This window comes from Chroogloeocystis siderophila 5.2 s.c.1 (assembly GCF_001904655.1).
Lineage (GTDB): Bacteria > Cyanobacteriota > Cyanobacteriia > Cyanobacteriales > Chroococcidiopsidaceae > Chroogloeocystis > Chroogloeocystis siderophila.
The window spans coordinates 57,672-115,342 of record NZ_MRCC01000003.1; the positions used below are offsets into that span (position 1 = coordinate 57,672).

Annotated in this window: 45 protein-coding genes and 2 pseudogenes (1 of these 47 only partly in view); 30 read left to right on the top strand and 17 right to left on the bottom strand. The window is 43.2% G+C overall.

All coding sequences use genetic code 11. The features are described from left to right. The 3 genes from NIES1031_RS03685 to NIES1031_RS03695 form a co-directional block, all read right to left on the bottom strand. Positions 1 to 260: the start of a universal stress protein gene (locus NIES1031_RS03685; RefSeq protein WP_073548161.1), read on the bottom strand. It extends 268 nt beyond the left edge of the window; only the first 260 of its 528 coding nucleotides appear in the window; its start codon is at positions 258 to 260; the stop codon falls past the left edge of the window. 65 nt (positions 261 to 325) lie between these two features. Further along, positions 326 to 2,761, bottom strand: a complete 2,436-nt coding sequence (gene ppsA, locus NIES1031_RS03690; protein WP_073548162.1) for a phosphoenolpyruvate synthase — start codon at positions 2,759 to 2,761, stop codon at positions 326 to 328. Between the two features lie 133 nt (positions 2,762 to 2,894). After that, a complete protein-coding gene (locus tag NIES1031_RS03695) occupies positions 2,895 to 3,548 on the bottom strand; it encodes a Uma2 family endonuclease (protein ID WP_073548163.1) in 654 nt (217 codons plus the stop codon). A gap of 141 nt (positions 3,549 to 3,689) precedes the next feature. Here NIES1031_RS03695 and NIES1031_RS03700 point away from each other — a divergent pair, with 141 nt between their 5' ends. Continuing rightward, a complete protein-coding gene (locus NIES1031_RS03700) occupies positions 3,690 to 4,379 on the top strand; it encodes an ATP-dependent Zn protease (RefSeq protein WP_073548164.1) in 690 nt (229 codons plus the stop codon). Between the two features lie 18 nt (positions 4,380 to 4,397). Here the strand turns inward: NIES1031_RS03700 and NIES1031_RS03705 are convergent, their stop codons facing one another. Then, complete coding sequence (locus tag NIES1031_RS03705) at positions 4,398 to 5,444, bottom strand: GGDEF domain-containing protein (RefSeq protein WP_218596655.1); 1,047 nt, start codon at positions 5,442 to 5,444, stop codon at positions 4,398 to 4,400. Between the two features lie 469 nt (positions 5,445 to 5,913). Here NIES1031_RS03705 and leuS point away from each other — a divergent pair, with 469 nt between their 5' ends. From leuS to NIES1031_RS03720, 3 genes are all read left to right on the top strand, one after another. Then, entirely contained in the window at positions 5,914 to 8,499 is a 2,586-nt protein-coding gene (leuS, locus tag NIES1031_RS03710; RefSeq protein ID WP_073548165.1) for a leucine--tRNA ligase, read from the top strand. A 64-nt stretch (positions 8,500 to 8,563) separates the two neighbouring features. Continuing rightward, entirely contained in the window at positions 8,564 to 9,448 is an 885-nt protein-coding gene (locus tag NIES1031_RS03715; RefSeq protein WP_073548166.1) for a UTP--glucose-1-phosphate uridylyltransferase, read from the top strand. Between the two features lie 38 nt (positions 9,449 to 9,486). Then, on the top strand, positions 9,487 to 10,134 hold the full coding sequence (locus NIES1031_RS03720; RefSeq protein ID WP_073548167.1) for a Uma2 family endonuclease: 648 nt from the start codon (positions 9,487 to 9,489) through the stop codon (positions 10,132 to 10,134). A 13-nt stretch (positions 10,135 to 10,147) separates the two neighbouring features. Here NIES1031_RS03720 and NIES1031_RS03725 read toward each other — a convergent pair whose 3' ends face one another. Continuing rightward, positions 10,148 to 11,035: a GNAT family N-acetyltransferase gene (locus NIES1031_RS03725; protein ID WP_084544245.1), complete on the bottom strand. Its 888-nt coding sequence runs from the start codon at positions 11,033 to 11,035 to the stop codon at positions 10,148 to 10,150. Positions 11,036 to 11,116: 81 nt separating this feature from the next. Beyond that, positions 11,117 to 12,667 carry a bifunctional phosphoribosylaminoimidazolecarboxamide formyltransferase/IMP cyclohydrolase gene (purH, locus tag NIES1031_RS03730; RefSeq protein WP_073548168.1) on the bottom strand — a complete coding sequence of 517 codons (1,551 nt, stop codon included), beginning with the start codon at positions 12,665 to 12,667 and terminating at the stop codon, positions 11,117 to 11,119. Between the two features lie 359 nt (positions 12,668 to 13,026). Here purH and cysE point away from each other — a divergent pair, with 359 nt between their 5' ends. Further along, positions 13,027 to 13,812 carry a serine O-acetyltransferase gene (gene cysE / locus NIES1031_RS03735; protein ID WP_073548169.1) on the top strand — a complete coding sequence of 262 codons (786 nt, stop codon included), beginning with the start codon at positions 13,027 to 13,029 and terminating at the stop codon, positions 13,810 to 13,812. A 3-nt stretch (positions 13,813 to 13,815) separates the two neighbouring features. Here cysE and NIES1031_RS03740 read toward each other — a convergent pair whose 3' ends face one another. After that, positions 13,816 to 14,382, bottom strand: a complete 567-nt coding sequence (locus NIES1031_RS03740; RefSeq protein ID WP_073548388.1) for an Npun_F5749 family FMN-dependent PPOX-type flavoprotein — start codon at positions 14,380 to 14,382, stop codon at positions 13,816 to 13,818. 334 nt (positions 14,383 to 14,716) lie between these two features. Here NIES1031_RS03740 and NIES1031_RS03745 point away from each other — a divergent pair, with 334 nt between their 5' ends. From NIES1031_RS03745 to NIES1031_RS03765, 5 genes are all read left to right on the top strand, one after another. Beyond that, positions 14,717 to 16,411, top strand: coding sequence for a hypothetical protein (locus NIES1031_RS03745; RefSeq protein ID WP_073548170.1), 1,695 nt, complete (start codon positions 14,717 to 14,719; stop codon positions 16,409 to 16,411). Between the two features lie 81 nt (positions 16,412 to 16,492). Continuing rightward, on the top strand, positions 16,493 to 17,047 hold the full coding sequence (locus NIES1031_RS03750) for a DUF11 domain-containing protein (RefSeq protein WP_073548171.1): 555 nt from the start codon (positions 16,493 to 16,495) through the stop codon (positions 17,045 to 17,047). Between the two features lie 100 nt (positions 17,048 to 17,147). Continuing rightward, positions 17,148 to 18,632: a DUF11 domain-containing protein gene (locus NIES1031_RS03755; RefSeq protein WP_084544246.1), complete on the top strand. Its 1,485-nt coding sequence runs from the start codon at positions 17,148 to 17,150 to the stop codon at positions 18,630 to 18,632. A gap of 32 nt (positions 18,633 to 18,664) precedes the next feature. Beyond that, the gene (locus tag NIES1031_RS03760) at positions 18,665 to 22,036 is read left to right on the top strand and encodes an Ig-like domain-containing protein (protein WP_073548172.1); all 3,372 of its coding nucleotides are present in this window, start codon (positions 18,665 to 18,667) and stop codon (positions 22,034 to 22,036) included. A 46-nt stretch (positions 22,037 to 22,082) separates the two neighbouring features. Further along, entirely contained in the window at positions 22,083 to 24,815 is a 2,733-nt protein-coding gene (locus NIES1031_RS03765) for an isopeptide-forming domain-containing fimbrial protein (protein ID WP_073548390.1), read from the top strand. On the opposite strand, the gene NIES1031_RS03770 is transcribed toward NIES1031_RS03765, so the two are convergent. After that, complete coding sequence (locus NIES1031_RS03770) at positions 24,812 to 25,519, bottom strand: Uma2 family endonuclease (RefSeq protein WP_073548173.1); 708 nt, start codon at positions 25,517 to 25,519, stop codon at positions 24,812 to 24,814. The genes NIES1031_RS03765 and NIES1031_RS03770 overlap by 4 nt on opposite strands. A 212-nt stretch (positions 25,520 to 25,731) precedes the next feature. Here NIES1031_RS03770 and nrdJ point away from each other — a divergent pair, with 212 nt between their 5' ends. The 5 genes from nrdJ (at position 25,732) to ctpC (ending at position 33,105) form a co-directional block, all read left to right on the top strand. Beyond that, positions 25,732 to 29,004, top strand: a complete 3,273-nt coding sequence (gene nrdJ / locus NIES1031_RS03775) for a ribonucleoside-triphosphate reductase, adenosylcobalamin-dependent (protein ID WP_073548174.1) — start codon at positions 25,732 to 25,734, stop codon at positions 29,002 to 29,004. A 118-nt stretch (positions 29,005 to 29,122) separates the two neighbouring features. After that, on the top strand, positions 29,123 to 29,341 hold the full coding sequence (locus NIES1031_RS03780) for a ssl0294 family protein (protein WP_073548175.1): 219 nt from the start codon (positions 29,123 to 29,125) through the stop codon (positions 29,339 to 29,341). A gap of 398 nt (positions 29,342 to 29,739) precedes the next feature. After that, a complete protein-coding gene (locus NIES1031_RS03785; RefSeq protein ID WP_015190968.1) occupies positions 29,740 to 30,030 on the top strand; it encodes an RNA recognition motif domain-containing protein in 291 nt (96 codons plus the stop codon). 365 nt (positions 30,031 to 30,395) lie between these two features. Next, complete coding sequence (gene ispG / locus NIES1031_RS03790) at positions 30,396 to 31,622, top strand: (E)-4-hydroxy-3-methylbut-2-enyl-diphosphate synthase (protein ID WP_073548176.1); 1,227 nt, start codon at positions 30,396 to 30,398, stop codon at positions 31,620 to 31,622. 193 nt (positions 31,623 to 31,815) lie between these two features. Further along, positions 31,816 to 33,105, top strand: a complete 1,290-nt coding sequence (ctpC, locus tag NIES1031_RS03795) for a carboxyl-terminal processing protease CtpC (protein ID WP_073548177.1) — start codon at positions 31,816 to 31,818, stop codon at positions 33,103 to 33,105. A gap of 21 nt (positions 33,106 to 33,126) precedes the next feature. Here ctpC and NIES1031_RS03800 read toward each other — a convergent pair whose 3' ends face one another. Next, positions 33,127 to 33,318, bottom strand: coding sequence for a hypothetical protein (locus NIES1031_RS03800; protein WP_015190965.1), 192 nt, complete (start codon positions 33,316 to 33,318; stop codon positions 33,127 to 33,129). Between the two features lie 196 nt (positions 33,319 to 33,514). Then, positions 33,515 to 35,599, bottom strand: a complete 2,085-nt coding sequence (locus tag NIES1031_RS03805; protein ID WP_073548178.1) for an elongation factor G — start codon at positions 35,597 to 35,599, stop codon at positions 33,515 to 33,517. 273 nt (positions 35,600 to 35,872) lie between these two features. On the opposite strand from NIES1031_RS03805, the gene NIES1031_RS03810 reads away from it, so the two are divergent. The 6 genes from NIES1031_RS03810 to NIES1031_RS03835 all read left to right on the top strand — a co-directional run bounded on the left by NIES1031_RS03810 (position 35,873) and on the right by NIES1031_RS03835 (position 41,726). Continuing rightward, entirely contained in the window at positions 35,873 to 36,724 is an 852-nt protein-coding gene (locus NIES1031_RS03810; protein ID WP_143167693.1) for a tetratricopeptide repeat protein, read from the top strand. Between the two features lie 144 nt (positions 36,725 to 36,868). Further along, entirely contained in the window at positions 36,869 to 37,315 is a 447-nt protein-coding gene (locus tag NIES1031_RS03815; protein WP_073548180.1) for a MarR family winged helix-turn-helix transcriptional regulator, read from the top strand. A gap of 80 nt (positions 37,316 to 37,395) precedes the next feature. Continuing rightward, a complete protein-coding gene (locus NIES1031_RS03820) occupies positions 37,396 to 37,590 on the top strand; it encodes a pirin family protein (protein WP_178378047.1) in 195 nt (64 codons plus the stop codon). Positions 37,591 to 37,722: 132 nt separating this feature from the next. Further along, positions 37,723 to 38,337, top strand: a complete 615-nt coding sequence (wrbA, locus tag NIES1031_RS03825) for an NAD(P)H:quinone oxidoreductase (RefSeq protein ID WP_073548181.1) — start codon at positions 37,723 to 37,725, stop codon at positions 38,335 to 38,337. 339 nt (positions 38,338 to 38,676) lie between these two features. After that, complete coding sequence (locus NIES1031_RS03830) at positions 38,677 to 41,244, top strand: AAA-type ATPase lid domain-containing protein (RefSeq protein ID WP_073548182.1); 2,568 nt, start codon at positions 38,677 to 38,679, stop codon at positions 41,242 to 41,244. Between the two features lie 245 nt (positions 41,245 to 41,489). After that, positions 41,490 to 41,726, top strand: a complete 237-nt coding sequence (locus tag NIES1031_RS03835; protein ID WP_218596656.1) for a hypothetical protein — start codon at positions 41,490 to 41,492, stop codon at positions 41,724 to 41,726. A gap of 123 nt (positions 41,727 to 41,849) precedes the next feature. Here NIES1031_RS03835 and NIES1031_RS03840 read toward each other — a convergent pair whose 3' ends face one another. Next, positions 41,850 to 42,476, bottom strand: a complete 627-nt coding sequence (locus NIES1031_RS03840; protein WP_073548183.1) for a (2Fe-2S) ferredoxin domain-containing protein — start codon at positions 42,474 to 42,476, stop codon at positions 41,850 to 41,852. A gap of 27 nt (positions 42,477 to 42,503) precedes the next feature. Continuing rightward, positions 42,504 to 42,764, bottom strand: a complete 261-nt coding sequence (locus NIES1031_RS03845; RefSeq protein ID WP_073548184.1) for an Asr1405/Asl0597 family protein — start codon at positions 42,762 to 42,764, stop codon at positions 42,504 to 42,506. A gap of 275 nt (positions 42,765 to 43,039) precedes the next feature. Between NIES1031_RS03845 and dpsA the strand changes: the two genes are divergently transcribed. The 5 genes from dpsA (at position 43,040) to mutT (ending at position 50,079) form a co-directional block, all read left to right on the top strand. Continuing rightward, positions 43,040 to 43,597, top strand: a complete 558-nt coding sequence (gene dpsA / locus NIES1031_RS03850) for a DNA starvation/stress protection protein DpsA (protein WP_015190955.1) — start codon at positions 43,040 to 43,042, stop codon at positions 43,595 to 43,597. A gap of 252 nt (positions 43,598 to 43,849) precedes the next feature. Then, positions 43,850 to 47,146, top strand: coding sequence for a carbamoyl-phosphate synthase large subunit (gene carB / locus NIES1031_RS03855; protein WP_073548185.1), 3,297 nt, complete (start codon positions 43,850 to 43,852; stop codon positions 47,144 to 47,146). 775 nt (positions 47,147 to 47,921) lie between these two features. Then, complete coding sequence (locus tag NIES1031_RS03860; protein WP_073548186.1) at positions 47,922 to 48,878, top strand: RNA polymerase sigma factor, RpoD/SigA family; 957 nt, start codon at positions 47,922 to 47,924, stop codon at positions 48,876 to 48,878. A gap of 256 nt (positions 48,879 to 49,134) precedes the next feature. Next, a complete protein-coding gene (locus tag NIES1031_RS03865) occupies positions 49,135 to 49,479 on the top strand; it encodes a DUF760 domain-containing protein (RefSeq protein ID WP_073548187.1) in 345 nt (114 codons plus the stop codon). 189 nt (positions 49,480 to 49,668) lie between these two features. Beyond that, positions 49,669 to 50,079: an 8-oxo-dGTP diphosphatase MutT gene (gene mutT / locus NIES1031_RS03870; RefSeq protein WP_073548188.1), complete on the top strand. Its 411-nt coding sequence runs from the start codon at positions 49,669 to 49,671 to the stop codon at positions 50,077 to 50,079. Between the two features lie 187 nt (positions 50,080 to 50,266). Here mutT and NIES1031_RS03875 read toward each other — a convergent pair whose 3' ends face one another. Further along, positions 50,267 to 51,430 (bottom strand): histidine kinase, encoded by a 1,164-nt coding sequence (locus tag NIES1031_RS03875; RefSeq protein ID WP_073548189.1) that lies wholly within the window; start codon positions 51,428 to 51,430, stop codon positions 50,267 to 50,269. Between the two features lie 365 nt (positions 51,431 to 51,795). Here NIES1031_RS03875 and NIES1031_RS03880 point away from each other — a divergent pair, with 365 nt between their 5' ends. The 4 genes from NIES1031_RS03880 (at position 51,796) to NIES1031_RS03895 (ending at position 56,499) form a co-directional block, all read left to right on the top strand. Next, positions 51,796 to 53,067 (top strand): S-layer homology domain-containing protein, encoded by a 1,272-nt coding sequence (locus NIES1031_RS03880; RefSeq protein WP_407919480.1) that lies wholly within the window; start codon positions 51,796 to 51,798, stop codon positions 53,065 to 53,067. A 105-nt stretch (positions 53,068 to 53,172) separates the two neighbouring features. Further along, positions 53,173 to 53,829, top strand: coding sequence for a DUF3386 domain-containing protein (locus tag NIES1031_RS03885; protein ID WP_073548191.1), 657 nt, complete (start codon positions 53,173 to 53,175; stop codon positions 53,827 to 53,829). An 83-nt stretch (positions 53,830 to 53,912) separates the two neighbouring features. Then, positions 53,913 to 54,143, top strand: a complete 231-nt coding sequence (locus tag NIES1031_RS03890) for a NifU family protein (protein ID WP_073548192.1) — start codon at positions 53,913 to 53,915, stop codon at positions 54,141 to 54,143. A 121-nt stretch (positions 54,144 to 54,264) separates the two neighbouring features. Beyond that, the gene (locus tag NIES1031_RS03895) at positions 54,265 to 56,499 is read left to right on the top strand and encodes a glycoside hydrolase family 57 protein (protein ID WP_073548193.1); all 2,235 of its coding nucleotides are present in this window, start codon (positions 54,265 to 54,267) and stop codon (positions 56,497 to 56,499) included. A gap of 92 nt (positions 56,500 to 56,591) precedes the next feature. Here NIES1031_RS03895 and NIES1031_RS03900 read toward each other — a convergent pair whose 3' ends face one another. From NIES1031_RS03900 to NIES1031_RS26300, 4 genes and pseudogenes are all read right to left on the bottom strand, one after another. Beyond that, entirely contained in the window at positions 56,592 to 56,828 is a 237-nt protein-coding gene (locus tag NIES1031_RS03900; protein WP_073548194.1) for a hypothetical protein, read from the bottom strand. Positions 56,829 to 56,855: 27 nt separating this feature from the next. After that, on the bottom strand, positions 56,856 to 57,104 hold the full coding sequence (locus NIES1031_RS03905; RefSeq protein ID WP_073548195.1) for a hypothetical protein: 249 nt from the start codon (positions 57,102 to 57,104) through the stop codon (positions 56,856 to 56,858). A gap of 191 nt (positions 57,105 to 57,295) precedes the next feature. Further along, positions 57,296 to 57,421, bottom strand: a pseudogene (locus NIES1031_RS23605) (IS1 family transposase); the annotation flags it as partial. A gap of 47 nt (positions 57,422 to 57,468) precedes the next feature. After that, a pseudogene (locus NIES1031_RS26300) lies at positions 57,469 to 57,528 on the bottom strand (hypothetical protein); the annotation flags it as partial. Between the last annotated feature and the right edge of the window lie 143 nt (positions 57,529 to 57,671).

The following is a 57,671-nucleotide window of genomic DNA, read 5'->3' on the forward strand; positions in this document are numbered from 1 at the left end:
CTGCGATCGCGTAACATTTCAATTCCTTGCGCTTCAAACTCGCGCCATTGCTGACGATGCAACTCAGCAATTTCACTGCTTAAGCCAGGATAGTATTCTTCTCGCATCAACGAAATATCAGGGCTTCCCTCTTCGTCGGGAGAAAGAACGTGCAATAACATCATGTTTGCATTCGTTGCTTTAGCAATATCGACTGCGTGTTGAAAAACTTGTTCGCCTATAGGAGAACGATCAAGTGCAACGAGAATTCTGGTATACATAGGAACGTTCCTTAAGGAAATATATAGTAGGGGTCAGAGGTCAGGGTTAATCAATTTTGGCAACTTTAGGATTTGATCTCTAATCCTTCCACCTCAGCGACTTGTAGGAGTGTTTTCAGTACCGAATCAGGGTTAAGGCTAATTGAATCAATTCCTTGTTCGACTAAGAAGCGAGCAAATTCAGGGTAGTCGCTGGGGGCTTGACCGCAGATACCAATTTTACGATTGAATTTTTTAGCAGATGCGATCGCCATTTGTACTAATTTTTTTACCGCATCGTTGCGTTCGTCAAATAAATCTGCAACCATTGCTGAATCGCGGTCTAAGCCTAACGCAAGTTGCGTTAGATCGTTAGAACCAATCGAAAAACCATCAAAAACTTGGCTGAATTCCTCGGCTAACAGCACATTGCTAGGTAACTCACACATCACATAGACTTGTAAATCATTTTCACCGCGTACCAAGCCGTGTTTTGCCATCTCAGCTAAGACTTTGCGTCCTTCATCGGGTGTCCGACAAAATGGAACCATTAAGATGACATTTGTCAAGCCCATTTCCTCCCGCACTTTTTTGATCGCTTGACATTCCAAAGCAAAACCTTCGCGGTAGCGATCGCTATAATATCGAGATGCTCCCCGCCAACCTAGCATCGGGTTTTCTTCTTGCGGTTCAAAATCACCTCCCCCCAAGAGATTAGCGTATTCGTTGCTCTTAAAGTCTGATAGCCTAACAACTACAGGTTTTGGATAAAAAGCTGCTGCAATAGTTGCTACACCTTGCGCTAACTTATCAACAAAGTATTGTGGCTTGTGTTCATATTGGCAAGTTAACGTGGCAATTTCATCTTTAATCGCATTTTCTGGAAGTTCGTCAAAGTGAACCAACGCCAACGGATGCACCTTAATATGGTTAGCGATAATAAACTCCAAGCGTGCTAACCCGACACCATCGTTAGGAATCGCCGCCACACCAAACGCTTCGGCAGGATTACCCAAGTTGATCGTAATTTGCGTGCGGGTACGCGGTAAATTTTCTAGCCTTACCTCCTGAACTTCATAAGGTAATATGCCTTGATAAACTTTACCTTCTTCACCTTCGGCACACGAAACGGTGACTTCTTGACCAGATTTGAGTACGCTGATTGCATTCCCTGTACCGACAATCGCTGGAATTCCTAACTCGCGTGCAATAATGGCTGCATGACACGTACGCCCACCTTGATTTGTGACGATCGCACTTGCTTTTTTCATAATTGGTTCCCAATCAGGATCGGTTTTATACGTCACCAAAACCTCTCCAGCTTTGAATTGATCGAGTTTGTGGACATCCAGAATCACGCGGACTTTTCCTTGACCGATCGCTTCGCCAATACTCCGTCCTTTTACCAGAACTGGGCTGTGTTCTTGTAGCGAGTAACTTTTTAATAAATTCTGATGTTTTTGCGACTGCACCGTTTCAGGACGTGCTTGGACAATAAACATTTCTCCTGTAATTCCGTCTTTTGCCCATTCGATATCCATCGGTGTGAAAGTTCCCCGCACTTGGGAATAATGATCTTCTATCAAACAAGCCCAACGCGCGAGTTGCAGAACTTCTTCATCGTTAAGTGTAAACTGCATCCGGTCATCGAGAGGTACAGGAACGTTTTTTGTTTGCTTAGAACCGCCAACATCGTAGATAAGTTTGAGTTCTTTTGTTCCTAGACGCTTTTCTAAAATCGGGCGAAAACCTGCTTGTAAGGTGGGTTTAAACACCAAGTATTCATCAGGGTTCACCATTCCTTGCACAACGTTTTCCCCTAAACCATACGCGGCGGTGATTAGCACTGCATCTTTGAAGCCAGATTCGGTATCAATTGAGAACATGACTCCTGAAGATGCTAGGTCTGATCGCACCATTTTTTGCACGCCGACAGAAAGCGCAACATCTAAGTGGTTAAATCCTTTGATTTGCCGATAGGAGATCGCGCGATCGGTAAAGAGTGAAGCGAAGCATCGATGACAAGCATCGAGAACTGCGGCTAAGCCGTGGACGTTGAGATAAGTTTCTTGTTGTCCGGCGAAACTTGCATCGGGTAAATCTTCCGCAGTAGCACTCGAACGTACCGCAACATCTGTATCAAAACCGTAACGCTGACACAGCTTATCATACGCAGCAGCGATCGCGTCTTCAAGTTCTGCGGGAAATGGCGTTTGCAAAATCAATGAACGCGCTTGTCTACCTTTTTGTCGTAGTTGGTTGACATCTTCAATATCTAAATCTGCAAACAATTTACCTAATTCTGCTTCCAATCCAGCCGACTGCATAAAGTAGCGATAAGCCTTTGCGGTGGTAGCAAAACCACTGGGAACGTTAACTCCTTGGTTGGACAGTTGCTGGATCATTTCTCCTAAAGAAGCATTTTTACCACCCACCAAGGCAAGATCAGCTAGGCTAACTGTATCTAATTCCAATACAAAATCTTGCTTACCAGCAGTTTGAGCAACCGTAGTTTGCAACATCAATCAACTTCCTCTTCTCAAGCTTAGTTAGTTTTTGTGAGAAGCTTTTGTGGAGAACTCGTGATTTACTTCTCATTCCTACATCTTTAGTTATAGGAAAACAACTTGAGGAAATTGTGAGGTTGTGTTGACGTTACTGCTGATTTAGTGTAGCAATCAACCACCGACTAATTGCCCCATCGTCTTCAGTTTGAGAACGCTTCAGGGCTTCTTCTACTAAATTAATATCTAGTCCTTGTAATACTTGCGATTCTCGAATGAAATGACTTTGTGTTGGTGTTAAACAACTTGCAATCACTTTACCTGCATTGACATCAACAACCCAGTATTCCTGCACACCCATGCGTTGATAAAGCTTTTGTTTGCGATTAGTATCGTCTTCTAAGGAGGAAACTGCGACTTCGACTACGAGTGTTGGTGGATCGAGTTCATTTAAGTTTACAGGTGCGTTGTTACGCGGCGGAAATCTCAAGTTTTTGCCGAGATAGTATGCGATATCTGGCTGGGCTTCTTGCAATCCAGCTTTTCTCAGACTAGGATTTGTCAGTTCTTTAATTGCAATGTTCTTAATTGCTGCATACAAAACAATAACTGTAGAAACAATCGAATTATCTTGACTATGTGCAGAACCTATAGGGGACATCTCAATTCTCATGCAGCCTTCATCGTAGTAAAATCTCCCACTTACCAAAGTTGGATCGTCTGCAAACGTCAGAAAATCTTCCCAAGCTGCTGCTACCCAGGTGTCAGTAGGAACGGTACTTAAGGCTGGAGGTGGATTAACCATCGCCGTAAAATTCCAGTATTGCCGAATATTAAATATTTTACTTCAATCGAGCCTTGCTCTATAGCTGTGTTCTTGAACACCCAGCCTCTGCAAGATAACCTAATAATTAAGAATCGTTACAATAAAAGATAAAATCACACCATGAGTCAAACTGCGCTTAATTTAACAGCGATCGCCATATTTTTAACAACAATGACGGCTTTGCTAGGACCAATATTCAATGTATCTCCTACAATTCCTGCGATCACAACCTTTAGCCTCTTAGGGCTTGCCACTTTAGATAGTTTTAGCTTACAAGGTAAGGGTGGTACTTTAGTATTAGACTGGTTAGCAAGTTTTTCTCCTCAACACCGCGATCGCATTATTCGCCATGAAGCTGGACACTTCCTTGTCGCGCATCTTTTAGGAATTCCGGTGACAGGCTATGCTTTAAGTGCTTGGGAAGCTTTAAAACAAAAACAACCAGGACAGGGTAGCGTTAGCTTTGATGATACAGAAGTTGTATCTCAACTTGCACAAGGCACAATTTCTGCACAATTATTAGATCGCTACTGTACCATCTGGATGGCAGGAATTGCCGCCGAAACTTTGGTTTACGATCAAGCCGAAGGTGGTGCTGACGACCGTCAACATCTTCATACTGTACTTTCATCGTTAGGATTTTCTGCTGCAAGTGTAGAATTGAAACAGCGATTTTGTAGCTTGCAAGCCCGTAACTTACTACAACAAAATTGGACAGCATATGAAGCATTAATTGCTGCAATGCAAAAGCGTATTGATGCCACTGAATGCCGCAACTTAATCAATTCACTAACACAAGAGCATAAATAATTACGAATTACAAATTGTTCAGTCTGTGCAATTGATAATACAGTTTCTGCCAGCCGCTTTAGCTTGTAATAAATATTCATCAGCACGTGCTAGCATTTGCACACCTTCAGAATCGTCAGACGTCCTAAGACAACTTGTGCCGATGCTAATTGTAATGGGAATTGACAGGGCATTGTCAATGACAAATGGTTGCTCGCTTACAATGCGTTGCAATCGACGCGCAACAACGAATGCATCTTGACAGTTGGTGTTGTGCAGCAAAATTACAAATTCCTCACCACCGTAGCGAAAGGGAATATCTCCTGAGCGTAAGTTGTAGCGTAAACGCGAACTTAGTAACTTGAGAATGTGATCGCCGATTAAATGCCCGTATGTATCATTTACAACTTTAAAATAGTCAACGTCTAGCATCAAAGCACTCAGCGGTATTTCATAATTTCGGCTAGTACGAATGTGGCGAACTAAATTACTTTCTAAAGCCCTACGATTATTGAGTTCTGTTAGTGGATCGACATAGGCGATCGTGGACAACAAATTGTTAGTTTGAAGAAGATCGCGATACTTTTTTACTTTCCGCAAACCAACTTGAATATGTGCAAGTAAAAGACGCGTAACTGGCTGCGTACTATCTTCTAAATTCAAATTACCGTCTGGTAGCCATACATAAGCATCTGCGGCTTCCTCTAATGCTGTAGCAGTCGTGTCGAGTTCCCAATTCCAATGCGCACGCTTTCTTTCAGCGATGAGTTGTGCGCGATCTTCTACAAGAATACAGTATATCCAAGACAGCGGTGTTTGCTGCTTGAGCCAGCGGCAAAGGTCTAGACTTTGTTCCAAGCCAGCCTGTACCATCAGGATATCGGGAGGTCTGACCTCAATCCAGTTTTGTGCTTCGCTCACATCAACGGCAAACTCTACAGTAAAACCTGTGCCATGACGAATTTGGTATGGCAACCTAGCAAAAAAATCTTTCTCGCCAACGGTTAGAATTGAAGGATGCATGATGCTATCTATCTGCTCAATCTTAATGTTTGGAACTCCAGTAATAAAAGGTTCTGCACACATTAAAGTTTATTTTGTAATGAATAATTTTTAATACTTTAAAATCTTTACGTATTCAAATTAAATTATAGGTTTTTAGAATTTTATCTTGAAATCGGATATTTTATTGTCACTAAATATTCAGTATTAAAATCATTTTTTTATCTTAATTTTATAGAATAATCATTTTTTTGTTTGCTATTGTCTATAGACTCTATCAATTTAAACTACGTATTATCTTTAAGTTAAGTAATATATGTTTTAATTATTTCCGTATTATCACTTATAAAAAGAATCGTTGTCACTAGCAAAAGTATGATTTATATCAAAATTTGATACTTGTCATATCAGCTATGCAAAATTTTAAAAAAACTCAGTGAAGATTAGAGTGAGAAAAAGTCAGAAAAAGTGATGTGTTTTTTATATGTTGAGTAATTTGCTGACTACAGTGGCGGACAAAATCCTTATATTTGCAGCGATAACCATTTAAAATATGGTGACAGAGACAATATCAGGAGTGACTTTCGTGGAGTCGCGTTACAACCCCGCAGCGATCGAGGAAAAGTGGCAACAAACTTGGGCGGAACTTGGTTTAGACCAAACTCAGACAGATAGTGCTAAGCCGAAATTTTATGCGCTATCGATGTTTCCCTATCCGTCGGGTAGCCTGCATATGGGTCACGTTCGTAATTACGTAATTACAGATGTTATTGCCCGATTGAAGCGAATGCAAGGATATCGGGTATTACACCCTATGGGTTGGGACGCGTTTGGTTTACCTGCAGAGAATGCAGCGATTGATCGTGGAATTGGGCCGGCGAAGTGGACGTATCAGAATATTGCGCAGATGCGATCACAACTGCAACGCTTGGGTTTATCAATCGATTGGAATCGCGAAGTCGCAACGTGTTCTCCCGATTATTACAAGTGGACGCAGTGGATTTTCTTGCAATTTCTCAAAGCGGGACTTGCGTATCAAAAAGAAGCCGCAGTCAATTGGGACCCAATCGATCAAACGGTACTTGCCAACGAACAAGTAGACAGCGAAGGGCGATCGTGGCGCAGTGGTGCGAAAGTCGAACGTAAATTGTTGCGTCAGTGGTTCTTGAAAATCACCGATTACGCCGAAGAATTACTCAGTGATTTAGACAAATTACCAGGATGGCCCGATCGCGTCAAGTTGATGCAAGCAAACTGGATTGGTAAATCAATTGGTGCTTATTTAGAGTTTCCCATTGTCGGTTCAGATGAAAAAATTGGCGTTTATACAACACGCCCTGACACGGTTTACGGCGTAACGTATGTCGTTTTAGCGCCCGAACACCCATTGACAAAGCGCGTTACGACACCTGATCGACAAGCCTCGGTAGCAGCGTTTGTGCAAGAAGTTGCGAACCAAAGTGAATTAGAACGTACCGCCGAAGATAAACCTAAACGAGGAATTCCCACAGGTGGTAAAGCAATTAATCCCTTCACCGGCGAAGAAATTCCCATTTGGATCGCAGATTATGTCTTGTATGAATACGGTACTGGGGCTGTTATGGGAGTTCCCGCCCACGACGCGCGTGATTTCCAGTTTGCCCAACAGCAGAATTTACCGATCAAAGTTGTGATTATTCCCGAAAATGGCGATGCATCAGCACCTTTAATGGCGGCTTATGTAGAACCTGGCATTGTGGTAAATTCGGGTGAATTTGATGGCATGGTTTCGACCGACGCGAAAGCAGCGATCGTTCAATACGCCGAGAAACATGGTTATGGCAACGCACGCGTTCAATATCGTCTGCGCGATTGGTTAATTTCGCGACAACGCTACTGGGGCGCACCCATTCCCGTAATTCATTGCCCTAACTGTGGCATAGTTCCAGTGCCCGATGAGGATTTACCTGTAGAATTGCCCGAAGAAGTCGAATTTACAGGTCGTGGTGGTTCGCCTTTAGCACAACTCGACTGGGTAAATGTCCCTTGTCCAACTTGTGGAACACCAGCCAAGCGCGAAACCGACACGATGGATACGTTTATTGATTCGTCGTGGTATTACTTGCGTTATCCTGATGCTAAAAATAATCAGCAGGCTTTTGATCCAGCAAAAACAAATGACTGGATGCCCGTCGATCAGTACGTAGGCGGTATCGAACACGCGATCTTGCACTTATTGTACTCGCGATTCTTTACTAAAGTGTTGCGCGATCGCGGCTTATTGAACTTTGACGAACCCTTCCAACGCCTATTAACGCAAGGAATGGTACAAGGAATTACCTATAAAAATCCTGTAACTGGTAAATACATTGCACCCGCACAAGTCGATCCTAACGACCCCAAAGATCCCGAAACAGGCGAACCGTTACAAGTCTTTTACGAAAAGATGTCAAAATCCAAATACAACGGTATCGATCCTGAAGAAGTCTTAGCAAAGTATGGTGTGGATACCGCACGGATGTTTATCTTATTCAAAGCACCTCCCGAAAAAGACTTAGAGTGGGAAGACGCTGATGTTGAAGGACAATTTCGCTTTTTAAATCGTGTTTGGCGTTTAGTTACTGATTACAGCAATCAGCCAGCGGTTGTTAGTCAGCCAGCAGCATTAACTAAACCCGAAAAAGAATTGCGACGCGCGATTCATACTGCAATCAAGGCTGTGACGGAAGACTTAGAAGGCGAATATCAATTTAACACCGCTGTTTCTGAGTTAATGAAGTTGAGTAACGCGCTTGCTGATGCACCGTGCAAAAACTCCGCAATTTATGCTGAAGGTATTCAAACCTTACTGATATTACTAGCACCTTTTGCGCCCCACATTGCTGAGGAATTGTGGCATCTATTGGGCAATACTGAATCAATTCACATTCAACCTTGGTTGAAGTACGACGAATCAGCCTTAGTCGCTGACGAAATCACGTTAGTGGTTCAAATCAACGGTAAAAAACGCGGTGAATTACAAGTCCCCGCGCAAGCTGACAAAGCCGAACTTGAAAAATTCGCCCGCGAATCTGAAGCCGCGCAGCGTTACATTGAAGGTAAAGACGTAAAAAAGGTCATTGTTGTACCTGGAAAACTTGTCAACTTTGTCGTAGGTTAATTAATTCTTTGCGCTCTTTGTATATACCCTACGGGAAGCCTACACCTATGTGGTTCGTTCCATCATGAAAATTCGCAAAGCAGTAATTCCTGCAGCAGGGTTTGGTACTCGTTTATTCCCAGCAACCAAAGCTATTAAAAAAGAACTCTTCCCAATTATTGACAAAGATAGAAGAGCAAAGCCTGTTATTCAAATTATTGTAGAAGAAGCCGTTAACGCCGGAATTGAAGAAGTAGGGATAATTGTACAAACAAGCGATCGCACTTTATTTTCAGACTTCTTTCACACGCTATCTAGACCAGAACTCTTTCAAAAATTATCACCACAAAATCAAGAATATAGCCAATATCTCCAAGATTTAGGCAGTAAAGTTACCATCTTGATACAAGATATACAAGAAGGCTATGGTCATGCTATATTCTGTGCTAAAGAATGGGTAAATAATGAACCTTTTCTGTTAATGCTAGGCGATCATGTTTATGTTTCTAATATTGAAAAATCTTGTACGACACAGGTCTTGAATATCTTCAACCAAGTGAATCAAAGTACGATTGGATTAACAACAATGCCAGCAAAAATGATTCATAAAGCTGGTTGTATTGCCGGTACTTGGCAACAAGAATCAATTCTTAATCTTACACAAGTTTATGAAAAGCCATCAATAGAATATGCACGTCAACATCTACGTGTACAGGGAATACCTAAAGATGAATTCTTGTGTATATTTGGCTTGTATGCACTATCGCCGCAGTTGTTTGACTTTTTAGAAGAAAATATTAAGAAGAATAGACGCGATCGCGGCGAATTTCAGCTAACATCTGCACTCGATCGATTGCGTGAAGCTGAAGGAATGACAGGCTACCTTGTTAAAGGGCGTTGTTTTGATACCGGAATGCCCGAAGCGTACCTCCAGACAATGATCGATTTTAGAAATAAAACTGATTTTTAATGCATATACTTAAATATTAAGCTACTTAAAATTGACCAATGGATCTAACCGTTACTAAAGACAGTATTGATCTACCACCTGGTGCTGAAGTGATCTTACGTCATCAAACCTGGTCAGATTACCAAGCACTATTAGCAAGTCGTCAAGATAAAGCAGCAATAAAAATTTATTTTGACGCAACAACGCACGAGCTTCGCATCATGGCACCTTTGCCCGAACATAGTAAAAAATCTGATACACTTTCTGATTTAGTCAAAAGTCTTCTGCGACACCTCAAGCATGACTGGGAAGGCTTTGATCCACTCACCCTAAAGCGGTTCGAGCAAAAAGGGTTAGAACCAGATGCTTGCTTTTACATTCAAAATCGCGAAGCAATCTTAGGAAAAGAACGCATTGATTTAGAAAGCGATCCGCCTCCTGATTTAGCACTTGAAATAGATTTGACATCATCTACAAAACCTGAAGATTACACGGCTATTGGTGTTCCGGAACTTTGGATATATCGCAATCAAACACTGAATATTTATCTTTTTGATGGGCAGCATTATCAAGAAAGCTCAAAAAGTTCACTATTCCCAACAATTCCTGTCAAAGAACTGATTCCTGTATATGTAGAACGTGCTTGGAATGCAGGCTCTAGTGTTGCCCTAAGAGAGTTTGAAAACATTCTTCGAGAGCAATATTAGCAGCAATCGCACTTCAACAACGCGCAGAACGCGGTAACATAAATTCCTTACCTTCTGCCGCAAACTCACCGCGCACCATTAAGAATGCCTCGTCTAGTACGTGGGGAACACCTTGAAAATTTGCATTTAGGCGATCGGGACTAAAGTATACTATAATCTCCTTAATAGGCTGGGAAATTCTTGCCAAAAGTGCATCTAATGTAGGAATGTTAGTTCCTACTACATCAAAAAGCTTGAGTTGAGTATCTTCAATTTCCAGACAAACAATTACGTCTAAATCTTCTGCGTAGTATAGAGGGCGAGTTGCTTCATTGACACAAAATAAAGCTTTTTCTTGCTGCGGCAAAACTCCAACAACATTTGAGACGGGTGTGCGAGTTTCTAAAAGTCGATGCAGTATCTTGAGATCGTTTGAGTCGGAAAAATCCAATAAGCGCAAGCGATCGCTACTACTTGCATCGCACTGTGTCACAAACTTATGTTCTTCCACGACACGAAAGCCAAAAGGTTCATATAATTCAGGTTGTGAGGTTGTGAGTACTAATGTTTCATAACGGCGATCGCAATAATCCACCACTTCCGTCATAATTTCCCGATAGTACCCACGGCGACGATATTCAGGATGCGTTGCAACAGCGTGAATTCCTCCGACTGTTACACTTTCTCCCATAATCAGCAGCGGAATTTCTAAAACACCTACATGCGCAATCGCGATGTCATCGTGAAACCGAATAAATGGAGTAGAAACCGCTTCCCAAGGCGCACCCAGTTTTCTTGCAGATTCGACTAAGTTGCTGATATCAAAACCAAAACTAGAAAATACGGTTTCTAGCAATGTAAACAATCGTTTGTATAAAGTGGGATCGCAAGAAAAAGACTGTTGAAAGTAGTGTTGATTCATGGTTTAGCCGACAATTCTTTTAGTAGTATTCAGCACATACTACACAAGATTATTATGAATTCCGGCAATGCGTACGCAGTTTTAATGTAAAAAGTGGCGTATTCCTGTAAATACCATGACTAAGCCTAAATCATTCGCCGCATTAATCGAATCTTGATCGCGCATACTACCACCAGGTTGCACGATCGCAGAAATTCCCGCAGCAGCAGCAGTTTTTACCGAGTCATCAAATGGAAAAAAACCATCACTTGCTAAAAATCCACCATTGGCTTTTTTTCCGGCTTGTTCTAAAGCAATTTGCACTGAACCGACACGATTCATTTGCCCTGCGCCGACACCTGCAGTCGTGCGATCGCGCGTCACAACAATGGCGTTCGACTTTACGTGCTTACAAACTTTCCACGCAAACAATAATTCGGCAAATTGTTCTGGTGTAGGTTGTTTTTGCGTCACAACTTGCCATTTATTAGTATCAGCAACAACATCATCTGCTGCTTGTACTAGGAATCCACCTGCAATAACCTTTACTGTTTCTTTTGGTCCTGCACTTAACTGTGGTAAAATCAGAATACGTAATTTAGATTTAGCTGCCAATATCTCTTGGGCTTCTGCTTCACATCCAGGTGCTACCACACATTCTAAAAATGTTTTTGTTAACTCAGTAGCAGTCGCAGCATCAATCGATTGATTAAGTGCGACAATTCCCCCAAAAGCCGAAGTCGAATCTGCATTAAAAGCTTTAGCGTAAGCTTCTACAAGCGAATTTCCTAATGCAACGCCACAAGGATTTGTGTGTTTAATAATTGTCGCAGCCGGAGTATCCGTAAATTCAGCAATAATTCGCCGCGCTGCTTCTAAATCAACTAAGTTGTTATAACTCAATTCTTTTCCCTGAAGTTTCTTAGCCGCTGCCCAGCCACTAGCAACAGCACCACTTTGATACCAAGCTGCTTCCTGATGCGGATTTTCCCCATACCGCAAAACCTGCAACTGCGTCCCCTCAAGTGTATACTGTTGTGATAAACTCTGATCCCTGACCTCTGACCCCTGACCTCTCAAATAAAATGCGATCGCCTGGTCATAACCCGATGTATGCGAAAATGCCTTAATTGCGCATTCTTGGCGAAATTCAAGCGATGCATTACCATCATGTTGCCGTAATTCTTCTAAATAAGCCTCGTATAGCGCAGGATCGCACAAAACTGTTAAATGAGCGTAATTTTTTGCTGCTGCTCTCAGCATAGCAGGACCGCCGATATCAATTTGTTCAATCGCATCGGGTAAAGTGACATCAGGTTGAGCGATCGTCGATTCAAATGGATATAAGTTAACTACGACTAAATCAATGGGGCGAATTTGATTATTTTCTAAATCTGCAACGTCTTGCGGAACATCACGACGCGCTAAAATCCCGCCATGAATGCGTGGATGTAATGTTTTGACTCTTCCGCCTAAAATTTCTGGCGAACCTGTGTAATCAGCGACCTTTGTGACTGGTAATCCGGCATCTTTCAGGGCTTGGGCTGTACCACCACTGCTGATCAGATCGAAGCCAAATTCTGCAACTAAACTTCGAGCAAAATCAACCAATCCTGTTTTATCAGATACGCTCAGCAGTGCTAGACGCGCCATAGTTCACAACTTCCTTAGTTCCGAGTTGAAAATCATATCATTTTTTATAAGTGTCAATCTCAATGCACAATTACCACTTCGCAATTCATTCCCCGAAGCACCAAAACAAAACCAGCGCAACTGCACCCCAAATTAACATATTGGGTATGTGAAATTCTCTGAAAAGAGTTAACGGAGTTAGCACGAAGATTTCTGTGATCCAACCGGAACTGAGAAGCAAAAATAGAATTAATAAAAATGGTGGCATACAAATTGATGTATTTATGCAGTAATGCACTTATTTTAAATTTTTCATTGCCAAGTCACAGAAAACGTTAATATAAGTTGTGAGATGTTTTGCCTACAGTGGGTATTTTAAGGTGTTCTCTACCCTGCTTGCTGACTTTCAAATTATCTTCGAGCGCGATCCGGCAGCACGTAACTGGCTGGAGGTGTTGTTTTTCTATCCTGGCTTGCAAGCAATCATTTTGCATCGGATAGCGCACAAGCTATACCAGATAGGTATTCCCTTTATTCCGCGTCTGATCTCTTTTATAGCACGCTTTTTAACAGGAATTGAAATTCACCCTGGCGCAGCGATCGGTAAAGGCTTTTTTATCGATCACGGTATGGGGGTTGTAATTGGAGAAACAGCAATTATTGGCGATTATGTTTTGCTTTACCAAGGAGTTACCCTTGGTGGTACAGGTAAAGAAAGCGGCAAACGCCACCCTACCTTGGGCGATAACGTCGTCGTTGGTGCTGGGGCTAAAGTCTTAGGTAACATCGAAGTTGGTAATAATGTGCGAATTGGTGCAGGCTCAGTAGTCCTGCGCAATGTTCCTTCTCATTGCACAGTTGTTGGTGTACCAGGGCGTGTCATCTATCGCTCTGGAGTTCGTGTCGATCCTCTAGAACATGGTAGTTTACCCGACTCAGAAGCTGAAGTTATTCGCGCTTTGGTTGATCGCATAGAATCGCTAGAACAACAAGTAGAACAGCTACAGCACAAGCAAATCCCTGCACCTGTATATCATATTTCGATCGCTGCGGAAGAAGCATGTGACGCACTACAAACTCAGGAAGAAATACCAGTAACTCAAGGTGCGGTTTGTCAGTTAAGAAATAAAGCAATTCAAGAGTTTCTCGATGGTGCTGGAATTTAAACTTTAAGGATTAATTTCTTGAGTAGACCAAGTGCGATCGCTTTTGCGAGTATAGAGATAGCGATTCTGCGGTTCACCCCGTAGTTTTAAGTGATCTACCTCAAAAGGTTCGAGTAGCAATAGACAAAAATGCGCTAACGGCTGAGTTGCATCTGGTGGTGGAACGTCAAAGCCTGTATTATCTCTTGGCTTTCCAGGATGGGGGTAAGCAAAAAGTAACCGTGCTGCGTCACTAATTTCGCGCCAAGTGTTGTGACGTGCTTGTTGTAAAGTTGCATCAGGGTGATCTTCGCCGACTAAGGTTAAGTAACCACCAATCCGAAATTGTTCGCGGGTGTCAATAAAGTACCAACACGCTTCCGCCCAAGGTTGATGGGCAATTTGTTCGGGTTTTTGCGATCGCGCATCGACAATAAATTTTAACTGATCGGTATTTTCTAGAAAACCGCGAAAGACAACAGTTCGATTGGCAGGGCGATTATCCAAGCGCACCGTTGCAAGTTGTACATAGCGAGATGGTTGCGGATTTTTATGCAAAGCACGCGCTAGAGGCGATCGCCAAGGTGTCATACCAATCACAAGAAGCGGGAATAGTTAATCATCAAGTAATATATCACCTGTATAAAGCTATTGCGCCTGAGTAATTTCCGTATTTTGCTTGAATTTCTTGCTAAGACAAGTTCAGTAATTTCCTAGGAGACATCTGTCACCTATCGAAAGGAAGATAAAACAGTAAATTTTACAACAAAACTGGATAGCTTCAAGAAGTCCGCAGTTTGGCTGGAGATCTAAAGCCTTTCTGAGAGTTTGACCTACCAGTATTTTTGATTGGGAGTCATGTTTGACCTACCAGTCAGATTTGCCATGGACACTTTTCTTCTTCCGCACCTTATGGATTCCTACTATGAAAACATCCCATAAAAGTCTTTTTCGCCAACTGCTAGCAACGAGCTTACTACTTGGTAGTGCGTTTCAACTAGCAGCACCAGTACTTGCGGCTGGGACTCCTGCTGGTACCACGATTAGCAACACCGCGACAGCAACTTATGAAGATCCGAACAATCCTGGAACCTCGATCAACGCTACTTCTAACCAAGTGACAATCACTGTAGCCAAAGTTGCTGGTGTCACCGTAACAGCCGATCCGGCGCAAGATGTCAACAGTGGAACAATTCAAACTGGTGATATCCTTAACTTCGATTTTACCATTACTAACACAGGTAACGACGCAACGACAATCTTCATTCCTGGTGCGCCATCGAGTATTACCAACGGTACGCTTTCTGGTCCACTGCTCGCCGACTTGAATAACGACGGCACATTTGAAACAGTGATTCCAGCAGCAGGCTTTACTACAGGCAATATTGCTGCGGATCAGGTCATTAAAGTACGGGTTCCGGTAGTTGTTGGTATAACTCCTTCCGGTACAAATGTCACAGTTGTTTTAGGTGACACTGGCGCTAACGACAATAGTGCAGGCACGCAAAACCAGCCCGATGCTAGTGATGGTGCAAATCCCAACGAGGTGCGTACTATAGCCGTAGGTGGTGCACCTGCCAATGGTGAACGCGAAGCCAGCGCCACGCAATCCGCTACCGTTGGTGCAGTACCCGAAGTTCTCAACGGTCCTTTGAATCAACCCGATGCGGTTGGACCAACAAACAATAACGACGACTTTACCAACGCATCAATCACAGTTCCCGCAGGGTTAGCGCCCAATGCACTGATACCAGATCCTGCTCCGCGAACATTTACAAACACAATTGCCAATGGTTCCACGACCGATCCAGTAATCGTTTCCTTGCTACCAACGCCTCCTACTGATCCCGCAGCATTACCCAACGGCACATTAGTCACAATTACCTACAACGTGGGTGAAACCGCAACTTATAGCTATAACCCTACCACAGGCTTTACATTCGTTTCGGGTACCGGAACCACCGCAACTGACCCTGTCAAGATTCTGCTAACACCAGCATCACCAGGTAACACCGCTAACTATCAGGTCACTATTGATTTACCCAACAATACACCACAATTAACCGCGTTCTCCGTACCAATTACCGTGTTTGATGACCTTAATAACGATGGCATCATTGATGCGGCAACCGAAGTACCAAACACGACAATCAATCGTCTTTACACTGGCTTCGTCCGAGTTGTCAAAGAATCGCGGATTCTGCAAGGTACAGGACCTGCGGTTGTCGCTGGGGAAAATGTCTTCAGCCAAACTCCGAAAAGCCCTGCCCCAGGCAACATTATTGAGTACCGCATTACCTACACGAATATTTCTGAAGCCGCACCAAGCGGGGGAACAGGTAATGTTGTTTTGAATGCTAGTAACTTACGGATTGTTGAAGATGGAACAACTGGTGGTAACAACTGGGCGTTAGATAGCAATAGTGACGGCATTATCGACACAAGTAATGTTCCTGCAACAGCCGTTGATTCTACTGGCGGTACCGTAACGTTTGCTCCAACAGGTGATGTCCAAGGAACAACTGCGGCAACGGATGTCACTCGCTATGAAGATACAGTAGCAGGTCCCATCGCGCCAAGTACAGCAGGGACGTTTACCTTCCAACGCCGAGTCAATTAATCAAACTTAATGCCATCGGCAGTAGTTGCAGTCTGCTACTGCCCTTACTCACCCCAATCAGTAAGAAGTTAGGAGTTTTTAGTGAAAAGTCTAACCTTTGTAAAATTTGCGGCGATCGCCTTAACAACCGCTTTACCATTAGTTGCACTTCCTGAGATTCAACAAACAACAGTTGCGATCGCTCAAACAGTACAGCGTCAAGCCCAAATGCAACTCAATTTGGGGGCTGCGAAGAAAGTTGTTACGAAAGATGCTGCTGGGAAACCGCAAGTTACCTGGCAAACACTCAAAGGCAATGTTGTCGTTCAACCAGGTGATACACTGCGCTACACCGTTAGCAGTGAAAATACTAGCGATCGCGTGGTGAGAAACTTTGTTGTCACGCAGCCCATTCCGAAACAAACAACTTACGTTCTCAAGTCTGCGACTGCGCCTAGCGGTACCAAAATGACTTACAGCATCGACAACGGCAAGACTTTTGTCGAAAATCCGACAATTCAAGTCAAGTTACCCGATGGTAAGGTTGAAACTCGTCCTGCACCAGCCGAACGTTACACGCATATCCGCTGGCAATATACCACCGCGATTAATGCCAAATCAACCGTGAATGCTAGTTACCAAGTGCAAGTGCGTTAATCGCTAAACCACATCTCAACAATATCTTCTCGCTGTCAGGTGCAGATATCGCATCTGGCAGTACAGATTCCTCATGCCTTTCAGTAGGAATAGCCTTGTCATGTACACGCAGCGCTGGCAACATAACTTACTACTCGCAGCAATGCTAGGAGTGAGTTTACCTTTAGCCGCACCACTTTTAGCTCAAACTAAGACAAATTCTCTAAATATTATTAACCAAGCTTCTTATAGTTACAACTCAGACGACACGCAGTTAATATCCGGATTCACTACTCAAAATTCTATCAGTGTTCAAGGCTTAATCGATCCCTTAGGGCAAGTTACGGGTTGTGCGGGTGAAATTCTGCCAGACTATACGGGTTTTAGTGTTGCTTTGTATGAAGTAGAACCCAACGATCCCACAGGAACCGAAGTGAGAACTCTTGTCTCGCTGACGCGTACTGAATTACCTGATGTTCCAGATAACGGGATTACTAAAGGTTTGGCACCAAATATAGAAAATAGTAATCCGTTTTTTCTAACTAATGGAGAACAGGGCAATTATAACTTTCTGCTTGACCCAAACCGAGGTCAGTTAGATATCGGTAGAACTTATGTTCTGATTGTCAATCCGCCACCTAATACAATTTACAACCAACGCCGCGTCAAAATTACGATTCAAGAACGTCAGGGTGATGTTGTTGTTTATCAAGCAACATCTTTAGATGGTAAACCGCTCAGTACCACAGACGATCGCACCACACTTGTTAACACTATCAATATCCGCGATGCCGAGAGAGTCGGGCTAGTCCTTGGCACCCTGAACATAAAAACTAACATTTGTCAAGCTCAAGACCTGCAAATTATCAAAACAGGCGATCGCGCGACGGCTGCACCAGGAGACACAGTTATTTATCGTCTCGCAGTCAAAAACCTAGCAAGTTCCTCAATCCATAACGTGGCGATCGCAGATACTTTGCCTTTGGGGTTTAACTTTCTTCCTGCTTCAGTGCAAGCAGAGTTAGACGGCAATCCAGTTCGAGTCAATACTACTCAAAATAATTCTTTAGTCACGTTCCAAGCCTCAAATATTAGCCTACCACAGTCGGGCATCCTCAACATCGCCTACGCCGCTGTACTGACTCCCGAAGCAATTCGCGGTACAGGTGAAAATTCAGCGATCGCCACTGCCCAACGCCTTGATAACAGTGTAAGCGTCAAAGATGGTCCTGCAATTCATCGACTCCGCCTGCAACCTGGTATTTTATCCGACTGCGGTACGCTGATCGGGCGTGTATTTGTTGACAAAAACTTTGATGGCGAACAACAACCTGATGAACCAGGTGTTGCCAATGCTGTTGTTTTTCTTGATGATGGCAACCGTGTTGTTACGGACAAACAAGGATTATTTTCTGTAGCAAATGTTATTTCAGGCTACCGAACTGGCGTTTTAGATTTCACGAGTGTTCCAGGTTATCGCCTCGCCCCCAATCACAAATTCAAAGAACGCAATAGCCAATCTCGGTTGGTACATTTAGCCCCAGGGGGTTTAGCGCGCATGAATTTTGCCGTTACCCCACTTGAGAAGGAAGGAACGCAACCATGATCAAGACGTTGAGTACCTTCCTGATTATATGCATGGTTGAAGTAATAAGTAAAGCGGCGATCGCTGCTCCTGCACAACAATCTGCTGCTCAATTACCTGCCGATGTACCAACACAACAGACACCTATTGCGACAATCAAAATTATTTCACCAACCCCCAATCAAATCATTGATCTTCCTTCTACGTCAATTACTGCCGAGTATCCAATAGATGCCCAAATCGAACTACAAGTTAATGGTGTCGCAGTCGATAACTCTTTAATCGGACGCACGGAAACTGATACGACTAATCAACTCATAACACAAACTTGGTACGGCATTTCTCTGGAGCAGGGTGAGAATGTAATTACTGCGATGCCAACAACACCAGGACTAGCACCATCAACAATTAAAGTTCAAGTACGGGGTGGAGTCAAAAAACTCACACTGCAATCAGAAGCTGCGCGAATTCCGGCTGATGGACGTTCTACCACAACGATTCAAGGGCAACTGATTGATGCAAATGGTAATCGGACGAATCAAAATGCCACAGTCACTTTAGCAGCCAGTGCGGGAGAGTTTGTAGAAAAAGATGCTAACCCAAAAGCACCAGGATTTCAAGTGCAAGCCAAGCAAGGGCAATTTAGCGCCACACTGCGATCGGGATTAGAAGCGAAAACTGTAACAATTCGCGCCTTGATCGCCGATATTGAAGCTTTTACACAACTGCAATTTGAAACCGATTTGCGTCCATCAATTGCTACTGGCGTAATTGACGTGCGTTTAGGGCGCAGTGGGACAGATTTTTATCAAAGTTTTCGCGAATTTTTACCTCCTGATGACAACAAAACTAAACTTGATATTTATGGCGCGGCTTTTGCTACTGGAAAAGTTGGCGAATGGTTATTTACAGGTGCCTACAATAGCGATCGCACTTTGAATCGAGATTGCAACGGACGCGATCGCCTATTCCGCGATACTCAACCGTGCGAACAAGCGTATCCTACCTATGGCGATGATTCTCAAGTTACCGCACTAACACCTTCCCAAGATAGTGTGTATTTGCGCTTTGAGCGATCGCCCCAAATTCTCAATGCAGAACCTGATTATGCCATGTGGGGTGACTTTAATACCCAAGAGTTTGCCCGCACTTCACAGCAATTTTCAGCAACAACGCGCCAACTGCATGGCTTTAAAGCAAACTACAACTGGGGTAATTTGCAGATTACGGGTTTTTATGGCAATAACGTTCAAGGTTTTCAGCGCGATGCGATCGCCCCAGATGGAACTAGCGGCTATTACTTTTTGTCACGCCGGTTACTCTTAGCTGGTAGTGAAAATGTTTTTATCGAATTAGAAGAATTAAATCGTCCTGGTACTGTCGTTTCACGCCAACAACTGACGCGCGGGATAGACTACGACATTGACTATGATCGCGGGACTTTACTCTTTCGCCAACCCGTTTTGCGCACCGATGTCGATCAAACAGGACAAGTTTTAAGACGACAGATTATTGCAACATATCAATACGAAAGTCAAGAAAACAATCGTAACACAATTTATGGCGGTCGTTTGCAGTACCATCTTTCGCGGCAACGCCATCCCGATTGGATCGGGGCAACATATCTGCAAGAAAATCAGGGAGTACGCAGCTTTGAATTATACGGTGCAGATGCCTTGATTTCGTTAGGTGACAAAACACGGTTCATTGCCGAATATGCACATTCGACGAACAATTCTGAATTTTTAGGAACTATCAGTGGTTCAGCTTACCGTTTAGAAGCGATCGCAGAAATTGCTCAAGGTATTCGTGCAAGTGCTTATTTTCGCACTGCTGATACTGGATTTGCTAATAATGCCACAATCAGTTTTGTTCCAGGGCAAACGCGGTATGGCGCGCAAGTTGTCGGTAAACTTTCACCGCAAACAAATTTAAGACTGCAATACGATCGCGAAGTTAACCAAGGGATTGCGCCTGAACCTGTGACGACGTTTGAAGATTTATTTACACCTCGTATTGAACCAATCCCAGGAAGTCGGGTCGATAACTCACTCACAACCATTTTGGCAGGCGTTGAACACCGCATCGGGAAAGCTAACGTCACTGTTGATTGGATTCATCGCCAACGCGAAGATCGCATTGCACCTAATGCTTTAAGTGGAACTTCCGATCAGGTGCGATCGCGCCTCACCTTACCACTGACTGATAATCTTACTTTTCTTGCGCAAAATGAACTGAGTTTCTCCGATCAAGCTGACGCTGTTTATCCCGATCGCACAATTCTTGGCTTAGATTGGGGATTGCTACCTGGAGTTAATCTGCGTTTAGCGCAACAATTTTACACGCGCGGGCAATTTGCTGGTAATTCGATTACGAGTATAGAAGTTGTTGGCGAACACAAATTTAGTCAAAATACAATACTCACTGGACGTTATTCCATGTTTGGTGGATTGAATGACTTTTCTGGACAAGGTGCGATCGGGTTAAAGCATCGCTGGGAAATTACGCCAAGTTTAAAACTCAATTTAGCTTACGAACGCATTCTTGGCGATTTCTTTGGACGTACCGCCGCAGGGTTACAATTTGCACAACCCTTCGCCCCAGGGCAAAGTGCCGCTTCTCTAGGATTTAGTGCAGCTAATAGCTACAGTATTGGAGTCGAATATAACCCAAGTTCTAATTTTCAAGCTAATGCCCGCTACGAACATCGCACTTCTCCTAGTGGTTCTAACACTGTGATTGGGGCAAATGTTACTGGAAAAATATCACCAGCACTTACAGCTTTAGTCCGCTATCAACAAGCTAACTTTTCTAATCAAAAACTTGCCGGATTAGGAAACACCGTAAATTTCAAAGCTGGGTTAGCTTATCGCGATCCTCATAGCGATAAATTCAACGCCTTATTGCGTTACGAATACCGCAAAAATCCGGCAACGATTCCTGACACTTTACTTTTAGGCACTGGCACAGGTTATGAAGATCATACCTTTGCTTTAGAAGCACTTTACGCTCCGAATTGGCAATGGGAGTTTTACGGCAAATACGCGCTGCGAAACAGTACCTCTTACTTAGCCACAGACTTAGTTGGGACAAGCACAATCAATTTGGCACAATTACGCGCTACTTACCGTTTAGGCTACAGCGTTGATTTAGTCGGTGAGGCGCGGTGGATTCATCAACCCACAACAGGATTTAGTGAAACTGGGTTTGTCGTAGAAGCGGGTTATTATCTGACTCCTAACTTGCGCTTGAGTGCTGGTTATGCGTTTGGTGATGTCAGTGACAGAGATTTTAGTGGTTCGCGTTCTGCTGGAGGGGCATATTTAGGTTTAACACTCAAGTTGAATGAATTATTTGATGGTTTTGGATTGCAAAAACCAGTACCAAAACCAATTTCAAATCACACTGCCAAGAGTCAGCAATAGATTTTGTCAAGGTACAAATATTTTTTTAAATGTAGTTAAACTAACTATGCAATTTATTCATTATTTTACTGCGATCGCTCGTTCAAAACTACGTCAAACCCAAGCTATAACAAGTTTTTTCATTCTACTTACCGCATTGGGTGGAACGAATATTGTTCGTGCTGAAGGTAGTAAACAGTTAGTTTCTCAAGGTGGCAATCGACCTTATTTAGAATGGGCATCTGGCACAACCGCAAATATTGTGCGTAAAACTCTGTTGAAAGTTTACGTAAAACAAGGCGAAATTGTCAATCTTGGTTCGAGTGTTCATACGAGTTTTGATAGTCAAGATATTGTTTATCGCAGTCCTTTTGGGAGACAAAATGGTGTTTGTGATGTTTTAAGCACTGGCTATGGTTTTATTGACACCTTAGCTAAGGAAACAGCAGGACCTTTACCAAATTTAGGTGGTTATACTCCTTGTAGTTTTGTTGCTACAGAAACTGGAATCTATGAAGTAGAATTTCATGCACCGAATCTTACAGGAAATCCAGCAATAAGAACAACAACTGCAACTTTTCCTACTGATAATACTCAAGGCTCAGGCGTCGCTGCATGGGATATTACTGTACGCGATATTTTAGGTAATCCTAAAAATGGACGCGTATTTACGAATTATGTCGCCATGAACCTGGGCGGTAATGGTATACCACTCAACTCTGACTTCTTTATTCAAACCAAAGATGGATATCGCTATCGAACCGACATGAATGGAGTCGATCCTTTTGGTTTTATCTTTTTTGCTAATAGCCGAGGATATATCGATAAAACAGATAACAGTACACTCTACCGCACAGCAAAAGCTGATAATAATGCTTTAAGTCCTTTTCAAGGCAATGTTGAAGTTCAACGACCCGATCTACCAGATACGGTTACAGATATTACTCATTTAATTTTTATTAATAGACCAGATCCCGAAGCTTTAATACATTTAGGAATTCCAACTTCGCCAGTTATTCCCGCAGTTCCTACTAACTTTAAATTTACTGGTGGTACCGGTGGTAGTGGTAATCAAACTCCTGTAGGAGTCGGTGGAAATTTTAGCTTTGATGTGAGTAGTTCAGGAAGCTACCAAATTATTGTTGATACCAATACTGATGGAGTTTATGATCCTAGCGTTGATCGCGTTTTGCAGAACGTCGCTAATGCAGGCAGTAACGTTGTTTTTTGGGATGGTAAAAATGCTGCTGGTACTAATTTACCACCACGTTCTGGTAATGCTCCTTATAATGCCCAGATTACACTTCGTGCTGGGGAATATCACTTTCCTATGCTAGATGCAGAAAATAACCCGAATGGCTTTGTCATTGAAATGGAAAATGCACCAGGTGCTTTTCCTGCGGGTAAGAATAAATATACTATCTACTACAACGATACTAACTACACGACTAAAAATGGTACATTTGTCAGTCTAGACGGCACAGGTGCAACAAATCCTAGAAACGCGGCAACAGGAATCGATAGTTCGGCAGGAAGACATCAGTTTAGCAGTAACTATGGTGACTTTAAAGGTATCGATACTTGGGCATTTTTTCCTAGTCAAGCAGTTTTGTCGAACTTAGTTATTACCACAACAAACCAAGCAAATGTTAGAGGTAGAAAATCAGTTCGTTTTTTAACTGATGCTGATGGTAGTGGTACGGTAACGGTAGGCGATCGCGTAGAATATACGATTACTTATTCCAATCTTTCTCCAGGTAATACTAGTGCAATAAATTTCGTTATTAACGATACTCTACCACCACAGCTAACATTTATTAATGCAGCTATTGTATCTAAAACTACAGGTAACAATATTACACTCAATTCTAGCTATTCAGGAGCAGGTGCGTTAACGACTCTTGTGACAGGAACAACTGCTTCTAATTCCAGTACCTTGCGCGTAGGTGACACAATTACAATCAGAATCATTGCTGAAATTAACAGTATGAATTCTGGCAACCCAATCAGCAATCAAGCTACTGCAACTTTTAGTACAGCAGACAATCCTAGCGCAACAGTTGGCACTGTTCTGACTGATGCTGATTCTAATGGAGCAACCACTAACCCGCCTACACCTGGTAGTTACTTTTTTCAAACTGCTGATGATGGTATAAATACAGGTAACGATCCTACCCGTACCGACGATGACGATCCTACGCTTTTCACTGTTGTTAGTCCTCCTCCTAAACTTCGCTTAGTCAAGCGTATTACAGCACTTAATGAAATCAACTTCACAGGATTTGTCGATTACATCAATCCGTCAGATCCACGAGCGTTAGATGATAATGCTCCTAATTGGCCTCAGCCTAAAGATACTTATCTACGTGGTGCTTTTAATAACCTTTCTGTTAAACCAGGCGATGAAGTTGAATATACAATTTATTTTCTGTCTGATGGTGGAAGAAATAGCACTAATGTGCAAGTCTGTGATTTAATTCCAGCCAATACAACGTTTATTCCTAATGCATTTAACAACCAAGCTCCTGCAAACAGCAGCGATTATGGTATTGCGCTAGGATTGAGTGCTACTAACCTTCCTACAGCACCTACAAATTACGTAACAAATGCTGCTGACGCAGATCAAGGACGATTTTATGCTGCTGGAACGACACCACCATTATCTTGTTCTGGTAGCAATAACAACGGCGCGATCATTGTTGACGTTGCCACAAGCCCTGCAACCTTACCCAGAGCGATCGCACCAGGAAACCCAACTAATTCTTATGGCTTTATTCGCTTTCGCGTTAGGGTTAATTAAAGATCATCAGGATTTATGCCCAGATCTCGTAGTCTGGCGGCTAAACGTTCAGCACGTTGTTCAGCTAAATTTGCGCGATCGCTTGCTTGCATTGCTACTTCTTCAGGAGTTGGCAATCGATTTCCTGCCTGATCGTACCAGTAAAGCCATTCGCGCGTCCAACCTTGATGCGTGCCTCGTTCTCTTCCTATCCCTAAGTTAATTTCTGGCATCCAATACGGTTCATCGGTTTGTAGTAACTGGTATTGTCCATCAACCAGTCGATAAACTTCTAGCGCTTGCCTTTTACGGCTTTTACCTCTACCTGGAGCATAAATAACATAGTATAAAATCCCTAAGCGAGCATAATCAATCTTTTTCTGTTCGTACTCGCCGCTATAGGTTTTAGAAACAACTTCTAACGCCAAAATCGGCACTTTATTATCTTCTTCCCACAAAACATAACTTAAACGCCCTTCTTCCCCCACAAAGCGATCAACTCCCAAACTTAAAAAACTATCAGGAACAATTGCTGATTCTCCTGGGGCGTAGTAAATTCCCATATCAACACCAAAGAACCAATCGCTGCGATTTGCCCATACGAGCGCTAAAATCGCTGCTAAAAGATTGGGAATGAGGTTTTGCAGTTCATTATCCACCGGCGTATCGTCAGAATCAGGCAGTTCAGCAGATGTGGGCAAACATTGCCATGAGTCGTATACCATAACCGCCTCGACACGAGTATAAAGGAATCGATGTTTACAATCTTAGCTTGAGTAGCAACGACTCAGAATTATGCAACGATCAACACATATAACCGAGTCAACCGCTACAGCTAGCGCAAATCTCCGAAAAATTCAACGTCTTTACCACTATATATAAATGACGTATAGTCTTAATCTATCCCAAACCAACACGACGATAAATTTCCTCAACTATGGTTCGAGAGCTTGAGCGTACTAACCAAACTAGCCAGTTTCCTGAAACTGCGCCTGCTGCTAATCCAGTGTTTTTTAGAACGTATAGCCGTCGCCAGCCGAATGGTAGACGTGAAAGTTGGGAAGAAGTATGCGATCGCACGCTCAAAGGTTTAGTCAAATTAGGTAAACTCACCGACGCTGAAGTCGCGGTACTAGCTAAAATGCAGCACCAACTGAAAGCGCTACCAAGTGGACGTTGGTTATGGGTTGGTGGCACAGAATGGATCGAAAAGCAAGAAAATTTTTCTGGAGCCTATAACTGTACAAGCACCAACGTTACCGACTGGCGGGCGTTTGGCTTGATGATGGATCTTGCAATGATGGGTTGTGGTACCGGTGCTGTTCTCGAACCGCAGTATATTCATCAGTTACCACCAATTCGCAATCGCTTAAACGTGACGATTACTGGAGAAATTGGGATAACACCAGCTATTCGTAGGAAAGAAATTACTGAAATTCAGATTGCAGGCAACGATATCACAATCTACGTCGGTGATAGTCGTCAAGGTTGGGTGAAATCATATCAAACGCTTCTCGAACTATCCAGCGATGCACAATTTGCAGGAGAAGTCAATGTCCGCGTCGATCTGCGTAATGTACGCCCTGCTGGTGAACTTCTCAAAGGCTTTGGTGGTGTTGCTAATCCGATCAAGCTACCCGAATTATATCAACGTTGTGCCGCAATTCTTAATAAAGCCGTAGGACGCCAACTTAATTCTGTAGAATGTTGTTTATTAATCGATGAAGCCGCTGTTGTTGTCGTTGCCGGAAATGTTAGACGAAGTGCTGGAATGCGTCAAGGTGACAGCGACGATGAATTATTCGCTCAAGCCAAAAGTAATTTGTGGCAACAAGATGAGAATGGTAACTGGCGAATCGATCCCGAACGCGATGCGTTACGAATGGCAAATCACACGCGCGTGTTTCATCGTCAACCAACATTGAATGAATGTGTTGATGCTGTACGCAACCAGTATTATTCAGGCGAAGGGGCAATTCAATACGCACCCGAAGCGATCGCCCGTGCAAATGCAGATATCTTAACAACTCCTCAACTTAAAACCGAATTTCTGCAAGCTTATAATCAAGGTAAAGAACAAGCACGAGCATGGTTACGCGATCGCTTTAATGAATTCCCACCTGAAGAAATCGCACACAGACTATCAAGATATGCTCTGAATCCTTGCGGCGAGATCACTGGCGCAAATTTCCATTGTGTATCAGGAAAAACTTTACTAATTACTCGCCAAGGTCTTTGTAAAATTCAAGATATTGTTGGTGAAGAAGTTGAAATTTGGAATGGTAAACGCTGGAGCAAAGTTGTTCCATTTCAAACTAATACTGGACAGAAATTATATAGAGTTAGATTTGGTGATGGCTCTTATTTAGATGTTACAGAATACCATAGATTCTTTGTTAAAGATAGATTTGGTAAAAGCTATGAAGAAGTCCAGACAAAAGATTTATTATCGCATAGCAAATACTCAATTCATACAGAACCATTTGTAATTGAATATCAAGATGGAGAAGCTATTGATCCTGTGTATGCTTATACATTAGGAGTAGCTGTAGGTGACGAAACTTTAGATCAAAATGGCAACGCAAAAATTAGACTATACACCAAGAAATCTGAACTTTTAGTTTCTGGAAAAAAATCTCCTCTAAGAAACTATGATTACTTACCATCTTTTGTAGACATCACTGATTTAGGGTTTTCAAGAGAACTTTTGTACCGCTTGAAAACCCAATCTGATGCGTTAAATATAATTGGTTCATGGAACAAGCAAGCAATTCTTGCTTTTATAGCTGGGCTAGCTGATACTGATGGTTCTAATACTCAAGGAAATGGCATTAGAATTTATATTGCTGACTACGAAAGAGCGTATCGACTACAGTTACTTTTATCCAAGTGCGGACTTCAGTCATCGGTAAACATGATGGCTCGTAAGGCATCTGCAACAAATTTAGGGAAAAGATCGCAATATCTATACTATTTGCAGATTACTGATTGCAATCAAATTCCTTGTCAGAGATTGGATACAAGTAAAGGGTACAAGCCTACAGCAAAAGGAAAATGGCAAGTCATCAAAAGCGTAGAAGAGTTACCAGGCTGTCATGATACTTATTGCTTCAATGAGCCAGAATTCCACAAGGGAGTTTTTGGCAACACTTTAACTGGAAATTGCAATTTGTCTGAGATCCATCTTAATCAAATTGACCCGAATAACTATCAAGAACAAACAGAAGCATTTACTGCTGGAGCACTTTCAGTTGCCACGTTATTAAATCACAAATTCATTGAACCACGCTATCAAAAATCGCGCGAATTAGACCCAATTGTTGGTGTATCTTTTACAGGGTTATTTGACTTTTTTGTTCGTGCTTTCGGTGTCGATTGGCTGCATTGGTGGACAGCAGGAAGACCAGAAACACCGCAAGGGTCAGAGTATAAACAAAAAGAGCAAGAATATCTTAGTCGGTGGAAAGACATTGTTCATCAGGTGATTTGGGAATATTGCGATCGCCACAACATTAAACACCCGAACCGCTGTACGACTGTGCAACCATCAGGCACAAAATCTTTACTGACAGGTGCTTCTCCAGGTTGGCATCCTCCCAAAGCGCAACGCTTCATTCGCCGCATTACATTCCGCAGTCACGATCCCGTCGCGTTAGCTTGTATTGACTACGGCTACAACGTTGTCCCATCACAATCGGATAAAGACGAAAACGGTAATCTACTTAACGATCCATTCGATCCGCGTTGTAGCGAATGGTTAGTTGAGATTCCCGTGGCTGTACCTTGGGCAGATTTACCAGGTGCGGACGAAATTGATATCAGTCAGTTTAGTGCGATCGCTCAAATGGATTTCTATATGCAAGTTCAAAAGTATTATGTCTCGCACAACACCTCTGCCACAATCGAACTGCGAGAAAACGAAGTCGAAGCACTCGGAACTCGCATCTACGAAGCTATCAAAAATAACGAAGGCTACATCTCCGCCGCACTTCTAGCGCGATTTGACGATCATCAAACGTTTCCGCGTTTACCCTTTGAACCAATATCTAAACAGCAATATGATGAATTAATGCAACAAGTAAAAATGCAACGCCGCACCAACGATTTTCAGTCAGCACTCATTCAATACGATGCGAAAGACTTATCTGAGGTAGGACCTGCGGGGTGTGATTCTGATAAATGTTTGTTCTCCGAGCAAAAACCTGTTTAGCTGCACATATGAGCCTTCTTTGTTAGTCAGGAAGGCTTGTGTCACCTTTGGGTAGGTTAGTCAACATTGGCAGGCGCTAGAATAAAAGGTAATCAAGGAAACAGGAAAGATATTTATTATGTTTGGAGATGAACTCAAGCCAATTTTCCAACAACTGACTCAGCACCCAGGCTCATTTTTAGGTGGTTTCTTTTCTGGCTTGTTGCGGCTAAATTTGGGAGAAGACCCCGTAAAAAGCTGGCTCGATCAACAACTAGGTTACACGACTTACGTATCGCCAACAAGTCAGCCACAAAACGGCAAAACAGGTGGTCCTCAGTCGATATCAATCGAGTAAATACATTAAGGCGATCGCCGCGCAATAATTTTGTAGGCATCGACCGCGTTTAAGTATCAGTAGACATAACATATCCTAATCACTCATATCTGAAAAACACCTAAGACTTGCTACTTCGCTATATGTATTTAGATGTAATTAGAAAAATTAAACTAATACAAAACATATAGTCTTTGTAATGCAAGTAACCTTTGATAACTGAGTGAATAGGATATGATAAAACCGTATGCGTAAGTTCAGTCCTATCATTGGTTGAGTTTTAGGCGCTGCCGACTCGGTTGCCAAGCTGGAAATTCTATCACTGGTAAATGAGACGCACTGCACTCTTGGCAAACCTCCTAGATAAGGTCGTCTTGAGTAACTGAACTTTAGCTTCTGTTCAGACTTACGTGATCGATATGACTATTTACGTTGGAAACCTCTCCTACCGCGCCACAGAAGACGACTTGAGAGCAGTATTTGCAGAATATGGCACAGTGAAAAGAATTGTCTTGCCGACCGACCGAGAAACGGGTCGGATGCGCGGCTTCGCCTTTGTTGATATGACAGAAGATGCCCAAGAGGATGCCGCAATCACCGAGTTAGACGGTGCTGAATGGATGGGACGTCAACTGAGAGTTAACAAAGCTAAACCCCGCGAAGAAAATAACCGACGTAATGGTACAGGTATGCGCAGAAACGAATATTGATTAACTTTTACTAGCACTAGTTAGAAAAAGCGATAGCGGCTGAAATTTAGCTAGAAGTTACAAATCTATAAATTGAACTGCTCCGGCAAGTTATGGAACATAAACAAGATACCATAGCAAGTCGGCTATTTTTATTTGAGCATTTTCGTTATGTAGCAAGCAAAGTCTACTTTCTAACACAAACCGCTACCCTGTCTAGCTTTTGAAGAATCTGCCCTGCGACCTCTGACCCCTGTTATATCCGCCAATCGTGCATTCTTATAGTTTAAACTAGCGCTGTTTCCACCAAATTTGACACAAGTGTGGCACTCTGAAAAACAGAGAGGAATATCTGAATCTTTCGCAAGTAACTAGCGGACAGCGTTATGCAAACCTTGCCTACTCCATCAACTACGATTAACCCAACCTCTGGGCTATTAACTGACACCACAATTCATCGCCGCAAAACCCGTCCGGTGAAAGTTGGCAATGTCACTATTGGCGGTGGCTATCCCGTCGTGGTGCAATCGATGATTAACGAAGACACGCTTGATGTAGATGGCTCTGTTGCTGCAATTCGGCGCTTACACCAGATTGGCTGTGAGATTGTCCGAGTTACTGTACCTAGCATGGCTCATGCTAAAGCCTTAGCAGAAATCAAACAGAAACTACATCAAACTTATCAACCTGTACCGCTTGTTGCCGACGTACATCACAACGGTATGAAAATTGCCCTAGAAGTTGCCAAGCACGTAGACAAAGTGCGAATCAACCCAGGGCTGTACGTATTTGAAAAACCAAAAACCGACCGCACCGAATACACGCAAGCCGAATTTAATGAAATCGGAGACAAGATTCGCGAGACGTTAGAACCTTTAGTAATATCCCTCCGCGACCAAGGTAAAGCAATGCGCATTGGTGTCAACCACGGTTCGCTTGCTGAAAGAATGCTTTTTACCTACGGCGATACACCCGAAGGCATGGTAGAATCTGCCTTAGAGTTCATCCGCATCTGCGAATCATTAAATTTTCGTAACTTAGTCGTTTCCCTCAAAGCTTCGCGCGTTCCTGTCATGCTTGCTGCCTATCGCTTGATGGCGCAAAGAATGGATGAATTAGGTATGGATTACCCGTTGCATCTCGGTGTTACCGAAGCGGGTGATGGTGAGTACGGTCGCATCAAGTCCACCGCAGGTATTGGAACGCTTTTAGCCGAAGGAATTGGCGATACGATCCGCGTATCACTCACCGAAGCACCGGAAAAAGAAATTCCGGTTTGCTACAGCATTTTGCAAGCTCTTGGCTTACGCAAGACGATGGTAGAGTATGTCGCTTGTCCTTCTTGCGGTCGTACTTTGTTCAATTTAGAAGAGGTGTTACACAAAGTACGCGAAGCAACGAAACACCTGACAGGCTTGGATATTGCTGTCATGGGTTGTATTGTCAATGGACCAGGAGAAATGGCAGACGCAGATTATGGCTATGTCGGTAAGCAACCTGGTTACATTTCGTTGTATCGAGGTCGAGATGAAATCAAGCGCGTTCCTGAAGCTCAAGGCGTTGAAGAGTTAATCAATCTAATTAAAGCAGACGGACGGTGGGTAGAACCATAAACTGTTAAAGATTAGGGGTTAGGGAAATTGGTGAATAAATTAAGAATGATGAAGGAATGTTGAAGAATATTTATCCTTCGTAATTTTTTTAATTTCACCCCCCGACCCCTAGTATCCGAACCCTATTCACTGAGATCGTGTGTTACATTGAGCATACTTGAATTGCATTTTCCCTCCGACTTTTGCAGTCATTATGGTCATTTCAAAACGTGGGCTTGTTCTGGGTGCAACAGCAGCAATGCTGACAACCGTTGCGATCGCTGGTGCGGGGATTCACTCGCGAGGTCAGGCTTTTTTTCAAGAAAGTCCCAAAGAATTAGTAGATGAAGTCTGGCAGATTATTGACCGTCAATATGTAGACGGCACATTTAATCAAGCTAATTGGCAAGCTGTGCGCCGCGAGTATCTCAACCGGTCTTATAGCAGCAAAGAAGATGCCTACAAAGCCATTCGCGAGATGCTCAAAAAGCTAGATGACCCCTACACTCGCTTTATGGATCCAGATGAGTTCAAAAATATGCAAGTTGAAACTTCTGGAGAACTGACGGGTATTGGAATTCAAATCGCCCAGGACGAGAAAACAAATAAATTGACCGTAATTGCTCCAATTGAAGACACTCCAGCCGCCCGGGCGGGCATTCTTGCCAAAGATATTATTCTCCAGATTGACGGTAAAAGTACGGAAGGCATGGATATCAATCAAGCAGTATCCATGATCAAAGGCAAACCAGGGACTCAAGTCCGGTTGACAATTCAGCGGGAAAACCAGCAGCGCGAGTTTCAAATTACACGGGCGCGAATTGAATTGCACCCTGTCCGCTACAGTCAGCAAACGTCTCCAATGGGAAATATTGGTTACATTCGCTTAACTCAGTTTAGTGCGAATGCCGCCGCAGAAATGCGCAATGCAATTCGAGATTTAGAGAACAAGCAAGTTCAAGGATATATTCTTGATCTACGTTCTAATCCAGGTGGTTTGCTGTTTTCCAGCGTAGAAATTGCACAAATGTGGTTGCAAGATGGCACGATTGTCTCTACAGTTGATCGCCAAGGAAAAAGAGATATTGAAAAATCTAACCACCGAGCCTTGACAGATAAACCTGTTGTGGTTTTGGTTGATGGTGGTTCAGCAAGTGCGAGTGAAATTCTGGCAGGTGCTTTACAGGATAACAAACGCGCTGTCGTTGTTGGAACAAAAACCTTTGGTAAAGGCTTAGTACAGTCGGTACGCGGGTTAGGTGATGGGTCAGGTTTGGCTGTGACCATTGCTAAATACTTTACCCCCAACGGTCGCGATATCAATAAATCAGGAATCAGTCCTGATATAGTAGTCGAACTTACCGATCAACAAAAAGAATCGCTCGTTCAAGACCGCGAAAAAATTGGTACACCTGCTGATCCGCAATATTCTACTGCCTTAAATGTATTGCAAAAAGAAATTGCGGCGAAGCGTGGTAATCAAGCAGGAGTCACGCCGCAGTAGGGTTGATCGTCTGTACTTGGTTTACATAGGTTGGCATTTACCAGCTCGAATTAAACCTATCCGCCGTGCGAAGGCTTCTTCTTGCGAAGAAAAAGGTCCCCAACGGTCTTTAGCTGATACGTGTAGTTTGTCATCAGTGCGATCGCTCGGTACAACTTCGCAGTGACCTGTGGGGCGTTTGATGATATACCAGGCTTGGGGATGGTTACTCATACTCAGGCTCAGTCGTTTGCTTAAATAAATATGATTGATAGCGCGGCAAATGAATTCGCAGCTAGTAAACAAAGTCCACCTGCGTGGACTTTATAAAATTGAACCGACGTTAAATTAACGTAATTTTATGAATAAAGGGAAGGTAAATTAGCCTTCCCAATCATACGGTTTCAAAATCTGATCTCTAATCTCTTCTTCAACGATGATGATTGCCGTTGCTATTGCCGTTACCATTACCGTTAGTAGTCGAGCAAACTCGCTCAGCTAGCTTCTCAGGAACCTCTTGAAGATGATGATATTGCCAGTGGAACGAACCAACGCCTAAAGTTAGCGATCGCAACTCAATAATAAAGTTGTGCATTTCAGCTTGTGGCAAGTACGCCGTTATATTATCCCAGCCTCGCCAATCACTTCTACCTTCGTAACCTAAGATTTGTCCTCGACGTCCACTGACGAGTTGCAACACCTTAGACGTAAATTCATTTGGTGTTGTTACTTCAATTGATACAATCGGTTCGAGGAGTGTAGGCTCACCTTGCGGCATTCCAGTTTGCATCGCAATTCGCGCTGCTTGCTTAAAGGCTTGTTCAGAACTATCTACACTGTGGTATGAACCATTTGTAAGTGTAACCGCAACATCGACAATCGGGAAGCCTAAAGGTCCGTGTGTAAGATATTCGCGAACTCCTGTTTCTACACCTGGAATATACTGTTTCGGTACGACTCCGCCAACAATCGTTTCCTTGAAGTCAAAGCCTTCGCCGCGTGGTAACGGTTTGATCTCTAAATATACGTCGCCAAACTGACCGTGACCGCCACTCTGGTGCTTATAACGCCCGTGTACCGAAGAAATTGGTTTACGAATAGTTTCTTTGTAAGGTACTTGTGGCAGATGTGTTGTCATTGGCAAATTATATTTCCGCCGCAATCGATCTAAAGCAACTTGCAGGTGAATTTCACCTTGACCCCACAAAATGACTTCGTGCGTGTCGCCGTGTTGTTCCCAATAAAGTGCAGGATCTTCTTCTAAAAGTTTACTGAGCGCTCCACTAAGTTTGACCTCATCATTGCGTTTTTCAGGCGTAATTGCCAAAGCATAGACTGGGTCTAGATGTTCAGCTTTAGGTAATTCTGAAGCCAGTTCGCTATTTGATGATAGTGTATCTCCCGTGTGAATTCCTTCTAAGCGCGAGAGTGCTACGATGTCGCCTGCTGGCGCCTCAGTGAGTGAAGTTGTTTGTTGACCCATCAAGCGATAAATACCACCCGCACGTACTCCGTTAAGGACAATTCCGTCGGTTAATTTACCTTGCCAAACTCGTACTAATGATAGTTTCCCACCTTGGGGAGTATAGTAAGTTTTGAGAACTTGCGCTAATGGTGCATCCCTGTGTAAAACAACGCCGCGACGTTCTGCGGTTGTTTCTGGTGTTGGTGCTTCGCGTAGAAGTGCTTTGAGGAGCGATCGCACGCCAAAATCTTGTTCAGCAACTCCAAAAAATACGGGAACAACTAAATCTGCGCCTAATTCGAGTCGCAGATCTTGTACAATTTCTTCTTGCGGTGGGTTAATTTCTTCTAGCAGTTCTTCTAACAAGTGATCGTCAAAGTTGGCGAGTTCTTCCAACATTTCCGTACGTGCTGCTTGTTCCTGTTCCTTAAACGCTTCAGGAAACGGAATCGGATCGCAAGCTGCGCCTGCATGATACTGATAAGCTTGCTCGCTTACTAAGTCAATAAATCCAGTAATTTGTTCGCCTTGCGTAATTGGGTATTGATGCGGAACAATCGGACGGCTAGAAATTGATTTTAAGGCGTGCAACATCTCCATAAAGTTGCTACTGCCTTTGTCCATTTTATTAACGAAGATTAGGTGAGGAATTTCCCAGTCATCTAAAAATTTAAATATTGGTGCGAGTGTCAGCAGGCGTTGCTTTGATTCGTTGGAATTATCGTTTGTTGGTTCGCAAACAACAATCGCTGCATCAACTCCCATCAGCGCGTTATAAGTTTCTTGGGCAAATTCTACTGAGCCAGGACAGTCGATAAAGTTAAAGCGGACTCCGTTATACTCGGTACTGGCAGCATTAACTTCTACACTCATGTGGCGATCACGGGCTTCGGTGGCGCTATCTCCTACCGTATTGCCGTCGCGGATACTACCCTTGCGGGAGATTGCCCCAGTTACAAAAAGCAAACTTTCTAGTAACGTTGTTTTACCACTTAAATATGGGCCGACAATGGCGACATTGTGCAAGCCCATTTTCCCTTTTTCGTTCATAAAATCCTCCTGAGCTTTGCTCATGAAAGCGCTGCTGATTCGAGAAGCGATAATGATGTTGTAGGAAATTATCTGTCATTTAATCTTACTATTACCTATCTTTAATCAGAGCAACAAAAATCGTAGTCTCTTGTAAGATTTAGCTTAATAATAGTTAAACAAAACAAACTTTTATCCAAGATTTTGAATTTTTATAAAGGAATGTCAGAATTTAGATTAATTGAACTCATTTTAAAGAAATTAGTCGTATTCTTAATATCCATACTCTCAGTAATGGCTTTTGCCAAAGTAGGCTTAACGACTCCTTCTTTAGCACAAGCAAGTTCCCAAACTGCTACAAATTGGGTCAACCAGGGACTAAAATTGATACAACAAAATAAACTCAAAGATGCGATCGCCGCGTTTGAAACAGCAACAAAGCTCGATCCCAAATTAGCCCCAGCACACTATAATTTAGGACTTGCTTTGCGTGAAACTGGACAACTTCAACCTGCCGCAGAAGCATTTTATCGCGCAATTCAAGCTGAACCAAAGTTTGCTTTAGCTTATGCTAACTTAGGAGCAGTTCTCTTAGAGGGAAACAACCCCCAACAAGCACAAGAATTTTTACAAAACGCAATAAAACTGGAACCAAATTTAGGACTAGCACACTACAACCTAGGTTTAGTCAAAGAGCAACAACAAGATTGGCAAGGTGCGATCACAGCGTACAATACAGCACTTAAATATAGCCCAACCTTACCAGAAATTACTTATCATTTGGGTATTGTCTATCTTCAACAAAGTCAAGTTGACCAAGCGATCGCCGCCTTTCGCGAAGCAATCAAACTTAAACCAAACTATGCTGAAGCTTATTACAATGTAGGCGCGATTCTATTTGGGCAAGGCAATTTTCAATCGGCGCTAGAAGCCTTTCGTCAGTCTGCTTTAGCAAATAGAAACTATGCAAATGCCTACTATGCCGCAGGTCTAGTATATATGCATCTAGGGCAATATCAAAACGCACAAATAGTCTTGCAATCTGCCAAAACTTTGTATGCATCTCAAGGCAATTCGCAGTGGGCAAAAAGTACCGAAGAACTTCTACAGCAAGCCTTTCAACTTTCTTCGGGGCTATCGCAATAAAGTGACAAACGCACACCATGGCAGTCAGTAGATTTAGCTTGTGTAGCGACAAATAAATTCGCCAAGCTGGTGACGTTGAAGCAGTTGACAAGAAAAGGATCAATCCGATAATTTAATATTAAATTATTAAGTGTTAAATAATAAATGGGAACGCGACATCATGGTACAGAAGAAGAGGTAAGAGCATTAGACACGTATATTAAGTTGGTACGTGCAGCAGATTCAATATCATCTCGGATTCATCGTCATTTAGATGAAACAAACTTGACGATTACACAATTTGGTGTTTTAGAGGCGCTGTACCACCTGGGTTCGATGTATCAACGCGACCTAGCCGCAAAACTTCTTAAAAGTGGTGGAAACATTACTTTAGTCATTGATAATTTAGAAAAGCGAGAGTTAGTGAAACGCGAACGCGAACCTGATGATCGCCGTTGTATTCGAGTCAACTTGACCGAAGCGGGAAAACAGTTAATCAGTCGCATCTTTCCGACTCATGTCGCGGCTGTGGTGACGGAAATGGCTACACTGAGTTTGCCTGAACAAGAAGAACTAGGGCGTCTATGTCGGCAGTTAGGTAAAAAAGAATAATTGTTGGTGCTGTTTTTTTGCCCAATTAATTTAACATTAAACGATTTAATTTAAAACTAAGGAGGAAGTGATGTTTAGTACTGCAAGCAGGCGATCGCCTGTCGTATCAATTGCAACCCAACCGCTACGGCTGGTTACAAGTAGCAAGAGGTGCAGTTAATCTTAACGGACACGCCTTGCAAGCAGGTGATGGTGTCGCTATCAATGAAGCTGAGTTACTCAAAATCAACACAGATAGCGGTGCAGAAATTTTGCTATTCGACTTCTTGGCGTAACCAAGAAATTTTTTGCATGCACTTAGCGATTGAAACCGCAACTAAACAGACGAAACCGAATAGGTAGACTTAGTTTTTGAGGCGCGACTAAAGTCGCTAGGCGGTTTTGCAGTATTTATTCAAGAGGTAAGAATGAAAATTTTAGTTGTCTATTACTCGATGTATGGTCACACATTGCAGATGGCAAAAGCTGTCGCAGAAGGTGCAAGTCAAATTGCGCAAGCCGAAGTGATGCTACGCCGCGTACAAGAGTTTCCTGAAGTTGACAAAATTATCGATCAAAACGAGTTTGCAAGCAAAATACGCGAACAGCAAAAAGATATACCCATTTGCACTGTTGATGATTTGCGCGAAGCTGACGCTGTGATTTTGGGTTCTCCGACTCGATACGGTAATATGTGTGCGCAAATGAAGCAGCTAATCGATTCAACCGCACAGCTATGGCTTAAGGGTGAAATGGAAGGTAAACCAGCCGCTGTATTTACTTCTACAGCTTCGACTCACGGCGGACAAGAAACAACGCTACTAACAATGATGGTTCCGCTATTACACTTAGGAATGCTTATTGTCGGCGTGCCTTACTCTATACCTGGAATGATTCACACAGAAGCACGTGGCGGTACACCCTATGGTGCGACAACAATAGCAGGCGGACAAGGCGAGTTGCAACCAACATCAGAAGACTTGGAAATTTGCAAAGCATTAGGGTGCCGTGTGGCTGAGGTGACGGCTAAGGTGCGATCATAATTCTTGACTCTGCCACAGTTAGCTTGAGTATGCGGCTGTGGTGGTTCTGTCTTTTACTTGACTCGGCTAAAGAAAATTGCTGCACCGACGATTAAACTTAGGAGGAATAAAGGAACCCAAAGATTTGGTAGATCTGTTGTGGTCATGGATGTAAGGATTCTAGTTTGAGTTGTCAGCTTTTTTTAAACGAACCACAAAGTACACAAAGACAAGAGATAAAGAGAGCCTCATGAAAAAGTTTAAATTGCTATGTATTTTAGATCACGCAATCTTTGTCAACGCGATCGCCTGTAGTTAGTTCATAATACATAGGCAAGCCGCATTATCGGAGAAGCGCTCATGACATCTCCAAACACTGTGATATGGTTACAAGAACGAACGGCTTTAGGAATTCTTTCGGGTGAAGTATTAGAAGCGATCGCGCAAGTTCTTGAAGAAAAAACCTTGCCAGAAAATTATCCTCTCGTTACAGAAGATACGCCTCCAGAAGCACTTTATATTCTGAAACAGGGCAAACTAGAAAGTTATCGAACTCATCAAAACAGCATAGCAGCAGCGTGTAGTTTTCTTCCTGGAACGGTTGTTCATCTCCAGGAACTTTTGTTAGACCAACCTGCACAGCAGACGATTAAAACGCTTAGTGAAAGTCAGTTTTGGGTGATTCCAGCAGCGCAATTCAAACAAATTGTGGCGCAACACCCTGAAATCGCACAAGTCTTCTCGCGTCACCTCATTCAAGAAGTCGCACAACTTACCTCAGCACTCTCTTACGAACAAGAACGTTCTCAAGCGCTACGCCCCTACTTAGTAACTAAAGCCCAACGCGGGATTGTGGGGACAAGTCGTTATGCAGTCCGATTGCGTGCAGCAATCCGCGAAGCTAGTCTGAAGCGCAATTCAGTGCTGATTTTTGGCGAACCAGGATTAGAGAAAGACAATATTGCGGCTTTGATTCACTTCGGTTCTCCGCAGCGCCGCCAACCTATTATCAAACTTAACTGTAGTATTCTGCAATCGAGCGGTGCAGATTTGTTTGGTCGCGCGAGTGGTAAGGTCGGATTGCTTGAATGGTTAGGAGATGGCACGCTTGTTCTCAACAATATTCAAGATCTTCCGGCGGAGTTAGTTCCCGCATTAGTACAGTTACTTAAAACGGGTACGTACACTCCAGTAAGTCGTCTAGGAGAACCAACTCCTACACCTCGAATTTCTCGCGCTCGTATTTTGATGATTTCTGAAAGAACTCAGTCCACAATTGAGCGCTGTGCTGGTCAAATTATCAAAGTTCCCCCACTACGCGTACGCAAAGCTGATATTAAAGCCCAAGCTGAGTATTACATTAGTCTCTACAGTCGCAGCCAGGGCATTGCCAAACCAAAAATTACTCCAGAAGCATTGCGTCGTCTACAATCCTACGATTTTCCTGGTAATTTGCGAGAATTGCAAAGCCTTGTAGAAAGAGCTATTGTTCAATCCGCAGGAGGATTAGAACTTACTGAAGAAATCTTTTGGTCAGCCCAAACGAAGAAAAAACAATTCCGCGTCAATCTACTTAATATGTATCCTGGATTGCGGCGATTTTTGCGCAGTCCTTGGTATCCAGACCGAATTAATTATGGCTTCACTTTGTGGTTTTTTGCTGTTGTTGTTGTTGTCCTGTTTGTAGGTCCGCAACATCGTGGCGAGAACTTTGCCTTAAATATGTTTTGGGCGTGGTGGTGGCCTTTAATTTTACTCGGATTTCCGTTTCTCGGACGAATTTGGTGTGCATTTTGTCCGTTCATGATTTACGGAGAAGTGACACAAAAGCTTTCTCTATGGCTATTTCCGCGACAATTAAAGTCTTGGCCACGACATCAAGCTGAAAAATGGGGTGGATGGTTTTTATTTGGATTATTTACCTTAATTTTCTTGTGGGAAGAACTTTGGAATTTAGAAGATACGGCTTATCTTTCTAGTTGCTTGCTGTTATTAATTACCGCTGGGGCGATGATTTTCTCGGCAATTTTTGAGCGCCGATTTTGGTGCCGCTACCTCTGTCCCATTGGTGGGATGAATGGGCTATTTGCGAAATTATCGATGATTGAATTGCGCGCGCAACAGGGGACTTGTTCGGCGGAATGTACGACGTATCAATGTTATAAAGGTGGTCCGCAAAAGGGTGAAGGGTTGGAAACGGATGGATGTCCTTTGTACTCGCACCCTGCACAGCTTGAAGATAACCGCGATTGTGTTTTGTGCATGACGTGTTTGAAAGCTTGTCCGCATCGTTCAGTTGAAGTCAACTTGCGTCCCCCTGGAATTGAATTATGGACAACGCACGTACCCCGTTCTTATGAAGTGGCGTTGTTGTTTTTGCTATTTGGTGGAATATTTCTGCATCGTTTACCAGAGTTGCAAGCGACTCTGGGTTGGCATTTAGATTTAACGCAGTTTTTACCACATTTGGGAGTGTCGTTAGTTGCATTAGTAATTCCGGCAAGTGTTGCGCTGTTCGTATACGGTGTCATGCAGTTATTCTACTTGTTCAGCAATTTTGTCAAACAAGCAAAATCTAAAGTCTTTATTTCTAAGCCTAAATCGTTTCTAGAAATAGCTTACGGTTATTTACCGCTTGTATTAGGCGGAAATTTGGCGCACTACTTGCGTTTAGGTTTGGGAGAGGCTGGCAGAATTGTTCCAGTAACGTTAGCGACTTTTGGCTATAGCGGTCAAGGAATGCCGATTGTAATAGCACATCCTGCTGTCACGGCTTTTTTACAAGCTGTCACTTTAATTTTTTCTGTACTGTTAACAATATTCTTGACGCATAAAATTACTCGTCAGCCGTTACGTCTTTTATTGCCGCAACATTTAGGCGCGATCGCATTAACCGCAATGATTTGGATACTTGTTGTTGGTTGGTAAGCGAGTACGAATCAATTCACTGCTTGATAACAAAGTCCACGCAGGTGGACTACTTTGTAAAATTTAATCCTGCATCATGGATTTATATCCTGATTCAAAACACGAAGATCCGTGAACGATAGAAATCAATCGATGAGTTACCTTCTGAAGAAGAATTACAACTTGCACGTCAGCAAAATCAAGGTTCCGAGAGACTTTGGATTTTGGGCGATCACAGCGAGGGTCGGTTTGCAGAAAGTTATATTGTGAACAAAGTTGAGTGCCAATTTGGTCACGTCACGATCGCACAATGGAAAAAGGATATTTTAACTATCCTAGAATGGTCTGACATTCAATCACCATTGATGAAAGCAATGTCTGAAACATTAGTAGGCATTCCGTTGTATGGTGAAACACTAATTCAGCAGTGGAAAGCTAAAGTTGCGAGCTATCCTGATATCTTGGCACTGAAAATGGTTGAGCATTACCTCGAAAGAAGTTAAGTCTGATGAAACATGCTAATACTGCGGATGACCAGCGATCGCGTCACCTACACAAAATTAATGATGAAATTAAACTGAAAATTTATTTGAATTATTCTGTTCTCAATTACTTGTGATACTTTCTCAATTGGTAGAGACTAAAACTTCTGTTACATTCACTGAAACTTTTTCTGGCTCTGCTTTTGGAGCATCGCCCACAGTTGCAAAGTGTTTATCAATAACTTGGGGAATTTCTGCGGCTTGAATGCGGCTGTAACGGGTTTTATCGGGCATCACAATATTGGGACCCGCTTTGCATTGCTTGAGACAGCCTGTACCTTTAATCGCGACTTCGTTTTCTAAACCGCGATCGCTTAAAGTTGCTTGTAATGCTTGACAGACTGCTGTACCGCCCCGCTTCATACAGCTAGACTTTTGACAAACCAAGATATTTGCTTTCTTTTTACTTGGTGCTACTTTTGAAGTCACATCCTCTGGCGCGTGAGGCGTTGTGCGCGTAACTTGTGCAGCTTTAAGTTTGAGTTTGCCCGTTTTTAAGTCGAGCTTGCGCTCGCCTAATACTTGTATCCAATCGCCTGGTATCAATTGTAACTCTTGCTCTCGTAGCTCTTTGCAAGGTTTAATCCAGTATTCACCATCTGCACTAGCTATGCGCAGATATTTGAGCTTATAGCCATCTTCTAAAATAAAATTCAAAAAGCGCCCTTCTAACGTAAAATCTGATACTTTTTTGCTTTTGAATTTACCCATTTCTATTTACCTTATACTTAAATTGTCTTAAAAATTCTGTTCCCAGCAGCGCTCTAACCAGCAAACTAAATCATGACGGGACATTTTGAATTGTCTTGATACACTCCAAAGTTGAATTGCGGTAGTGACATCAACAACGCGAACTCGTAATGGTTGATTTGTGACACACCAACAAGGAATTGCAAGCTCTTGTAGTCGTTGGTAAATTTGCCATCTATCTATACCGTTTACTTCCACTGTCTCGCCGACATTCAAACTAGCCCCCGATGTCAAGACAACTTCCTCCATGAAAGCTCCGTTAAGTAAACCCAACCGATTGCAGCCGATTTCCTTTGTGCTGAAACGCAGGAAAATTTAACTTTAAATCTAGAATACATTAACTGCGAATAATTCTCAAAACATTTGCGAAAAAAAAGCAAATTGGGTGGTATGTGAAGACTTTGTAAACGCTAAAGTAAAGCGATCGCAACGCTCGCAGGGGTTACAGCAAACTAGAATGGTACTGGATGCTACGTTGAGCAGGCGTGTTCCTGCAATACAATGCTCAAAAAGAGAGGAAATATATGGCTGAAACTCGAACTGTATTACGTAACTTCGGGCAGGTGTACGACAACCCCGTCCTGCTAGATCGTTCAGTAACAGAGCCAATCTGCGAGGGCTTGAACGCCGCCTTAGCTAGCTTCCAGGCTTTGTACATTCAATATCAAAAACATCATTTTGTCGTTGAAGGCGCAGAATTTTACCAACTACATCAATTCTTCAACGAAAGCTACGACGAAGTACAAGAACACGTCCATGACGTTGGCGAACGTTTGGATGGTATTGGCGGTGTCCCCGCTGCAACATTTAGCAAGTTGGCGGAACTCTGCTGCTTTGAACAAGAACCCGATGGCGTGTTTTCCTGTCGCCAAATGGTCGAACATGACCTCGCTGCGGAACAAGCAATTATCAGCTTGATTCGTCGCCAAGCAGCCCAAGCCGAAAGTTTAGGCGATCGCGCTACGCGTCATCTATACGAAAAGATCTTGCTAGAAACAGAAGAAAGAGCATATCACTTAGCACACTTCCTTGCCCATGACAGTCTTACATTGGGATTTATGGGTAACGGTAATAGTAACTAGGGATGAGGGGCGAGGGAAAGCCACTGCGTTGCGGAGGTTTCCTCCGTTGAGTGCAAGTGGCGTTGAGGGGTGAGTGAAAGAAGTGGTTAGCAGAGTAAGTCATGGCAATAAATTTCTTCTCTGACCTCCAACCCCTGACCCCTAGTTAAGTCATCAAATCTTAGAAAACTTGCTAAATAAACCACAATTAATAGGGGCAATGCCGCTTAAAATAATCAGGATTCAAAATTTCCTTCTCTAGGTAGAAAGACTATGCCCCGCCGTGACGATATCCATAAAATTCTATTGCTTGGTTCCGGTCCAATTGTGATTGGACAAGCTTGCGAGTTTGATTACTCCGGTACGCAAGCCTGTAAAGCACTCCGCGAAGAAGGATATCAGGTGGTGCTGGTAAACTCGAATCCGGCGACGATTATGACCGATCCGGAAACAGCAGATAGAACGTATATTGAACCGCTGACACCGGAAATAGTCGAGAAAATTATTGCTAAAGAACGCCCTGAAGCTTTGCTACCAACAATGGGCGGACAAACTGCGCTGAATATTGCTGTAGCTTTATCCAAGAATGGAGTTTTAGAAAAATACGGTGTCGAGTTAATTGGCGCGAAGCTACCTGCAATTGAAAAAGCAGAAGATCGCCAACTCTTTAAAGAAGCGATGGAGAAAATCGGAGTGGGCGTGTGTCCTTCTGGTATCGCTTCTACAGTCGATGAAGCAAGAGCGATCGCTAAACAAATTGGTAGCTACCCCCTGATTATTCGCCCTGCGTTTACGATGGGTGGTACTGGTGGTGGTATTGCTTACAACCAAGAAGAATTTGAAACGATGGCACAAGGGGGAATTGACGCAAGTCCAGTTTCCCAAATTTTAATCGAACAGTCACTCCTTGGCTGGAAAGAATACGAACTCGAAGTGATGCGCGACTTGGCAGATAATGTCGTGATTATCTGCTCGATTGAAAACCTCGACCCGATGGGAATTCACACCGGCGATTCGATTACGGTTGCGCCTGCCCAAACCTTGACAGATAAAGAATACCAGCGCCTCCGCGATGCTTCGATTCGGATTATTCGCGAAATTGGTGTAGAAACGGGTGGTTCTAATATTCAATTCGCGGTGAATCCGGTTGATGGCAATGTGATCGTGATTGAAATGAATCCCCGCGTTTCGCGCAGTTCAGCTTTAGCGTCTAAAGCTACAGGTTTCCCGATCGCCAAATTCGCCGCCAAACTAGCTGTTGGCTACACGCTAGACGAAATCAAAAACGACATCACGAAGAAAACACCCGCGTCGTTTGAACCAACAATTGATTATGTCGTCACAAAAATTCCTCGGTTTGCGTTTGAAAAATTCCCTGGTTCTGAACCTGTACTGACAACACAGATGAAGTCAGTTGGGGAAGCAATGGCAATTGGACGGACGTTTCAAGAATCGTTCCAAAAAGCACTGCGATCGCTCGAAACCGGACGCGCAGGCTGGGGATGCGATCGCGCTGAAAAACTTCCTAGCGGCGAACAAATTCGCGCGCAACTGCGAACACCAAATCCTGAACGAATCTTTGCGGTGCGTCACGCAATGCAGTTAGGACTAAGTGCTGAGGATATTTACGAGCTTACAGGTATCGATCCTTGGTTCTTAGATAAAATGCAACAGTTGCTCGAAACTGAGAAATTCCTCAAGCGGACGCCGTTGGAGAAGTTGACAAAAGAGCAATTCTATGAAGTAAAACGTCAAGGATTTAGCGATCGCCAAATTGCGTTTGCAACGAAAACAACCGAAGACGCGGTACGCACGTGTCGCAAACAACTCGGTGTTATCCCCGTTTACAAAACAGTAGATACCTGCGCCGCTGAATTTGAGGCGTATACTCCTTACCACTACTCTACTTACGAAGAAGAATCCGAAGTGCAACCGTCGGATAAACAAAAAGTCATGATTCTCGGTGGTGGTCCTAACCGGATCGGACAAGGTATTGAGTTTGATTATTGCTGTTGTCACGCAAGCTATGCGCTTAAAGCCGCAGGGTTTGAAACAATTATGGTCAACTCGAACCCTGAAACCGTCTCGACAGACTACGATACGAGCGATCGCCTTTACTTTGAACCGCTTACCAAAGAAGATGTTTTAAACATTATTGAGGCAGAACAGCCAGTAGGAATCATCATTCAATTTGGCGGACAAACACCACTCAAATTAGCAGTACCCCTGCAAGAGTATTTAAGCAAAGTTGGTAATGGGTCATCAGTAATAGGAGCAACAGACAACCAATCACCAATTACCAAAATTTGGGGAACTTCTCCAGATTCGATCGATACGGCTGAAGACCGCGAACGATTTGAGAAAATATTAAACGAGTTAGATATTGCGCAACCGCCGAATGGAATTGCACGGAGTTATCAAGATGCGCTGGTAATCGCAAGTCGCATTGGGTATCCAGTTGTTGTGCGTCCGAGTTATGTCTTAGGCGGACGGGCGATGGAAATTGTTTACTCGGATGCAGATCTCGAACGCTACATGACATTTGCAGTACAAGTCGAGCCAGATCACCCGATTTTAATCGATAAGTTTTTAGAAAACGCGATTGAAGTCGATGTCGATGCGATCGCCGACAGCACAGGTAAAGTTGTCATCGGCGGAATTATGGAACACATCGAACAAGCCGGAATTCACTCTGGCGATTCGGCGTGTTCTTTACCTGCCATCTCGCTACCATCGTCAGTATTAAACAAAATCCGCACTTGGACTGTACAACTCGCGCAACGACTCCAAGTCGTCGGATTAATGAACATTCAATTCGCCGTTGTTGGCGCGCACAGCTACAATCCTCAAGTTTACATCTTAGAAGCAAATCCCCGTGCTTCGCGGACAGTACCTTTTGTCTCCAAAACAACGGGTATCCCACTGGCAAAAATGGCATCATTGATTATGTCGGGTGAAACGTTAGAATCGCTCAACTTTACCCAGGAACCCTTACCAAATCACATTGCCGTTAAAGAAGCCGTACTGCCATTTAATAAATTTCCTGGTACAGACACAATTCTAGGACCAGAAATGCGCTCGACGGGTGAAGTAATGGGCATTGATAGCGATTTTGGTAAAGCATTTGCTAAAGCCGAGTTAGGCGCTGGGGAAATACTACCGCGTCAAGGTATGGTGTTTGTTTCGATGAGCGATCGCGATAAGTCCCTGGTTGTTCCAGTTGTCAAAGATTTTATCGAGTTGGGCTTTAAGGTTGTTGCAACTGACGGTACGCGGCGGGTTCTTAAAGAACATGGTTTAGATGTTGAGTTAATTCTCAAACTTCATGAGGGACGTCCAAACGTTTTGGACGCAATTAAAAACCAACAAATTCAACTGATTATCAATACTCCCTCTGGTGAAGAAGCCCAGACGGATGCGCGTTTGATTCGTCGCACCGCACTCGGTTACAAAATTCCAATTATCACCACGATCGCTGGTGCGAAAGCGACAGCTGCTGCTATTCGTTCTTTACAAGCAACTTCGTTAGAGGTAAAAGCAATCCAAGACTACATTGGTGCTAACAAGTAAGCATCTGTAGTAGTTATTGCTCAAAGTGGTGTTTCGCAGCAAAACACCACTTCTGAAAATCTAAAAAGTTTAGAAACTCTATAACTTATCTAGGGATATTGCTGTATCATTTAATATCCAGTATTTTAGTGACTTGGTAGTTGACATTTGTAAAAGTATTTAAACGTTGAGCTACCTATGATAACCATCAAGTAATTAAGCTTATCTGAAAACCTTAGCTCTCATTTTCAATCAGAGAAATGTAAAGAAATGTGTAGAAAACAAAATTACGGTAGAAAAACAGATTCCTGCATTAAAATAAACATTCTAAGTACAACTTGTAAAAAATTAGCTTGAAATTAACCGCATTTTGTTTTCCAAGATGCAATTGTCAAATCAGTTATTCGTTAGGCTGAAGTGAAAAATCAGACCAACTTTATCATAGAGCGGTTCAGCAACAAGAACGGTGAGGAGTCCCAAAGCAGCGTGAGAAGCGCAGTTAACCTGAAAGTTTAAATACTGAAATTAGCAGCACTGGACTAATAAAGGTTACAATAGTTAACATAGGAGCGTTCAGATTTAATGAAGTGATGACGCGACAAGAGGTTTTAACTACTTTGTCTGAAGTTATCGCCTTCAAATTTAAATGTAGGTTAAATTTCTGAGTCAAACACAAAATCGTTCATAGTTAATCAAGCTTCTAGTTTTTGTTGTGTGTGACTTTGCATAAAAGTTGCCAGCCAATGCTCGCACCATCTCGCCAACCTTTTGATTATCAATTTACCAGCGTAGTGCCATGAAGACTGCTCAGACAGCCACAGACCTTGTGCGGACTTATTTGCGAGAAATTGGTCGTGTACCACTTTTAACGCACGAGCAAGAAATATTGTATGGCAAACAAGTGCAGCGCTCAACTGCCTTACAAGAAATTAAAGAGTCACTCAGTGCGCAGTTAAATCGAGAACCAACACTAGAGGAGTGGGCGGCATCTGCGGGACTCGATTCTGCTGAACTCAGTAAAGCGATCGCGCTCGGAGAAATTGCCAAACGTAAAATGGTAGAGGCAAATCTCCGATTGGTTGTGTCGGTAGCCAAAAAATATATCAAGCGGAACGTAGATTTATTAGACTTGATTCAAGAAGGCACGATCGGAATGCAGCGTGGGGTAGAAAAGTTTGACCCCACAAAAGGGTATCGCTTCTCAACGTATGCATACTGGTGGATTCGCCAAGCGATAACACGCGCGATCGCCGAAAAGGGTCGTACAATTCGGTTGCCTATTCACATCACCGAAAAGCTAAATAAAATCAAAAAAGCCCAACGACAGCTATCGCAACAATTAGGACGTGCGGCGACAGTTTCTGAATTAGCAGCCGAGTTAGAATTGTCTCCCAAGCAAGTCAGAGAATATTTAGAACGCGCGCGCCTACCACTATCACTAGACCTACGCGTAGGAGATAACCACGATACAGAACTCGGAGAACTCTTAGAAGATACGGGTGTTTCTCCTGATGATTTTGTGCTGCAATCGTGTATGTCTACTGATATTGAGCGCATGATGGCGGATCTGACACCCCAGCAACGCGAGGTTTTATCACTTCGATTTGGTTTAGTCGATGGACAGTCGATGACACTCGCAAAAATTGGCGATCGCCTTAACATTAGTCGCGAACGTGTCCGCCAAATAGAACGCGAAGCCCTCACAAAACTTCGTAAGCGCAAAGCTGATATGGATCAATATTTAGCAAGTTAGAAAGGAACGAGTGGTGAGTGGCTAGTGAAGCAGTAGAAGTGTGGCAGAGACGAAAATGCTTTTCCCTCTACCCACCTACCCTTGTCTTCTCAGGGTGAGAGAATCCGTCAACATCCTGTTCGGTTTCACCAACAACCAGAATCTACGTAGCTTGTTACATTAGTTCGCAGAAGACAACAGTTAGGCAAATTGTTAATAGCAAAGTGAACTGCTCTTGAATAAGAGCAAGAAGCTATTGCTAAACCGGAGGTACAAAGTGAGCGACGTATCTAACCAAGTCTCAGAATTCTTTGATGGCGAGTCCGAAAACGGTAACTTGCTGTGGCAATACGTTCAAAAGCTAAGTCCAGAAACCGTTAACCAGTTATCTAAGCCCACATCTGGCGAAGTGTTTCAAATTATGGAGCGTAATATAATTGGGTTATTAGGTAACCTGCCTCCAGAACACTTTAACGTCAGCATTACAACCACTCGCGAGAACCTGGGAAGATTGCTAGCCTCGGCAATGATCAGCGGCTATTTCTTACGCAACGCCGAACAAAGAATGCTTTTTGAAAAGTCCCTGCAAGCGGCTGAAGCGAGTCACTCTGCACATGAGTAACTACAGCGTCTTTAATGTACGTTAGATCTTAAAATGTCAGTGAAAAACTAAGCACTTTGTATAATCAGAGAACTCGGTGAGCGAAATCGTTTAACCGAGTTATATAACTTGGAGGCAGTATCTTCCTAATCTCTAACCTCTGGTATTGTAATTTACAAGCTAGTCTACAAGTGTATGTGAGGTTTCTGGGTGACGATTCCGCATAAGATTATCGGTGTCGGTGTGATTTGGAATGACCGTGAACAAATCTTGATAGATCGCCGTCGTCCAGAAGGAAGTTTAGGCGGGTTGTGGGAATTTCCTGGAGGCAAAATTGAGCCAGGAGAAACCTTAGAAGCGTGTATTAAAAGAGAAATCAAAGAAGAATTAGGAATTGATATTGCGGTTGGCGAACATTTGATGACAATTGACTACACTTATCCACATTTACAAGTCACATTGACTGTACATTTCTGCTGCCATCTTGCTGGTGAGCCAAAACCTATTGAATGTGATGAAGTGCGGTGGGTGAGTTTAGATGAAATCGAGCAATATTCTTTTCCTACAGCTAACACTCAAATTATTGCTGCAATTAAACAGTACGCTGCAAGTAGAAAGTAGGTGTTTGTCATTCTTAAGTTGGTCGTACACAATAAACACAATAAGAAGAAAATAATCGACGCATGAATTCGCCGCTAGGTAAACAAAGTTTACCTACGTGGACAACGGTACAACATAGCATAATTCCTTAAAACTCCGACTCTTGAGTACGCCTTTGCGCACTTTAGTTTATGTATCGGAAGGCATCTCAATTCGGATAAACTGGCAAAGTGAAGTGAAAACAAGAACCGCCTATGGGAGGACAATCAACCCAGATTTGCCCATAATGTGCGCGAATTATTCGCTGACATAAACATAGACCAATACCATAACCATCCTTTGCTTTGTCTCTTTCTAGACGAAAACGGTCTTCAAAAATGCGATCGCGGTTTTCTTCAGGAATACCTGGGCCTGTATCGCAAACACTTAATTGAATTTTTTGCGTCGTGCGGTGTAGCGCAGATAAGCGAATTGTGCCATTAGAGGGCGTGTATTTAATTGCATTGTCAACCAGGTTAATCAGCACCTGGCGGACTTTTTCTTGATCCGCATAAGTTCGTGGTAAATCGCGGGGAATATCAGTTTCGATTTTTAAACTTTTCGCATTCGCGCGATCGTTCAACTGCGAAAGGACATCATGACACAGTTTTTCTAGCTCTAATTTTTGTGGTTGAATATCTAATTCTGCGGCGGTTCCTCGCGCTACTTGTAATAGCCCAGCAATCATCTTATCAATTAACCGCGTTTGCGTTCGTGCTTGCTTAAACAACTGTGCGACAAGGCTTGATGAAAGTGGCGTTTGCCCTTCGCGTGTCAAACTTGCTTCTAGCGTTTCTAGCGCGATTGAGACTGCGGTTAAAGGATTGCGCAAATCATGCGCCAACATGGCAATCACTTGATCTTTAAACTGTAGCTGTTCTAAGAGCTTTTCTTGCTCGCGTTTGAGACTGAAAATTTCGTCTGCCATTAAAATGACTTCAGCCGAATCAGCAATCGAACGCATTTCGTTTTGTGGCGATTTTACAATTTCTGGCTTAGCGTTTTGGGACTGAAGTTTTTCTGCTACCGCTTGTTGCCAGCGTGGCCACCATAATTGTAACTGAGCAATTAAATTACTTCCTGCTAATGTTTGCCGTGGTTCTGGATAAATTTTAATAAGTGCTGGAGTGGCAACTAATTTAAAGTGTTCTGCAAAATATGGCTGTTCGCTAACATCAATACTCTGGAGTTCAAAGGCATACTCCTCTTGTAACTCTTTGAGATAGTGATAAATCTGCTGAATCTGTTGCTGAGAACCGGAACGTTCATCAACAAACAGCAATAGTTGAAGTGGTGCGTGAGAGTCACTAAGCTTTTGAGGGAAAACCTGCATGAAATTTTGTTGCAGCACGGGAAACAGGTTAAGCTTGCCAGTTGTCTTATTCTTAAATTTAATATTTATTTTGCATTTTGTATACCAATATTGTTAGTCACAAGTATTTCAACTCGCATCGACACTTTCATTACATTTTTTTATCTCTAGCAAAGAATTATACGCGAAAATTGTTAGTGAATAGCCAACTGCCGTCAATAGGCGCAGCGACTCTTGCCAAATTACGCTAGCGTAGGAAATGATGGTATTCTCTCTAAATGACTGTGTTGACCTCAAGATGCTTTTTCAAGATAGCTAGTATAGCTGTATTACTGGCATCTGTAAGTGCCTGTGCTAACAATCAATCTGGCAGAAACCTAGAGCAAATGCTTGCAGCAGATCCCAGGCTCCAGGACAACTCAGTGATCGCCTTTGGTAATAGTAATAATAACAGTAATCAAGCTGCTGCGAATACCAATATTCAGCTACCAGCAGACTTCCCCGCAGAAATTCCGCGCTATCCTAATGCGCAGTTGCAGCAAGTCACAGCCTCACAAACGCGCTGGATAACTCCCGATCCGATCAATGTCGTTCAAAGCTTTTATAAGAACCAATTTCAAGCAAACAACTGGGAGGTGCGTCCGAGTGAACAAGAAGGCATTTTAGAAGCACAGCGCGATGAGTTACGCGTCACAGTCACAATTCCTGCACCTAATCAAAGCAGCACTGCGCAGCCAAATACAGCAGGAAATACTGAATTCACGCTGCAATATACGCGCGATACAACTGTCGCAACTAGTACATCACCAGATGCTTCTGAGCAAGCTAGTGTACCGCAACCAGGAGATCCAGATTTTATTGGACCGGTGCCACTACAGCAAGCTAATAGCACTGCACAGACGATAAACAATAATACTACACAACCAACAGCAGCACAATCTTTTAATGACATCAACCAAGTACCGCAAGAACTGCGCCAGTATCTTCAAGACTTGAGCGCATTAGGTGTATTACCATTGCAAGCAACATCTAAAAGTAATTCAGCGAGTCAATTTGAACCGAATAAGACTGTCACGCGGCGCGAGTATGCGCGGTGGCTAGTTGCTGCTAATAATCGATTTTATGTGGATAACCCTGCAAAACAAATTCGCAAAGCATCCGCCTCGACGCAACCAGCGTTTCAGGATGTATCAGCTTCTGATCCAGATTTTGCAGCAATTCAAGGCTTAGCCGAAGCAGGATTAATTCCTAGTTTCCTGTCAGGAAGTTCAACAACCGTGCTATTTCGCCCTGATGCACCGCTGACGCGCGAACAAATGATTCTTTGGAAAGTCCCTATCGATACTCGCGCCTCACTCCCCAATGCTTCCGTAGACGCAGTACAGCAAACTTGGGGTTTTCAAGATGCGGCAAAAATTGAACCGAGAGCATTACAAGCCGTTTTAGCCGATTTTCAAAATAGCGATCGCGCAAACATTCGCCGTGTTTTTGGCTACACAACGCTGTTTCAACCCAAGAAAACCGTCACTCGTGCAGAAGCCGCAGCTGCACTCTGGTACATTGGTACCGCAAGCGAAGGCGTTTCGGCGCAAGATGTACTAAGACTACAGCAATCAAGTCCATCACAAGCAACATCAGAATCTCCAGCTAGCGAATAAAAAAGTGTAATATTGCTTATCACTCCCCAAATCATCAGTAATCTATTCCTCACCCCTCACCCCTCCACAAGAGATAATAGTAAGGTTGAAATCAGAACGATCAAAATGACACAACAATTAAACGCCACTGAACTATTTAAAACTGCTTACGAGAATCGCTACACCTGGGATGAAAACTTTCCTGGCTATAGTGCTGATGTCGAGTTAAAGCAAGATTCTGAAGTTTATACAGGTCACATACGCATCAATCGCGATTGGAGTGTGGAAGTTACTGGTATTGACAACGAAGAAGTGCAAGAAAGTATCTACACGCAGTTACGCGATATTGTTACACACCGCAAGCGCTCTAGTTTCGAGCAATCGCATAGCAAGCACGAGTTCAACTTAGGTGAAACCGATGCTTCTGGGGCGGTTGAGATCCTCGTGAAGGGCGATTCAATGGGGTCTAACTACAAAATTCGCGGTACAGAAATTTGCCAAGTTAGCCGCGTTATGGGACGTATGGCGTTCGTTATTGATACGCATGAAAGTTTAGATACGGGAAATGGTTACGTTGCTTCGCGCTACGATGCTGTATTCCGCAATCCCCAAACGAACGATGTCATCCGAGTATTAAAGTTTGAAGATACCTACGAAAAAGTAGGCGACTACTATGTGATGACAAAGCAAGTTATTCATTCGTATGAAAATGGAGAACGCACCACGACGGAATTTAATTTCTCAAATATCAAGTTACTCGAACCCGCGACTGTCGAGGCATAATTAATTCACTGGCTGCGGACGATTATAAATTAGATCTAGGATCGAGTTATTAACAATTTATAAGCTGAACGAGGTCTAAATCAATGGAACTGACAGTAAACAATGTAGAAACAGTTCTGGATGAATTGCGTCCTTACCTGATGTCTGATGGCGGTAACGTCGAGTTGGTTGAACTAGACGGTCCTGTAGTCAAGTTACGGCTTCAAGGCGCGTGTGGTGCTTGTCCCAGTTCGACAATGACGTTGAGAATGGGCATCGAGCGCCGTCTACGCGAAATGATTCCAGAAATTGCGGAAGTTGAGCAAGTGCTGTAGTCAATAGGTAAAAGGGACTAGGGACTAGGAAAGCATATTAGGCTAAAGTGGTTAAGAAAATATAATAATTTTTCTGGCTTCCTGATAAACCTAGTAAAGTCTAGCCTCTAGCCCCTAGCTTATGGCGCATCCTCTATACGTTGCATTGATTTGGCACCAACATCAGCCACTGTACAAAGGTCGAGATAGCAGCATTTCGTTGTCTGCACATAGTCAATACCGACTGCCTTGGGTACGGCTGCATGGTACAAAAGATTATTTAGATTTAGTATTACTGCTAGCACGCTATCCAAAGTTGCATCAAACTGTTAACTTGGTTCCTTCGTTGATTTTGCAACTCGAAGACTATATCGCTGGCACGGCGTTTGACCCGTATTTAGCTGTCAGCTTGACGCCAACCGAACAACTTTCTCAGGAACAACGACAATTTATCATCGAGCATTTTTTTGATGCGAATCACCACACGTTAATTGACCCGCACCCGCGTTATGCCGAGTTGTACCACCAAAGACAAGACAAGGGGAAAGCGTGGTGTTTAGAAAATTGGCAGTTACAAGACTATAGCGATTTATTGGCGTGGCACAATCTGGCGTGGATCGATCCGCTCTTTTGGGACGATCCAGAAATCGCTGCGTGGTTACAGCAAGGGCGGAATTTTACTTTAAGCGATCGCCAGCGAATTTATTCTAAGCAACGCGATATTCTGAGTAGAATTATCCCCCAGCATCGTGAAATGCAGAATGCAGGACAGTTGGAAGTTACGACAACGCCTTACATGCACCCAATTTTACCATTACTTGCCGATACCAATTCGGGGCGCGTAGCTGTACCCAGTATGACATTGCCCCAACGCCGATTTCAATGGGCAGAAGATATTCCTCGGCACTTGTATAAAGCGTGGGAATTGTATCAAGATCGCTTTGGACGAGAACCTCGTGGTTTATGGCCTTCAGAACAATCGGTGAGTCCTGAGATTTTACCTTACATTGTTAAACAAGGATTCAACTGGATCGTTTCGGATGAAGCTGTATTAGGTTGGACACTGCACCACTTTTTCCATCGTGATGGCGCGGGTAATGTATGCGAACCTGAGTTGCTTTATCGTCCGTATCGTTTAGAAACTGCCGCAGGTGATTTAGTAATTGTCTTTCGCGATCACCGTTTGTCTGATTTAATTGGTTTTACTTATGGCTCCATGCCAGCTAAACAAGCAGCAACAGATTTAGTCGGACACTTAGAAGCGATCGCGCACTCGCATAAACACCGTCAACCCGATCAGCCGTGGTTAGTCACAATCGCGCTTGATGGCGAAAACTGCTGGGAGTTTTACCCGCAAGATGGTAAGCCTTTCTTAGAGAATTTATATCAAACTCTCAGCGATCATCCACAGATCAAACTTGTCACTGTTTCAGAATTCCTGGAAAAATTCCCCCCAACTGCAACGATTCCAGGAGAACAATTACACAGCGGTTCCTGGGTAGATGGTAGTTTTACAACGTGGATTGGCGATCCTGCAAAGAATCGCGCTTGGGATATGCTAGCGGAAGCTAGATCTTTACTTGCTAAACATCCTGAAGCAACGGAAGAAAACAATCCCGAAGCGTGGGAAGCTTTGTATGCTGCTGAAGGTTCTGATTGGTTTTGGTGGTTTGGTGAAGGTCATACATCGAATCAAGATGCTATTTTTGACCAACTATTTCGCGAACATTTGTGCGGTATCTATCAAGCACTAAATGAGCCTATTCCGCCGTATTTGCGTCAACCTGTAGAATCGCATGAAGCCCTAGGCGATCATCGACCCCAAGGCTTTATTCATCCTGTTATTGACGGTATGGGTGATGAGCAAGATTGGGATCGTGCTGGGCGTTTAGAAGTTGGTGGGGCGCGGGGAACAATGCACAAAAGCAGTGCAATCCAGCGTCTATGGTATGGGGTAGATCACCTGAATTTCTACCTACGAGTCGATTTAAAACAGGGTGTACAACCAGGGCGCGATTTGCCTTCAGAGTTACACTTACTGTGGTTTTATCCTGATCGCACGATGCACAATAGCCCAGTGCCACTAGAAGATATACCGAATGAAGCTCCACTCAACTATTTGTATCATCACCAGCTAGAAATCAATTTGCTCACGCAATCAGTTCATTTTCAAGAAGCTGGAGAACATCATCAATGGCATCCGCGTTATAGTCGCGCTAGCGTAGCACTGAATAAATGCTTGGAAATTGCCGTACCGTGGGCTGATTTGCAAATGCCTCCAGATTATCCATTACGGTTAGTCTTAGTGCTAGCTGATGAAGGCAGTTTTCGCAGTTACTTACCAGAAAACACTTTAATTCCGATTGAGGTGCCTTAGAAAAATTATTTTAATGGGAGTGCTTATTATAGTTCAGGGTTTCAAACTCTATCGAAGCCTTGAACTAAAAAGGCTCTAGTCTGAAATAAACCTTAGACTAATGATTGTTGTGGCTCTAACTCACAGCTTTGTACTTCTTGACGCGATATAATCTGCAATTCACCTGGGTAACGCGGACGCGGATCGCCGACTAACCAGATCGGAGGTACCATCATGGCTTCATAGTAATCAATCCGATGCAAAATACTTGGGTTATTTTTAAGTTCTACAATCGTTCCTGGTAGATACTCAAACATTTCATCCCAATCGATAACTGACTCGGTATTCATTGCTGTTGACCAATTTCATTCCTTCAATCAACAATAGAAATCGCTTTGGTCGAGAAGAACTTCACCATGATCCGGTACCCAGGCAAGCCAGGTATCTGAGGATTCCTGACAGAGCAATTTAGCTTCCGCAAATGCATATTCACCAGGTGATTGCAGCAGTTTAACCCAAGTATCGCGCGTGTAAGTGATGTGGCAAACTGGATTCCAACTTGCAGTGATTGCGCCTTCTATTGCAGGTGTTAAACGACAAATTTGATTGCTTGATTGAAGCGACATGCTCGTTCTCCGTCTCAAATCCATTAACTTAATGAAAATTTCCCTACAGCAAACTGAGGAATCCAATTAAATATTTCTGTATTCAATTTGACAAAAATACCGCGCGATCGCTCAATTATGCTAAATAAATTCATAAATCCTGACATAGTAGATTCGGTAGTGCGTCAGATTATTGTTGGAAAGGGGAGAATATGCTGCCAACTCCAGTTGAAATAACTTACCACTAACCGTGTCGTCACTTTCGTCTGCTCCCAGACTTTGCCAAACTTGTTCTGCCGACGATGCCGTCGTCCTGTCTGCTGCCTGACGATGCCATGCTTTCAGAGAAGGTTTGTTTGCAGTTGGGGCAGAAATAGCGTTGATGTCCATTGGGCATTTTGCCGTGTTTGTGGACCTTCGCATGACCACAGAGCCGACATTCCATTGTTTGTTGCCACTGAGAAGGATAGCCCTACTTTATCAAACCCACATTATCCTGACGCACTACCCTTAGTTCAAATAGCTAATTGCTATTAATAGTACACTACAGGAAGTAATGCCCATAAAGTATGATTCTCATCACCTTTT

Coding starts and splice junctions, on each gene's coding strand:
- NIES1031_RS03830 (WP_073548182.1), top strand. CDS start 38,677: ATGACATCTCCAAACACTGTGATATGGTTACAAGAACGAACGGCTTTA.
- NIES1031_RS03770 (WP_073548173.1), bottom strand. CDS start 25,519: ATGGTATACGACTCATGGCAATGTTTGCCCACATCTGCTGAACTGCCT.
- NIES1031_RS03715 (WP_073548166.1), top strand. CDS start 8,564: ATGAAAATTCGCAAAGCAGTAATTCCTGCAGCAGGGTTTGGTACTCGT.
- NIES1031_RS03900 (WP_073548194.1), bottom strand. CDS start 56,828: ATGAATACCGAGTCAGTTATCGATTGGGATGAAATGTTTGAGTATCTA.
- NIES1031_RS03725 (WP_084544245.1), bottom strand. CDS start 11,035: ATGAATCAACACTACTTTCAACAGTCTTTTTCTTGCGATCCCACTTTA.
- carB (WP_073548185.1), top strand. CDS start 43,850: ATGCCCCGCCGTGACGATATCCATAAAATTCTATTGCTTGGTTCCGGT.
- NIES1031_RS03705 (WP_218596655.1), bottom strand. CDS start 5,444: ATGTGTGCAGAACCTTTTATTACTGGAGTTCCAAACATTAAGATTGAG.
- NIES1031_RS03755 (WP_084544246.1), top strand. CDS start 17,148: ATGTACACGCAGCGCTGGCAACATAACTTACTACTCGCAGCAATGCTA.
- NIES1031_RS03880 (WP_407919480.1), top strand. CDS start 51,796: ATGCTTGCAGCAGATCCCAGGCTCCAGGACAACTCAGTGATCGCCTTT.
- ispG (WP_073548176.1), top strand. CDS start 30,396: ATGCAAACCTTGCCTACTCCATCAACTACGATTAACCCAACCTCTGGG.
- NIES1031_RS03810 (WP_143167693.1), top strand. CDS start 35,873: ATGGCTTTTGCCAAAGTAGGCTTAACGACTCCTTCTTTAGCACAAGCA.
- NIES1031_RS03845 (WP_073548184.1), bottom strand. CDS start 42,764: ATGGAGGAAGTTGTCTTGACATCGGGGGCTAGTTTGAATGTCGGCGAG.
- NIES1031_RS03875 (WP_073548189.1), bottom strand. CDS start 51,430: ATGCAGGTTTTCCCTCAAAAGCTTAGTGACTCTCACGCACCACTTCAA.
- NIES1031_RS03785 (WP_015190968.1), top strand. CDS start 29,740: ATGACTATTTACGTTGGAAACCTCTCCTACCGCGCCACAGAAGACGAC.
- purH (WP_073548168.1), bottom strand. CDS start 12,667: ATGGCGCGTCTAGCACTGCTGAGCGTATCTGATAAAACAGGATTGGTT.
- NIES1031_RS03720 (WP_073548167.1), top strand. CDS start 9,487: ATGGATCTAACCGTTACTAAAGACAGTATTGATCTACCACCTGGTGCT.
- NIES1031_RS03800 (WP_015190965.1), bottom strand. CDS start 33,318: ATGAGTAACCATCCCCAAGCCTGGTATATCATCAAACGCCCCACAGGT.
- NIES1031_RS03765 (WP_073548390.1), top strand. CDS start 22,083: ATGCAATTTATTCATTATTTTACTGCGATCGCTCGTTCAAAACTACGT.
- NIES1031_RS03780 (WP_073548175.1), top strand. CDS start 29,123: ATGTTTGGAGATGAACTCAAGCCAATTTTCCAACAACTGACTCAGCAC.
- ppsA (WP_073548162.1), bottom strand. CDS start 2,761: ATGTTGCAAACTACGGTTGCTCAAACTGCTGGTAAGCAAGATTTTGTA.
- NIES1031_RS03885 (WP_073548191.1), top strand. CDS start 53,173: ATGACACAACAATTAAACGCCACTGAACTATTTAAAACTGCTTACGAG.
- NIES1031_RS03740 (WP_073548388.1), bottom strand. CDS start 14,382: ATGACACCTTGGCGATCGCCTCTAGCGCGTGCTTTGCATAAAAATCCG.
- NIES1031_RS03695 (WP_073548163.1), bottom strand. CDS start 3,548: ATGGTTAATCCACCTCCAGCCTTAAGTACCGTTCCTACTGACACCTGG.
- NIES1031_RS03895 (WP_073548193.1), top strand. CDS start 54,265: ATGGCGCATCCTCTATACGTTGCATTGATTTGGCACCAACATCAGCCA.
- dpsA (WP_015190955.1), top strand. CDS start 43,040: ATGGCTGAAACTCGAACTGTATTACGTAACTTCGGGCAGGTGTACGAC.
- wrbA (WP_073548181.1), top strand. CDS start 37,723: ATGAAAATTTTAGTTGTCTATTACTCGATGTATGGTCACACATTGCAG.
- NIES1031_RS03905 (WP_073548195.1), bottom strand. CDS start 57,104: ATGTCGCTTCAATCAAGCAATCAAATTTGTCGTTTAACACCTGCAATA.
- NIES1031_RS03745 (WP_073548170.1), top strand. CDS start 14,717: ATGAAAACATCCCATAAAAGTCTTTTTCGCCAACTGCTAGCAACGAGC.
- NIES1031_RS03700 (WP_073548164.1), top strand. CDS start 3,690: ATGAGTCAAACTGCGCTTAATTTAACAGCGATCGCCATATTTTTAACA.
- ctpC (WP_073548177.1), top strand. CDS start 31,816: ATGGTCATTTCAAAACGTGGGCTTGTTCTGGGTGCAACAGCAGCAATG.
- NIES1031_RS03860 (WP_073548186.1), top strand. CDS start 47,922: ATGAAGACTGCTCAGACAGCCACAGACCTTGTGCGGACTTATTTGCGA.
- nrdJ (WP_073548174.1), top strand. CDS start 25,732: ATGGTTCGAGAGCTTGAGCGTACTAACCAAACTAGCCAGTTTCCTGAA.
- leuS (WP_073548165.1), top strand. CDS start 5,914: ATGGTGACAGAGACAATATCAGGAGTGACTTTCGTGGAGTCGCGTTAC.
- NIES1031_RS03840 (WP_073548183.1), bottom strand. CDS start 42,476: ATGGGTAAATTCAAAAGCAAAAAAGTATCAGATTTTACGTTAGAAGGG.
- NIES1031_RS03890 (WP_073548192.1), top strand. CDS start 53,913: ATGGAACTGACAGTAAACAATGTAGAAACAGTTCTGGATGAATTGCGT.
- NIES1031_RS03805 (WP_073548178.1), bottom strand. CDS start 35,599: ATGAACGAAAAAGGGAAAATGGGCTTGCACAATGTCGCCATTGTCGGC.
- NIES1031_RS03815 (WP_073548180.1), top strand. CDS start 36,869: ATGGGAACGCGACATCATGGTACAGAAGAAGAGGTAAGAGCATTAGAC.
- NIES1031_RS03760 (WP_073548172.1), top strand. CDS start 18,665: ATGGTTGAAGTAATAAGTAAAGCGGCGATCGCTGCTCCTGCACAACAA.